General features: G+C 43.3%; 59 protein-coding genes, 3 tRNA genes, 1 other RNA gene and 1 pseudogene (1 of these 64 running past the window's edge). 47 read left to right on the forward strand and 17 right to left on the reverse strand.

The features are described from left to right. The 6 genes from MsAg5_RS06555 to MsAg5_RS06580 all read left to right on the forward strand — a co-directional run. Nucleotides 1–558, forward strand: partial view of a protease inhibitor I42 family protein gene (locus MsAg5_RS06555; RefSeq protein WP_338099833.1) — the 3' portion only. Its footprint begins 213 nt before the window's first position; only the last 558 of its 771 coding nucleotides appear in the window; its start codon lies off the left edge, out of view; the stop codon is at nucleotides 556–558. A gap of 273 nt (nucleotides 559–831) precedes the next feature. Continuing rightward, complete coding sequence (locus MsAg5_RS06560; protein ID WP_338099834.1) at nucleotides 832–1,035, forward strand: hypothetical protein; 204 nt, start codon at nucleotides 832–834, stop codon at nucleotides 1,033–1,035. An 18-nt stretch (nucleotides 1,036–1,053) separates the two neighbouring features. Next, complete coding sequence (locus MsAg5_RS06565; RefSeq protein ID WP_338099835.1) at nucleotides 1,054–1,404, forward strand: hypothetical protein; 351 nt, start codon at nucleotides 1,054–1,056, stop codon at nucleotides 1,402–1,404. Between the two features lie 58 nt (nucleotides 1,405–1,462). Next, complete coding sequence (locus tag MsAg5_RS06570) at nucleotides 1,463–1,597, forward strand: DUF6019 family protein (RefSeq protein WP_338099836.1); 135 nt, start codon at nucleotides 1,463–1,465, stop codon at nucleotides 1,595–1,597. 154 nt (nucleotides 1,598–1,751) lie between these two features. Then, on the forward strand, nucleotides 1,752–2,474 hold the full coding sequence (gene purC, locus MsAg5_RS06575; RefSeq protein WP_338099893.1) for a phosphoribosylaminoimidazolesuccinocarboxamide synthase: 723 nt from the start codon (nucleotides 1,752–1,754) through the stop codon (nucleotides 2,472–2,474). Between the two features lie 252 nt (nucleotides 2,475–2,726). Beyond that, a complete protein-coding gene (locus MsAg5_RS06580; protein WP_338099837.1) occupies nucleotides 2,727–4,346 on the forward strand; it encodes a phytoene desaturase family protein in 1,620 nt (539 codons plus the stop codon). Nucleotides 4,347–4,359: 13 nt separating this feature from the next. On the opposite strand, the gene MsAg5_RS06585 is transcribed toward MsAg5_RS06580, so the two are convergent. From MsAg5_RS06585 to MsAg5_RS06595, 3 genes are all read right to left on the reverse strand, one after another. Beyond that, the gene (locus MsAg5_RS06585; RefSeq protein WP_338099839.1) at nucleotides 4,360–4,956 is read right to left on the reverse strand and encodes a type III toxin-antitoxin system ToxN/AbiQ family toxin; all 597 of its coding nucleotides are present in this window, start codon (nucleotides 4,954–4,956) and stop codon (nucleotides 4,360–4,362) included. Nucleotides 4,957–5,143: 187 nt separating this feature from the next. Then, nucleotides 5,144–6,316, reverse strand: coding sequence for an AI-2E family transporter (locus MsAg5_RS06590; RefSeq protein WP_338099840.1), 1,173 nt, complete (start codon nucleotides 6,314–6,316; stop codon nucleotides 5,144–5,146). A 631-nt stretch (nucleotides 6,317–6,947) separates the two neighbouring features. Continuing rightward, nucleotides 6,948–8,039 (reverse strand): AI-2E family transporter, encoded by a 1,092-nt coding sequence (locus MsAg5_RS06595; RefSeq protein WP_338099841.1) that lies wholly within the window; start codon nucleotides 8,037–8,039, stop codon nucleotides 6,948–6,950. 440 nt (nucleotides 8,040–8,479) lie between these two features. Here MsAg5_RS06595 and argS point away from each other — a divergent pair, with 440 nt between their 5' ends. The 3 genes from argS (at nucleotide 8,480) to MsAg5_RS06610 (ending at nucleotide 10,714) form a co-directional block, all read left to right on the forward strand. After that, a complete protein-coding gene (gene argS, locus MsAg5_RS06600) occupies nucleotides 8,480–10,222 on the forward strand; it encodes an arginine--tRNA ligase (protein ID WP_338099842.1) in 1,743 nt (580 codons plus the stop codon). Between the two features lie 165 nt (nucleotides 10,223–10,387). Beyond that, a tRNA-Tyr gene (locus MsAg5_RS06605) sits at nucleotides 10,388–10,496 on the forward strand. A 145-nt stretch (nucleotides 10,497–10,641) separates the two neighbouring features. Continuing rightward, a tRNA-Asp gene (locus MsAg5_RS06610) sits at nucleotides 10,642–10,714 on the forward strand. Nucleotides 10,715–10,778: 64 nt separating this feature from the next. Here the strand turns inward: MsAg5_RS06610 and MsAg5_RS06615 are convergent. Further along, complete coding sequence (locus MsAg5_RS06615) at nucleotides 10,779–11,354, reverse strand: site-specific integrase (protein ID WP_338099843.1); 576 nt, start codon at nucleotides 11,352–11,354, stop codon at nucleotides 10,779–10,781. 105 nt (nucleotides 11,355–11,459) lie between these two features. Further along, nucleotides 11,460–11,756 (reverse strand): hypothetical protein, encoded by a 297-nt coding sequence (locus MsAg5_RS06620; protein WP_338099844.1) that lies wholly within the window; start codon nucleotides 11,754–11,756, stop codon nucleotides 11,460–11,462. 173 nt (nucleotides 11,757–11,929) lie between these two features. Here MsAg5_RS06620 and MsAg5_RS06625 point away from each other — a divergent pair, with 173 nt between their 5' ends. The 11 genes from MsAg5_RS06625 (at nucleotide 11,930) to MsAg5_RS06675 (ending at nucleotide 18,161) form a co-directional block, all read left to right on the forward strand. Continuing rightward, complete coding sequence (locus MsAg5_RS06625) at nucleotides 11,930–12,193, forward strand: hypothetical protein (protein WP_338099845.1); 264 nt, start codon at nucleotides 11,930–11,932, stop codon at nucleotides 12,191–12,193. Next, on the forward strand, nucleotides 12,190–12,381 hold the full coding sequence (locus MsAg5_RS06630; protein WP_338099846.1) for a hypothetical protein: 192 nt from the start codon (nucleotides 12,190–12,192) through the stop codon (nucleotides 12,379–12,381). The genes MsAg5_RS06625 and MsAg5_RS06630 overlap by 4 nt, the downstream gene beginning before the upstream one ends. After that, entirely contained in the window at nucleotides 12,381–12,731 is a 351-nt protein-coding gene (locus MsAg5_RS06635) for a hypothetical protein (RefSeq protein WP_338099847.1), read from the forward strand. Before MsAg5_RS06630 ends, MsAg5_RS06635 begins: the two co-directional genes overlap by 1 nt. Continuing rightward, entirely contained in the window at nucleotides 12,728–13,045 is a 318-nt protein-coding gene (locus MsAg5_RS06640; RefSeq protein WP_338099848.1) for a hypothetical protein, read from the forward strand. The genes MsAg5_RS06635 and MsAg5_RS06640 overlap by 4 nt, the downstream gene beginning before the upstream one ends. After that, entirely contained in the window at nucleotides 13,042–13,557 is a 516-nt protein-coding gene (locus MsAg5_RS06645; RefSeq protein ID WP_338099849.1) for a hypothetical protein, read from the forward strand. Before MsAg5_RS06640 ends, MsAg5_RS06645 begins: the two co-directional genes overlap by 4 nt. Continuing rightward, nucleotides 13,554–13,928, forward strand: a complete 375-nt coding sequence (locus tag MsAg5_RS06650) for a hypothetical protein (RefSeq protein WP_338099850.1) — start codon at nucleotides 13,554–13,556, stop codon at nucleotides 13,926–13,928. The genes MsAg5_RS06645 and MsAg5_RS06650 overlap by 4 nt, the downstream gene beginning before the upstream one ends. Nucleotides 13,929–14,208: 280 nt before the next feature. After that, the gene (locus tag MsAg5_RS06655) at nucleotides 14,209–14,478 is read left to right on the forward strand and encodes a hypothetical protein (RefSeq protein ID WP_338099851.1); all 270 of its coding nucleotides are present in this window, start codon (nucleotides 14,209–14,211) and stop codon (nucleotides 14,476–14,478) included. 44 nt (nucleotides 14,479–14,522) lie between these two features. Then, a complete protein-coding gene (locus MsAg5_RS06660; RefSeq protein WP_338099852.1) occupies nucleotides 14,523–14,741 on the forward strand; it encodes a hypothetical protein in 219 nt (72 codons plus the stop codon). Beyond that, nucleotides 14,742–15,116, forward strand: a complete 375-nt coding sequence (locus MsAg5_RS06665) for a hypothetical protein (RefSeq protein ID WP_338099853.1) — start codon at nucleotides 14,742–14,744, stop codon at nucleotides 15,114–15,116. Beyond that, entirely contained in the window at nucleotides 15,113–17,611 is a 2,499-nt protein-coding gene (locus MsAg5_RS06670; RefSeq protein ID WP_338099854.1) for a DUF927 domain-containing protein, read from the forward strand. Before MsAg5_RS06665 ends, MsAg5_RS06670 begins: the two co-directional genes overlap by 4 nt. Nucleotides 17,612–17,840: 229 nt before the next feature. After that, nucleotides 17,841–18,161 (forward strand): hypothetical protein, encoded by a 321-nt coding sequence (locus MsAg5_RS06675; RefSeq protein ID WP_338099855.1) that lies wholly within the window; start codon nucleotides 17,841–17,843, stop codon nucleotides 18,159–18,161. A gap of 724 nt (nucleotides 18,162–18,885) precedes the next feature. Here the strand turns inward: MsAg5_RS06675 and MsAg5_RS06680 are convergent. From MsAg5_RS06680 to MsAg5_RS06690, 3 genes are read right to left on the reverse strand one after another with little or no spacing between them, the layout of a single operon-like run. Continuing rightward, nucleotides 18,886–19,344, reverse strand: coding sequence for a prepilin peptidase (locus MsAg5_RS06680; protein ID WP_338099856.1), 459 nt, complete (start codon nucleotides 19,342–19,344; stop codon nucleotides 18,886–18,888). Between the two features lies 1 nt (nucleotide 19,345). Beyond that, entirely contained in the window at nucleotides 19,346–19,603 is a 258-nt protein-coding gene (locus MsAg5_RS06685) for a hypothetical protein (RefSeq protein ID WP_338099857.1), read from the reverse strand. Then, nucleotides 19,600–19,887 (reverse strand): hypothetical protein, encoded by a 288-nt coding sequence (locus tag MsAg5_RS06690; RefSeq protein WP_338099858.1) that lies wholly within the window; start codon nucleotides 19,885–19,887, stop codon nucleotides 19,600–19,602. The genes MsAg5_RS06685 and MsAg5_RS06690 overlap by 4 nt, the downstream gene beginning before the upstream one ends. A gap of 206 nt (nucleotides 19,888–20,093) precedes the next feature. On the opposite strand from MsAg5_RS06690, the gene MsAg5_RS06695 reads away from it, so the two are divergent. The 13 genes from MsAg5_RS06695 to MsAg5_RS06755 all read left to right on the forward strand — a co-directional run bounded on the left by MsAg5_RS06695 (nucleotide 20,094) and on the right by MsAg5_RS06755 (nucleotide 28,557). Further along, nucleotides 20,094–20,465 (forward strand): hypothetical protein, encoded by a 372-nt coding sequence (locus MsAg5_RS06695; protein ID WP_338099859.1) that lies wholly within the window; start codon nucleotides 20,094–20,096, stop codon nucleotides 20,463–20,465. Nucleotides 20,466–20,520: 55 nt separating this feature from the next. After that, nucleotides 20,521–20,886 (forward strand): hypothetical protein, encoded by a 366-nt coding sequence (locus tag MsAg5_RS06700; RefSeq protein WP_338099860.1) that lies wholly within the window; start codon nucleotides 20,521–20,523, stop codon nucleotides 20,884–20,886. Nucleotides 20,887–20,932: 46 nt separating this feature from the next. Then, complete coding sequence (locus tag MsAg5_RS06705) at nucleotides 20,933–21,340, forward strand: hypothetical protein (RefSeq protein ID WP_338099861.1); 408 nt, start codon at nucleotides 20,933–20,935, stop codon at nucleotides 21,338–21,340. A 9-nt stretch (nucleotides 21,341–21,349) separates the two neighbouring features. Beyond that, on the forward strand, nucleotides 21,350–22,267 hold the full coding sequence (locus tag MsAg5_RS06710; protein ID WP_338099862.1) for a hypothetical protein: 918 nt from the start codon (nucleotides 21,350–21,352) through the stop codon (nucleotides 22,265–22,267). Continuing rightward, entirely contained in the window at nucleotides 22,236–23,162 is a 927-nt protein-coding gene (locus tag MsAg5_RS06715; protein WP_338099863.1) for a hypothetical protein, read from the forward strand. Before MsAg5_RS06710 ends, MsAg5_RS06715 begins: the two co-directional genes overlap by 32 nt. 9 nt (nucleotides 23,163–23,171) lie before the next feature. After that, the gene (locus tag MsAg5_RS06720; RefSeq protein WP_338099864.1) at nucleotides 23,172–24,020 is read left to right on the forward strand and encodes a hypothetical protein; all 849 of its coding nucleotides are present in this window, start codon (nucleotides 23,172–23,174) and stop codon (nucleotides 24,018–24,020) included. Between the two features lie 327 nt (nucleotides 24,021–24,347). Then, complete coding sequence (locus MsAg5_RS06725; protein ID WP_338099865.1) at nucleotides 24,348–24,488, forward strand: hypothetical protein; 141 nt, start codon at nucleotides 24,348–24,350, stop codon at nucleotides 24,486–24,488. Continuing rightward, a complete protein-coding gene (locus tag MsAg5_RS06730; RefSeq protein WP_338099866.1) occupies nucleotides 24,485–24,769 on the forward strand; it encodes a hypothetical protein in 285 nt (94 codons plus the stop codon). Before MsAg5_RS06725 ends, MsAg5_RS06730 begins: the two co-directional genes overlap by 4 nt. Then, on the forward strand, nucleotides 24,766–25,059 hold the full coding sequence (locus MsAg5_RS06735) for a hypothetical protein (RefSeq protein WP_338099867.1): 294 nt from the start codon (nucleotides 24,766–24,768) through the stop codon (nucleotides 25,057–25,059). Before MsAg5_RS06730 ends, MsAg5_RS06735 begins: the two co-directional genes overlap by 4 nt. Nucleotide 25,060: 1 nt before the next feature. After that, the gene (locus MsAg5_RS06740) at nucleotides 25,061–27,598 is read left to right on the forward strand and encodes a carboxypeptidase-like regulatory domain-containing protein (RefSeq protein WP_338099868.1); all 2,538 of its coding nucleotides are present in this window, start codon (nucleotides 25,061–25,063) and stop codon (nucleotides 27,596–27,598) included. Then, entirely contained in the window at nucleotides 27,595–28,005 is a 411-nt protein-coding gene (locus MsAg5_RS06745; RefSeq protein ID WP_338099869.1) for a hypothetical protein, read from the forward strand. The genes MsAg5_RS06740 and MsAg5_RS06745 overlap by 4 nt, the downstream gene beginning before the upstream one ends. 5 nt (nucleotides 28,006–28,010) lie before the next feature. Then, nucleotides 28,011–28,403, forward strand: coding sequence for a hypothetical protein (locus MsAg5_RS06750; RefSeq protein WP_338099870.1), 393 nt, complete (start codon nucleotides 28,011–28,013; stop codon nucleotides 28,401–28,403). A gap of 13 nt (nucleotides 28,404–28,416) precedes the next feature. Next, the gene (locus MsAg5_RS06755; protein ID WP_338099871.1) at nucleotides 28,417–28,557 is read left to right on the forward strand and encodes a hypothetical protein; all 141 of its coding nucleotides are present in this window, start codon (nucleotides 28,417–28,419) and stop codon (nucleotides 28,555–28,557) included. A gap of 110 nt (nucleotides 28,558–28,667) precedes the next feature. Here the strand turns inward: MsAg5_RS06755 and MsAg5_RS06760 are convergent, their stop codons facing one another. Then, complete coding sequence (locus tag MsAg5_RS06760; RefSeq protein ID WP_338099872.1) at nucleotides 28,668–28,934, reverse strand: hypothetical protein; 267 nt, start codon at nucleotides 28,932–28,934, stop codon at nucleotides 28,668–28,670. Here MsAg5_RS06760 and MsAg5_RS06765 point away from each other — a divergent pair. Continuing rightward, complete coding sequence (locus MsAg5_RS06765) at nucleotides 28,908–31,595, forward strand: NUDIX domain-containing protein (RefSeq protein ID WP_338099873.1); 2,688 nt, start codon at nucleotides 28,908–28,910, stop codon at nucleotides 31,593–31,595. The two genes, MsAg5_RS06760 and MsAg5_RS06765, sit on opposite strands and share 27 nt — an antisense overlap. A gap of 42 nt (nucleotides 31,596–31,637) precedes the next feature. After that, the gene (locus MsAg5_RS06770; RefSeq protein WP_338099874.1) at nucleotides 31,638–32,099 is read left to right on the forward strand and encodes a hypothetical protein; all 462 of its coding nucleotides are present in this window, start codon (nucleotides 31,638–31,640) and stop codon (nucleotides 32,097–32,099) included. A gap of 250 nt (nucleotides 32,100–32,349) precedes the next feature. On the opposite strand, the gene MsAg5_RS06775 is transcribed toward MsAg5_RS06770, so the two are convergent. The 4 genes from MsAg5_RS06775 to cofH all read right to left on the reverse strand — a co-directional run bounded on the left by MsAg5_RS06775 (nucleotide 32,350) and on the right by cofH (nucleotide 36,396). Continuing rightward, nucleotides 32,350–32,658 (reverse strand): hypothetical protein, encoded by a 309-nt coding sequence (locus MsAg5_RS06775; protein ID WP_338099875.1) that lies wholly within the window; start codon nucleotides 32,656–32,658, stop codon nucleotides 32,350–32,352. Nucleotides 32,659–33,037: 379 nt separating this feature from the next. Beyond that, nucleotides 33,038–33,958: a 2-phospho-L-lactate transferase gene (gene cofD, locus MsAg5_RS06780; RefSeq protein ID WP_338099876.1), complete on the reverse strand. Its 921-nt coding sequence runs from the start codon at nucleotides 33,956–33,958 to the stop codon at nucleotides 33,038–33,040. A gap of 172 nt (nucleotides 33,959–34,130) precedes the next feature. Then, nucleotides 34,131–35,051 carry an AEC family transporter gene (locus MsAg5_RS06785; RefSeq protein WP_338099877.1) on the reverse strand — a complete coding sequence of 307 codons (921 nt, stop codon included), beginning with the start codon at nucleotides 35,049–35,051 and terminating at the stop codon, nucleotides 34,131–34,133. A 232-nt stretch (nucleotides 35,052–35,283) separates the two neighbouring features. Beyond that, nucleotides 35,284–36,396: a 5-amino-6-(D-ribitylamino)uracil--L-tyrosine 4-hydroxyphenyl transferase CofH gene (gene cofH, locus MsAg5_RS06790; RefSeq protein ID WP_338099878.1), complete on the reverse strand. Its 1,113-nt coding sequence runs from the start codon at nucleotides 36,394–36,396 to the stop codon at nucleotides 35,284–35,286. Nucleotides 36,397–36,680: 284 nt separating this feature from the next. Here cofH and MsAg5_RS06795 point away from each other — a divergent pair, with 284 nt between their 5' ends. Next, entirely contained in the window at nucleotides 36,681–37,898 is a 1,218-nt protein-coding gene (locus tag MsAg5_RS06795; RefSeq protein WP_338099879.1) for an HD domain-containing protein, read from the forward strand. A 905-nt stretch (nucleotides 37,899–38,803) separates the two neighbouring features. On the opposite strand, the gene MsAg5_RS06800 is transcribed toward MsAg5_RS06795, so the two are convergent. After that, nucleotides 38,804–39,232, reverse strand: coding sequence for a hypothetical protein (locus MsAg5_RS06800; RefSeq protein WP_338099880.1), 429 nt, complete (start codon nucleotides 39,230–39,232; stop codon nucleotides 38,804–38,806). 333 nt (nucleotides 39,233–39,565) lie between these two features. On the opposite strand from MsAg5_RS06800, the gene tgtA reads away from it, so the two are divergent. From tgtA to MsAg5_RS06830, 6 genes are all read left to right on the forward strand, one after another. Next, the gene (gene tgtA, locus MsAg5_RS06805) at nucleotides 39,566–41,101 is read left to right on the forward strand and encodes a tRNA guanosine(15) transglycosylase TgtA (protein ID WP_338099881.1); all 1,536 of its coding nucleotides are present in this window, start codon (nucleotides 39,566–39,568) and stop codon (nucleotides 41,099–41,101) included. 251 nt (nucleotides 41,102–41,352) lie between these two features. Continuing rightward, entirely contained in the window at nucleotides 41,353–42,357 is a 1,005-nt protein-coding gene (locus MsAg5_RS06810; protein WP_420847002.1) for a UbiA prenyltransferase family protein, read from the forward strand. Between the two features lie 209 nt (nucleotides 42,358–42,566). Continuing rightward, the gene (locus MsAg5_RS06815) at nucleotides 42,567–43,763 is read left to right on the forward strand and encodes an NAD(P)/FAD-dependent oxidoreductase (RefSeq protein ID WP_338099883.1); all 1,197 of its coding nucleotides are present in this window, start codon (nucleotides 42,567–42,569) and stop codon (nucleotides 43,761–43,763) included. A 121-nt stretch (nucleotides 43,764–43,884) separates the two neighbouring features. Continuing rightward, nucleotides 43,885–44,322 (forward strand): TfoX/Sxy family protein, encoded by a 438-nt coding sequence (locus tag MsAg5_RS06820; protein ID WP_338099884.1) that lies wholly within the window; start codon nucleotides 43,885–43,887, stop codon nucleotides 44,320–44,322. 14 nt (nucleotides 44,323–44,336) lie between these two features. Continuing rightward, entirely contained in the window at nucleotides 44,337–45,527 is a 1,191-nt protein-coding gene (locus MsAg5_RS06825) for a radical SAM/SPASM domain-containing protein (RefSeq protein ID WP_338099885.1), read from the forward strand. 336 nt (nucleotides 45,528–45,863) lie between these two features. Continuing rightward, nucleotides 45,864–46,769: an Abi family protein gene (locus tag MsAg5_RS06830; protein WP_338099886.1), complete on the forward strand. Its 906-nt coding sequence runs from the start codon at nucleotides 45,864–45,866 to the stop codon at nucleotides 46,767–46,769. A gap of 648 nt (nucleotides 46,770–47,417) precedes the next feature. Here the strand turns inward: MsAg5_RS06830 and MsAg5_RS06835 are convergent. From MsAg5_RS06835 to MsAg5_RS06845, 3 genes are all read right to left on the reverse strand, one after another. Then, nucleotides 47,418–47,502, reverse strand: a tRNA-Ser gene (locus MsAg5_RS06835). 152 nt (nucleotides 47,503–47,654) lie between these two features. Continuing rightward, nucleotides 47,655–47,968: signal recognition particle sRNA (gene ffs, locus MsAg5_RS06840), an RNA gene on the reverse strand. Between the two features lie 80 nt (nucleotides 47,969–48,048). Continuing rightward, nucleotides 48,049–49,584 (reverse strand): phosphoadenosine phosphosulfate reductase domain-containing protein, encoded by a 1,536-nt coding sequence (locus MsAg5_RS06845; RefSeq protein ID WP_338099887.1) that lies wholly within the window; start codon nucleotides 49,582–49,584, stop codon nucleotides 48,049–48,051. A 749-nt stretch (nucleotides 49,585–50,333) separates the two neighbouring features. On the opposite strand from MsAg5_RS06845, the gene MsAg5_RS06850 reads away from it, so the two are divergent. The 5 genes and pseudogenes from MsAg5_RS06850 to MsAg5_RS06870 all read left to right on the forward strand — a co-directional run bounded on the left by MsAg5_RS06850 (nucleotide 50,334) and on the right by MsAg5_RS06870 (nucleotide 55,205). Continuing rightward, a complete protein-coding gene (locus tag MsAg5_RS06850; RefSeq protein ID WP_338099888.1) occupies nucleotides 50,334–50,978 on the forward strand; it encodes a methyltransferase cognate corrinoid protein in 645 nt (214 codons plus the stop codon). An 11-nt stretch (nucleotides 50,979–50,989) separates the two neighbouring features. Then, nucleotides 50,990–52,366 (forward strand): annotated as a pseudogene (locus MsAg5_RS06855) (monomethylamine:corrinoid methyltransferase). An 891-nt stretch (nucleotides 52,367–53,257) separates the two neighbouring features. Then, the gene (locus MsAg5_RS06860; protein WP_338099889.1) at nucleotides 53,258–54,670 is read left to right on the forward strand and encodes an amino acid permease; all 1,413 of its coding nucleotides are present in this window, start codon (nucleotides 53,258–53,260) and stop codon (nucleotides 54,668–54,670) included. Further along, complete coding sequence (locus MsAg5_RS06865) at nucleotides 54,660–54,929, forward strand: monomethylamine transporter (RefSeq protein ID WP_338099890.1); 270 nt, start codon at nucleotides 54,660–54,662, stop codon at nucleotides 54,927–54,929. The genes MsAg5_RS06860 and MsAg5_RS06865 overlap by 11 nt, the downstream gene beginning before the upstream one ends. 9 nt (nucleotides 54,930–54,938) lie before the next feature. After that, on the forward strand, nucleotides 54,939–55,205 hold the full coding sequence (locus tag MsAg5_RS06870; protein WP_338099891.1) for an AcrB/AcrD/AcrF family protein: 267 nt from the start codon (nucleotides 54,939–54,941) through the stop codon (nucleotides 55,203–55,205). Nucleotides 55,206–55,552: the final 347 nt, after the last annotated feature.

A 55,552-nucleotide genomic window follows, 5' to 3' on the forward strand; every position in this document is an offset into this window, starting at 1 on the left:
ATCCAAATCAATTTGCCCGGCAACCTTGGATCCAACGGTTCCTGGACGTACACACCGGTGGACGGCTTAAATGTCGTGACCGCTGAAGACGCCATCAGCAAAAACATATCCTACATGATTTCCGCCAAGCAGGCCGGTACCTACAACTTTACCGCTGTTTACAAGAACGACAAAAACGAAACTGTCTACAGTGTGACGCAAAAGCTGGTCTATGATGAGGCTCCGGCTACAACGCCATCGGGCGGCCCGGTCATCGTCATCACCTATGACGGCGTTCCGACACCGAAAACAACCGAAGTCATCCAAATCCAAACCCGCGGAAACCCGACAACCGGTTACCAATGGACAGCTCTGATGTCTGAAAACGGTATGCTCAGATTACTGGACTCCGAATACATCCAAGATCCGGCTGAAGAAGGAATGGTCGGCGTCGGCGGAACTTACGTCTGGTATGTGACGTCCAACATCGCCGGAACATACATGTTCGACGCTCAAGAAACCCATGCCGGGGACGACGAGCCGGTCGCCGTATTCTTCATGGACGTGACGTTTGTCTGATCCATCGAAAACGAAACCATTTGACCCTTGACCGCCTTTGGGCGGTCTTTTCTTTTTTACTTTCTTTCTTGTCTTTCGGCGCGGTCTGCGCGCGCGTTACGGCGTTGTCTTTTCAGAATTCAGTAAAAACAAGCCTTCTTTTATTGATTTTATACTTTCCCATTTGACGGGATACATTTTAAATATAAGGAAAACATCTACTTTTTTAAATATTTAATAGTCAAAAATTATATTTCGGTCTGCAAATAAATTTATCAAAGATCGGTGTGAAATATGAATACCAATCAACAAAAAAGTCTTATTGCCGCATTTTTGGTTTTGGCAACTGTTATTTTTCTATTATATGCAGCGTTCAGCAGTCAGCTTCTCCTCGGCATATACTTTTTAATTTACCCGCTGATGTTTATCATTTTCTTTGTCGTCCTTTATTACGTTGTCAAAAAAGCGGTTAAAGATGGTATGGCTGAATCAAAATAAATCCAAAAAGGTGAAATCATGGACCTAACAACTGAAAGTGTTTTTGCTCTCTCGGGAACGTTTTCGTCGATTATCCGCTTTGTCATCATTTTGGTGCTTCTTTATTTCACTTTTCAAAAAGCATTCAAAGACGGCATTCTGGAAGCAACAACCTCTGAAAGAGTCGTGTTTTTGAGTCCGAAACAACAGCGTTCAATACTCATAATCGCGATTTTAATTTTGATTTTGCTGGCGGTAAGTTCTTTCGTCTTTGATTTTTTTGCAGCTTTGACATTGGTATTTTACCTGTTGCTGTATAGTGTTTTTTTCATAATATTATATTTTGGAATTCGCAAAACAGTCAAAGAAGAATGGGTTAAAACAAATTAAAACAAAATAAGATTAAATCTAAATAAAATATTAAAATAAAAAATAAAAGGTGATCAATATGATTGGTGGTATCGGTACAACGGAAATTATCCTCATATTTATGGTTTTATTTTTGACGGTTATTCCGCTTGTTGTTCTTTATTATATTATTAAATTAGCTGTTCGAAACGGCGTTCGGGAAGCAAAGAAGTAATCGTTATTTCTCTGCTTTTTCTTTTTTTTACATTTTCTTTTCAATTTCTCTTTTCCAATTCTTTTTACACAAACTTTTTAAATACTATCATTCATTAAATGACATTTTCATTTAATTCAATCATCCATCGTAATTGGTGATTTCGTTGACAGAAATTAAAAAACTCGAACCCATTTATTCCGGTAAGGCCAAAACCCTTTACAAGACCAATGATCCGACCAAACTCATTTCCGAGTTCAGAGACAGTTTAACAGCTTTTAACGGCGGCAAGAAAAGCGAAGCCCCTAAAAAAGGCTATTACAACGCTCAAATTACCCGGAAAATATTTGTTATGCTGGAAGAAAACGGCATCAAAACCCATTATGTTTCCATGCTGTCCGATGTGGATATGGTTGTCGACGTCGTCGACATCGTGAAATTGGAAGTCATCGTCCGAAACATCGCCGCCGGCTCCATCACCAAAAAATATCCGATGCCGCCCGGAAAAGTCTTCGAAAAACCGATTGTGGCTTTCGATTACAAGAGCGACGAATATCAAGACCCGATGATCAACGAAGACATCGCCTACGCGCTTGGCGTCGCCACTTTTGAGGAAATGGCCGACATCAAAAAAATCGCGCTCAAAATAAACGAGCTGCTCAAAGCGTATTTCGAACAGAACGGCTTTTTGCTTCCGGACTTCAAATTAGAATTCGGACGCCGCGGCCCGAACAAAGAAATCGTTCTCGCCGATGAAATTTCATGCGACACCTGCCGAATCTGGGACAAAGAAACCAAACAATCCCTCGACAAAGACGTCTTCCGATATGACAAAGGCGACCCGACTCAAACCTACGAGATCGTGGCCCGCAAATTGGTGCCGGAAATTTTCAAATAAAGAAGTGGAAGATTCATCTGATCTTTCTCCTTTTCTTTTTTCTTCTTCTCCTGTTTCTTCTCATTTTCTTCTTATTTTCATCTTCTCTTCTTCTTTTCTTTTTTGTTTTTCAGAATCTTCCTATCCTTTTTTATATATCATTGCCGTTTCTCATTTATTCGTCAATGCGTTACATTTTTATCAATAATTTTTATCAATAATTTTTATCAATAATTTTTATCAATTATTTTTTTATTTATTTGGTGTTTATTCATGAAGTCCGAATCCACCCCCGAATTCGAAAATTACGATGCGATCGTCGTTGGCGGCGGCATCAGCGGCTTGTTGTCCGCACTTGTTTTGTCCAAACACGGCAACCGTGTTTTGGTTCTTGAAAAAGACAATGTTGTCGGCGGAAACTGCCGAACCTACAATGTCGACGGTTTCATGGTTGACACGGGTCCGCATGCGATGACGGCGCTTCGGGGCGGTCCGCTTCCGAATCTCATGAATCAGTATTTCGATACCGTTCCGAATTTTCATTCCTACGGCGACTATTTTATTCGGACCAGAAATGAACTGGTCCGCTGCCCCACGAATGTGCGCGGATTTATGGGCTGCTCATATTTGCCGCTCTCCGACCGGCTCCGGCTGTCGTCGACGATTGCGTCCGTTTTCATAAAAGCCGGCATGGACGCCGATTATTCTCAACGAACGGTCTACGAATGTTTGCCCAAAAAGCTGGGCCCGGAAACGATGGCGTTTGCGGATACCTTTTCTATGTTTATGTCGGGACGCGGAATGAAAGAAACCACCGTTCAGAGAATGCTGGCCGGAAGCGGCGTCGTCAAAGAAAAGAATCTGACCAAAGAGGATTTTGAAGCCATTGTGCGCGGTGAATCCGATCTTGGAAAGAAAAATCACAATCCGGATCAAAGTTCAACAAATCCGGACCAATCAGACCAATCGGATCAAAACTCAATTCAATATTCAGCTCCAAATTCAAATTCGGACAGCCACGCTGAAACGTCCAAGCCGGTTCCGGAATCGGCGTCTATGTTCACCATTGCTAAAAAAATGATGACGCACGGCGGCGGTTTTACAACGCAGGGATATCCTGACGGCGGCGTCCAATCCGTGACGAATTGCGTGCTGTCGTCCATGCCGGAAAACGTTGACATCAAAACCGGCTGCAAGGTCACGGAGATTTTAACGGAAGAAAACCGGGACGGCAAATTAAAGGCGACGGGCGTCGCAGCTGATGGCGAAATTTATCATTCCGATTTAATTATTTACACGGCTTTTGCCAGCCGGCTGCCGCAAATTATGGAATTGCCGCCGGAATATATTCAAAAACTGGACCGCATCGACCACACGGTCAGCTTGACGGTTTGGCTCGGATTTGATGAGAAAATGCCGGAATACAGTTACGTCGGTTCCGAAGTTCAGTTTGAAAATATGCCGTATTGGGGCGGTTCCACCAGCAATTATGATGCCAATCTGGCGCCGCCGGGCGGCCAAAATCTCGGATTCGCGTTCATTCCACGGCCGCAGAAAAACATTCGTGCGCGTGTGAAAGACGCGTACGGTCAAATTTTTGAAATGACGCCCGATATTGAAAAGCACATTGTGATGCGTCATGAACAAATTACTGTTCCCGAAAAGGCGGCCATTACGATTTCCGGCGAATTTGCGGACATTCGGACGCCGGTGGAGAATTTCTACATTGCCGGAACGGATACCGATAAAAGAAGCATGGGTGTGACGCGCGCGTCTTATTCCGTGGTGGAATTGCTCGGCAAATTGGAAGAAGATGGGAAACTGATGCGGAAAAATAGTTTTACCGGATACAATTTCGATCGGAAATATTTGCCGGATTTGCCGAAAAAATGATTTTTCAATTTTATCATTTTTCGGCATCAGATATTATAATTTCATTTTTAGGGTTTTGGGGATTCAATGTTTTCGGGAAAAACGGACATGGAATTTCCAAATTATTTTCAATGCAATATTCCAAGCACCTTTTTTCTAAAAATTTGAAATCGCAGCTGTTTTCATTGAGCTTCGGATTTTTATTTTGAGTGATGAGCTGATATGTTTTTTCGGCTTTATCAAATATATGAATTTTATTTTCAATGATAAACTTGTGTTCTTTTGCTAAGAAAACCCTGTGTTTTGGGTCTGCTTCATTGTTAATGTCTCGATATGTTGCCATTTCTTTTGGAATTGGGATCATAAAGTTAAAACGCAAGGAACCGACAGGATCATTTTGGTTTTTGAAATAAATAAGTATGCTTTCGGAATGTTGTTTTTTGTGTGAAGTAATGGGCACATAATAATCCATTCCGTTAACTTGCAACACGATTCCGCATAAAAATTTTTGTTTTCTGCCGGGATATTCCATATTGGGAACTTTTGTAAATCCTCTTTTTTCCTTTTCGGATTCCTGGAGATAAGCAACATAATCCTTGGAAACATCATAAAAGTTTAATGTGTTGCTCATTCTCATCCCTCAAAAAATCGAAAAAAAAAGGAATCCGATTTGAATCGGATTCCTTTTGCGAATTCAATATTCGCCCACGATAGCTTGCCTTAAAGCAGCAAGAGGCTTCTTGAACAGTTTCCCGTTCCAAGTAAATAACGATACTCAGGTATCGTATTTATAATTTTTTACCAGTATCGTGCTATCATTATTCCGGTGCCGTTTTGGGCGGCGTTGTTTTAGCCGCATCGTCCGGGAACATTTGAACGAGCTGTTTGTATGATTCCATCAAGATGATCTTGAAAATGATGTAGAACGGAATGCTCAAAATCATACCGAGCGCGCCGAACAGTTGGGCGAAAACCAACACTAAAATCACGGTCGTAAACGGACTGACGCTGACTTTGTCGGAAATCATGTACGGGACCAAGTAGTAGTTGTCAATGGCTTGCGCAATGAGTGAGACGACCAAGACGAGGATAGCGGTTTGCCAGCTGATGGCGAGTCCGATCAACAAGGGCGGAATGGTTGAAATCCAAGGACCGATGTAGGGGACGTTGTTCAACAGGCCGAACAGGATGCCGAGGAACAGCCAGCCGGGAATGCCCAGAAGGAAAAAGCCGACGCTTGTAATGACGGCGAGCGCAATGCTTTCAATCACTTTGGCGACGAAGAATTTGTTGATTTGGGTCAGAATGGCGGACGACGCATTGCCGAACGATTCGCTGAACTTCTTCGGAACCATGCCGAGAATCATGGTTTTAATTCTGCCGCGGTCTTTGAAGTAGAGTCTAAACATAATCGGGTAAAGCAAAATCATACCCAGAATATAGTAAAGCGCTTTGGAAAGCATTTGCATGAGCATCCCAAAAACAGCATCTGTCAAGCTCTTGACCGTCTCTTCAATCGAGTTGATGATCGATTCCGGCAAAACGTCGAAAATCGCTAAAATAATTTGAGTTCCTTCTTCGATCATGTTTTGGATGTTGGTCATGTCGTCGAAAAGGCTTGAAAAACTGGCCATTTGGGTGTAAACGAAGACGACGGTTCCGACAATTAAAGCAATAATAACGGCGACGGCGCCGACCCGGCGCTGCGTGCGCGTCAGTTTGGTCGTGTGCTTGTTGTAAAATTTAATGCATTTGTCAACGACGGCAAGGATACACAGGCCGAGCAGCAAAATGACGAAAATATCTTGGAAATAGAAAAGGGCAAACAAACCTATACAAAGTATGACAAAAATAACTGTTATTGAAATCCATACATTTTTATTCATTGAAATCGGCATGGTATCTATCCTACAAAGAGCGGTCAACGTTGATTCTTTGTTTAAAATAATTCCTATTTTTTTGAGAAATGTTAGAGAGCATATAATGCTCATTAATATATAAAAATGTTTATCGAAATCCAATAATAAATTTATTTAATTAAAATAAAGAGCAGATTATTTGTTTTTTTGAATTTCTTTTTTTGTTTTTACTTTATTTTGTTTTTGAATTCTGTTTGGTTTTTCCGGTGGGCAGCCTGCGCGCGCGTTACGGCGACACATTTTCTTTTTCGTTTCAAAAACTTGGGCGGTTTTGTTTGTGTTTTTTTGCGTTTGTGTTTGTGTTTCTGTCTTCAGATCTGTCTTTTTTCATTCAAGAAAACCGCCATCCCGCTTAAACAGACGCAAAGCGTCTGTTTAAGCGGATACCACAGCTGTTGGGATTGGGGTCGGGGACAGCAGGTACAGATTGGAACAAATGAACAACTGTATTTTTGGAAACAGAAGATGCAAATTGGTTCCAAGAAAATATGTGTATTTTTGGAAACAGTAAGATGCAAATCGGTACCAAAAAAACTGTATTTTTGGAACCGGAAGGTGCAAATCGGTACCAAGAAAAAACTGTATTTCTGGAAACGGAAGATGCAAGTTAGAACTGAAAAATAGAATCAGTAGATGAAATTGGAACACATCTATTGTTGTTCAATATGATCAATTCACTAAAAAATAATGTCGGGCAGCCGAATCAGGATTGTTTTTCAATCCGCGGCTGTGGTTTGGCCGGTTTGCTCGGAAACATTTGGATCAATTGGTTGTAGGCTTCCGTCAGAATAATTTTTGCAAAAATGTAAATCGGTATACATAAAATCATACCGAGCGCGCCGAACAGTTGGGCAAAGACCAAAACGACAATGACGGTTGTCAGCGGATTGACGTTGACTTTGTCCGAAATCATAAACGGAATCAAGTAAAAATTGTCGACGGCTTGCGCGACGACGGATACAATGCCGGCCCAAAAAGCCACGTTGATGCCGACGGTTAACCCGATCAGGACGGGCGGAATGGCGGCCAGCGTCGGTCCGATGTAGGGAACATTGTTCAGCAATCCGGACAGAATGCCGAAAAAGAGCCAGCCGGGAATGCCGACCAAATAAAAGCCGACGCTTGTGATCACGGCGATGCAAATGCTTTCAATGATTTTAGCCACGAAGAAATTGTTGGCTTGCGTCAAAATGGCAGTGGTCGAGTTGGTATATGCTTTTTTGAATTTCTTCGGCACATAACTCTCGATCCTTTTTTGAATATTTTCCTTTTCTTTAAAATACAATTTAAACATAATCGGATACAGAAGAACGGCGCTGAAAAGGTAAAAAAGCGCTTCCGAAAACATTGTGGAAATGGTTTCCGTCAACGATGAAAAGACGCTGTTCGTCAAATTCACAAAATAATTTTCCAACATGACTGACAGGGAATCCGGAAGAACGTCAAGGGTGGCAAAAACAAAATTGGTTCCTTCGTCAATCATGCCTTGAATTTGAGACATATCGGAAAAAAGGTTGGTGAAAACAGCCATTTGAGACGAAACAAACAAAATTGCCGCCACTGCCAGAATTATCAGTATGAAAACAATGCCGGTTAACCGCTGTAAATGCGTCAGTTTGGTGGTGTATTTGTTGTAAAACCTGCCGCATTTGTCCACAATCGCAATCAGGCAAAGGCCGACCAAAAAGATCAGAAACAAGTCCTGGAAGTAAAAAAGCGTCACCAAAACCGCACACATGACGGCTAAAATAGCGGTGAGTGAAATCCAGACGTTCTTGTTGGTCGAAATCGGCATAGTTATCCATCAAATAATTCAATCGGAATCGGACTCTTAATCGGGTTTATATGATTTTGTGATTCTGAAACAGAAAGATTCAAAAAAGCATTTCAATTTTGAATTCAACAAATCAGACTCTCAGAGTCAACAGATTAAAAGAATGATGCAATTAGTTTTCATTTCTATATAAACAATGCTTAAAGTTTAATTGGATTCGCACTTATCGGTTATCGAACGGCGCCGTTTTCCGGATGAGGACACATTCATAAATCCAAGCTGTCAAATCCGCCAAAGCGGTCGGAATTTGAACTAAGAGCCGCCGTTTTGAAATAGAAATCTTTAAGTTCAAATATTCATTTTAGTCACACATTCATATATCTTCGTCATTTATCATGTAATTATCATCATAATCAAATCATAATTTAAATGCATTTTTGAATTTTCAGGTGTGATCATTTTTGTTTATTGAATTTAAAAATCAAGTTCAAGCTCTTCTGAAAGACGCCGCGTCGTCTTTGGGATACGCTGTCTGTGCGGAAGATATTTCTTTTGAAGTCTCGGAGCATGCTGATTTATCCACAAGGCTGGCGTTTCAAATGATGCCCCAGGCGTCTGCCAAATCTGAAAAAACGACTCCGGCGAAAGTTGCGGCTGAGATTGTATCCGCCATCAGCCCCGAAGATCTTCAGAAAGCGGATTTGGTCGAAAAAATAACGGCGACCGGTCCGTATCTCAACATTTTCGCGTCCGATAAATATTCGGAAAAAACAGTTGCAAACGTTCTGTCTCAAAAAGAAAACTACGGCAACGGTACAAATACCGGCAAAATACTTTTGGAACACACGTCCGCCAACCCGAACGGTCCGCTTCACGTCGGCCACATCCGTAATTCAACACTCGGCGACACGCTTTCCCGCGTTCTTAAAAAGTCCGGCTACAACGTGGAAGTTCAATATTATGTCAACGACATCGGCCGCCAGATTGCGGTTGTTTCCTGGGCGTGCGCGCATTACGACCTGGATACGGCCAAAAAATCCGACAGCGCGATTGCCGACGTTTACATCAAAGCCAACGTCGACTTGTCCAACGACGAATCCATCAACAACCACATTGAAGATTTGATGAAAAAAGTGGAATCAGGCGATAAAGCTACCATCGACAGTTTCACCAAAGCGGTCGACTTGGCGGTTTCCGGCATTCAGGAAACGCTCACGCTCATGAATGTAAAGCATGACAAGTTTATCCGCGAATCCATGTTTATCGAAAACGGCGCCGTCTGGGACGTTATTGACCGTCTGAAAAAGACCGGCAAAACCAAAGACGAAAACGGGGCTCTTGTCGTTGATATGTCTGATTACGGCTACGAAAAAACGCTGGTCATTCAGCGGTCGAACAAAACATCGCTTTACACCACCCGCGATTTGGCTTACCACGAATGGAAAGGCCCGCAATGCGACCGCATGGTGGACGTTTTCGGCGCCGACCACAAACTCATTTCCGGACAGCTTCGAGCCGCTTTGGATTTATTGGGCGACAAGATTCCGGAAGTTGTTATTTTTGAATTCGTGTCGCTGCCGGAAGGTTCTATGAGCACCCGCCGTGGCGTTTTCATTACCGCCGACGAGCTGCTGGCCGAAGTGATCGACAAAGCCTATGATGAAATCGAAAAGAGGCGCCCGGAAGAATCGGAAGAATTCAAGCGCAGCGTCGCCCGGATGGTCGGCGTCGGCGCGGTTCGGTACGATATTATCAAAGTGTCGCCGGAAAAGTCAACCGTTTTCGATTGGAAGACGGCGCTGGACTTTGAAAAACAAGGTTCTCCGTTCATTCAATACGCGCACGCCCGCGCCAGCAATATTTTATCCAAAGCCAAAGAGGATGGCGTCATCGGTTCAGAAGCCGATCTTCAGAGTGCTGACTTCTCCCGGTTGGCTGAGCCGCAGGAAACCGCTTTAATCAAACGGATCGCCCGTTTTGAACAAACCGTTATGGAATGCGCCAAAGACTTAAAACCGCATCAGTTTGCGATTTATGCCCGCGAGCTCGCAGACGACTTCAATCAGTTCTACCGCTATGTTCCGGTTTTGAATGTCGGTGACGCCGACTTGAAAACAGCGCGTCTGTCTTTGGTTTACGCGTCCAAGATTGCCATCGCAAACGCGCTGAGCGTTTTGGGAATCGACGCGCCGGAATCGATGTGATCCGGCCGTTAGAGTTCAGCGCTTCGCAAAACCGGTCATTCAGCGAAATATATAAGTATGAAGAATCCGTTGGAAAGGGTACGTTTTCTCATTGAGAATCCGTCCCTTATGGGTTTCATTGAAGCTCATAAATCAATCAAGAGTTAAGGGTTGATTCGTCAACTTCCCGCCTTAACTCAGTGGTAGAGTGCGCGGCTGTAGTTTGGTCTTTTGCGAGATTCGCAAAAATCGCGCAGGCACCGCGATGCCCCCGGTTCGAGTCTGGGAGGCGGGACTCACAATCAGAAGAAAGTTCACTGAATTCAAAATCGGTTGAACTTTCTTTCTGAGGAGAGAGGTGCGGGAAAGGTATATATACAAAAAGTCTCTTTTTAGGGGACGCAAGCATGACGTTGCTTGAAAATTTGTAAAATCTTCATGTCCAGATAGTGTAGGGGACTATCATGGGGCCCTGTCGAGGCCCCGACCCGGGTCCGAATCCCGGTCTGGACGTTCCAAAGGCTGGTCAGCAGCCCCGAAGGTCGCTTCTTTCAATAGGAAGCGACCTTTTTTTATTTCAAATTTTGAATAAATCGTCCGGAATATCATATATTGGGCAACATTTGAAATATTCTTCTTTTAGTTTTTTAACTGGAATATGATAATATCCATCGCTTGAGCGACCTTCTCGAAGATCACCACGAAGATCATCAATGTAGTCATCTTTCATACCATGCTCTTTCATCGTTGTTGTGAAGTAATGCCGAAGATTATGAGTTGTAAATTTTTCATCTGTATCACCAGCATCAATATGAATACCTACCCGACGGCCAATGCGTTTTACTCCATTATTAACGACATCTCCATCTATTCGATTCAGTTTTATTCGTCCAACCACAAGTGGACTCTGCGGTGTCAATTTTTCTCCACGTGCCTTTCTCATCTCAAAATATTGAGGAAGATATTTCTTTAGCTGCGGATGCAAAATTGTGACGCAGCGTGTCCGTTTCGCGTGTTCCGGAACAACAATTATATCTTGTTTCATTTTTACATTTTCCAAACTTGGAGAGACTATTTCTCCGCGTCTATGTCCGGCCGTTCCGCCAAGCATCGCACTCAGAATCTCATGTGCTTTTGTGGCTGCACACAGCATCTCTCCGAATTTATCGTCGTCACATGATTGTCTTTCTGGTGGTCTGTCTTTTTTAAACGCCCGAATGTATCTTTTTCTCCACTCGGGTACCGGATTTGAGGCTATCTATCCGTCGTCCAACAACAGATTATACCAATTGGTTACGGCGGTAATTTTGTATTTTGTTCGGCTATAACTGAGATCTTGATCAAGAAGATGTTCTCTAAAGCGCATCATGTGCTTTTTATGGTCTGTGTACGACGCATCATAATGAATTTCCGGGTTTTCATTTATTGTCAAAAACTCTCGGACAACAGCCGCGTATTCACGACAGGTTTCATCTGACCAATCAAGATTTTTTCCATCGTTGAAAAAATATGCAACCTTTTCCTCAATTGTTGTATTTACAGATTTTTTAATCATTTTACGCTCCTGGCTTTACAGCCGAACATAAAAAAGTATCTAATGTTACGTATAGACTATGGTAAAAAAACAACATTTTATTTCAAAATATTTATATAACATAAAAACAGAAGTGTTGGTGTTCAAATTTACCAGATTTGGACAACATTATAAAATATCATCAGGCGATAAATATGAAGTCAACATCGAATAGCGGAAGCTTTTTTTCCGCGATAGGAAAAACTCACGATAGAAATATCGAATCGAACGACGAACAAATTCTCCAAAAACATTATAGGCCGGATTCTCAACGGGCGTTGACGGCTTATACCAAAACGTTCCCGGAAGGAAACGACTGCACTCTTTGTGAAAAAACGATGAAACAAGGCGATGACTACGTCATTGAACCCGGCCGAGTTTTGTGCCGGGCCTGTTTCTCCCGGGAGGTTCTGAAATGACCTCTGCTGTTTCTAATTCTCCATCCGTCATGAATCGGATCTGTCCATGCTGCGGCCAGATGCGCATGTACGAAAAAAACGCCGAAAACGCGAGAAGCCGTTATGTCAGCGCTTACATTTGCGTTCAATGCGGCGTCCTTGAAGCTTTGATTGGGGACCTCAGGCCATGGGTCGGAGGTGCTAACTGATGACGCTAGACTACAACACAGAAACGAAAGAAACACACGATATCGAATGTGATATCTGTGGAGAAACGGATTTTGTTGAAGAAGAGGATATGCGTTTTACCGACGTCGCTGAAGAATATTTTGCAACGAAAGGATGGGCGAGTAACGACGGGGAAAATTATTGTCCGAACTGCCGAAAAGAAAATCATATTCATGAGAACGCTAAATGCAAACATTGCGATTATGAATGGCCTGCTTCAGACACAGAAAGAACAGATTTTGAGACATTTGGTACGCTAAGATGTCCGAATTGTTTTGAGAAAGCAAGATTTGTCGATGAACCGGAAGAATCTGGAGGCGATGAAGAATGAAATGCGATTGCTTCTCTGAAAAAAGAGTGGAATTATTGGCCACAATTTTGGAAGAAAAAGACCGGCTCAAAATTCGGGTTAAAGAAAATGAAGAAATTGATGGCGTCGAATTTTCAAATCAAATATTGACATTGCGAGAAACAAAAAAAGACGGTGAAGCTACTGTCTGTGCCGGCACCGATTTAATTATTCCGGCAGACGTCCGCGTCAGAAATACCGAAACAGGAAAATATCGAAAAATAAAATTTAATCGCGTTGTTGCAGCCTATTGCCCGTTTTGTGGCCAAGAAATCCAGGAAGGTGATAAGGAATGAGCACAACACCAAAAACTCTGTCTGAAACAGAAATAATGAAAAACACATTCTGCAACGATGTCACTATCTTCAGAAGAGAAACCGATCAAGAATGTGAAATGTGCCGGCAGCCGAACAGAATATTTGCCGTTCACCCGGACTGTGAATTTTACACATGCATCGACTGCTTCTTGAATTATTTAACAAAATTTGTTGTCGGCGACGAAACAAAAACAGAAACATACGTTACCGGAGACGAAGACGCCACCGATTACATCGAAGAAATAAAACTGTGGCTGAAAACAGTTTACGTTGTCTATGATCCGCACAAAACAGATCCTTACAATTACGATCCGTTAGACCCGTCGACGCCACGTGACATTATCAAAGGAATGATTTTGGACGTTTTTAAAAATGAAACGGACGCCGAAGAATACTGCGATGAATACGGTTTTGAGTATTTCGAAATTGTAATCAAAGACGAGCGCGACGATGTCAAAAAACCAGATTTTTGGGAGAGGATGTTCTCATGAGTTCAGAAAACGTCGTTCCCATGATCTTAATTGTCGTTACTTTTGCTCTCGGATTTGCGGCCGGATCTGCTGCGATTTTTTTCATGACCACAGAATCAAACATGCAGAATCAAACAGACCAACTGATGTCAGGAGGGGATATGATTTTTGTTGAACACAAAATTGCATTTGAAGATATTACCCCAAGTGGAAGGCCCTCTTACGGATCCGTTTGGTATACACTCATTGCTCATAACAAAACAGGAACGGTTTACATTGTATCACAAAACGGAAACGGTCCCATAACCCCGATTTTAAACCCAGACGGAACACCGTACACAATTGAAACACCGTATTTAAAAATACAACATGAAGGGGAGGTGACAGCATGATTCATAACATCGAACTCAAGACGATCATAACAGTTTCGATCAACTTTGGTGTTTAGGTCGACGGTCAGGATGAAGACGAATTCAGATATTGTTCTCCGTCGATCGGCGTAGGAATTTATGGTTCTATTGCCGAGTTTGAAAAAGACAAAGAAAATCTTTCTGAAAAATATCCCGGATGTGTTTTCAGTATTTACACTCAAACGGTATCAAAAGACATGTACGATTCACTCGGACTCTACACGGAAAGGTTTACTGAACTCGTTCCTAAGGAGGCCGAACAATGAGTGAAGAAAAAAAAGACGGAATATCAATGAGTGTTGCCATCATTTTATTTTTCTTCGTTTTTGGAATAGCATTTGCTGGTGGTGCAGTTTGGGGTTATACATTGGACCAGAGCGAACAATTCTTTGAAAAAGCTCCAGAATGTTCTGGCTGTGATCCGATTCAACCAGAACCAAACGTAACATGCTGCACTCTTTCTCAGGACTGTGAAAAACAAAATCCTGTTTCTGAAATCGTTGTCATCGTAAAAGATGCGAGGTGTCCGTAATGTCATCGGCTTATGTTTGCGAGAACTGCAGTAAAGTAAAACCGATGTCATGTTCGGTTTACTGCAGAGGCATGTTTTATTGTCCGGAATGTTTCAAAAGTCTCGGAATATGCACGGACAGCGATGATTTGGCAGAGCTTGACTTTTTGATCGCTGAAGAAAACATTCTCCGGGTGGCTGCCGTCAACACAACAAAATCACTAAGAGAAAAAAAGCAGCCTGTAAAATGCACGAATTTGTCGGATCAGATGGGGGCGAACTGAATGAAAAAATACGGATTAATGTTTATCATATGGGCGCCTGCGTTGTTGATTATAATCGCAACGGCATGGATACAACTACTCTTCAATGTTCATCTGTCTCCTTACCACATCAGTTTCATATTATCTGCATTAATTTCATCGGGGGTAATGTCTTACATTTACGCGACACTTGTGGGACGCAATTTTTCTGCCCGGACACAAAAACCCATCGTCATTGCATTCAGTGGACACAGTAGAGCAGCGCTGCGTACATACATAAGAAAAATCACATACGACGAAGATGAAGCGAAAATGGTTCTTGAGAATGAAAACGGCCCCAAAGGAATGATTTCAATTTATGAAGTAGATGGTCATCTCATCGGGGTGTGGCAATGAACGACGAGAGAGAAGAAGGTAAACCTCTTTACAAGAAGATCGGAGAAGATGGGTACGTTCACCGGGATTTCACATCAAAAGAATGGGAACTCAAGGAACTTCAGAAAGGTTTCTGGCCATGGAGTTGCGACCTTCAGGGAGATATCGAAATCGTCATTCACTATTCTAAAAAATCAAAAACAAAATTTAGTTTTGGGCTTGAACCATCATATCAGAAAGAGCTTCAGATGATGAATGACGATCGTAAGAAAACAAAGAAAAAACCTGAAGATTACGCAACGGCCGCGAAAGCAAAATTAATTGAAAAATTAGAAGGAATAAAAGGAAAAACCTTTCCGATAAAAAATTTGATGAATCCAACAGATGATGAGTTGAGCGTTGCAAGCGACTGTCTGTCTGAATACTTCGGAAAAACGATGTTTACAACACTCAAATTTTACATCGGCAGCTGTGTCTCTGAATTCCGGGAAATCTTTCCGGAAGAATATGAACGTTTGTGGCCGGAGCATATGTATCAGTCGCACCACAACGCCATGATCGACCCGAGCCGGTGGATCGTCGACAGGCCGTACAAAATCGATTACGATAATGGGAAACTCTATCGATTGCAGTATGATAAAAACAATGATGAAACGTATGAAAATTTGATTTCAGATTTGGTCGTCGTGACGGCTGAGTTTCAGGATCTTGCTGAAGACGACGAAATTTACTTCCGGTACCACATCAAAAATGGACGCCGTGCGCCGCGTAACTTCCTGATGTCTGCAAGCAAAATCACCGACAAAGAATTCCTGGACGATATCAAAAAACGCGTCATCGTCATCAGCGGCGAGGAAAAGCACTTTACGCGATTCCTCACGCTTTTCGCCATGCAAAACCGTGACATGAAGAAAATCGATCATTATTACTTCTCAAGTCGGACAGGCTGGGCCGTCCACGACGGAAAGAAGTATTTCATGCTCGGCGATCGTTACTTCGACCTTGAGTTCAACAACGTCAGCCAGCCGGTCCCGATCGACGAGATGAGCGGAATGGCCGGCTATGAAGAATTTTTCGCCGGCATTTCAGATTCCGGAGATTACGCCAAATGGATCGCCGAATGGGTACCGGCACTTACGGCCAAAGACATCGAAGGCCGGCCGATATTTATGGAAAATACAAATCTATGGGTCACGATTTACGGTCTATCTGCGTCTTTTTTGATGGACATGTTCCCCGGAATCGAAAATACACTCATCATCAATTCAGGTACAACCAGCCGCGGTAAATCCACCATTGCGAAAATTGCGGCCAGCTTGTTCGGAAATCCGAAGAAGTTCATCACTCTCGGTTCCGGTACCGCGAATGGAATCTGGTCTGCATGGCTGAAATGGGATTATCTGCCGTCGATCATGGACGAATTCACGAATACCCGGGAAGACATCAAAGCCAATATTCCCTATTGGTTTTCTGATGGAAAAGAAAAGAGCAGATTGAATAAAGAAGCAAAGGCTCGAAAAATAAACGAATTTCACAAAATCGGATACATCAGTCTTGAAAACGACTTTGTGAACAGAGTCATGAGATCCGGTATTGATGCGCGTGTGATTCCGATTTTTGACGGTTTGAACCTGCCGGCCGCCGAGTCAGACGACGTCAACACAAGTCGTGCAACCTTAATCGACAATCTGGCCAGAATAAAATGCCACGAGCATTATGGTTTCTTCAAATATGAATTATTAAAAACGATTGGTATGGTCGGAACTGACAGGATAACGGACCTTTATGACAAAGTTTCAAAAGAATATGCGACGTCAGGAGATGCTCTTGCCTCGAGGCTCGGCTCAAGCTTTGCGCTGTTCCACGTATCCGGGATCCTCGTTGAAATGACGAATGTCCGGCTGAAGATCCGGGAACCGATGGATTCCGAAGCGATGAACGATTTAGTCAAAAACAGATGCTTGGAAATTCTCGACGGCGCCGTCAAACAGCTCGGCGACCAGGATTGGCAGGCCGTCCTCGTCGGTACCTTGTCCCGGGCCGATCACTCCGAGTCACGGACAAGATGGCTTACGGACGATATTCTTGAAAATCCATACAATCCGCGATCGGATTACGGTTCACAGGAGCCGTACAGTCCGATCAAATATTCGGATCAGATTGAGGCCTGGTTCTCAAAAGATGGCATGATTGAATATGTTGACATTTCAACCAACGTCGTCGAATACGTTTGTCAAACAATGGTCGGAAAACCGAGCATGAAAAACGTCCTCAAGGAATGGGCCGACAAAAAAATCCTGTTTAAGGGATCTAAAGACGGCCAGTACATGGTTCAACAACGGCATCATCCGCGCCAGGGAGAGAAAAAAGTTCGGACATACGTTTACCGGATAAATTTGGCCGAAGCCAACAAACTGTGCGGTTACGATCTGACGGTCCGCCGGCGCGAGCTCATCGAAGAAGTTCAATCAGAAATCTCAGATTACGACGAAAACAACGGCGGTGAGATGGAATGACTTATGAACAATTGTATATCCTTTCTGCTCAGATCCTAATTTTATCATTTTTGTTATCTATTAATGCAAATAGAATCGGTGGAATATTTTCTGATATTAAATATTCATTGGATAGAAACCCAACGCCACTGATTAGGTTAGCAGTAGCATGTTTCATTTTAACAATCGTTCTTATGGTGTTTGGTCTCGTCGATCATGCTATAAATAACATATTTACTGGGGTGACGCCATGATTCCAAAAGATCACCGAGAACTCGTCTTTGAAAATGGAAAATCCTTCTTATTTAAAAAATTCAACTTTAAGAGAGACAACGATTTGAAAGGTATAGATGCAAGAGGGTTTGTATGGGGAGATGCGCCGCAAAATACAATAGACATTCTAGTCGAGGGAAATAAAGAAACACTTGATGAAATCTATAATTTGGTTATAGTTGACCTTGTACCATATAAGATCGAAGGCAGAGAATGGTTTCCACTCTCTGCTGAAATCATAACAGAAAGAAGTGTAATTGAAATTCACTCAATTCAAAGTGCCATAATCTTAGAATAATAATTTTTTCCGGAACGATCCGTTCCGGACAATTTCTTTTTTTCTTGAATAAATTGAATAGCTTTAGCTATCGTTTTTGTGTTGTCTTATTTGTCTTGTTACTTTGTGTGAATTGTCTTTTGTTTTTTAAAACTCCATTCTGCGATTTCAAAGAATGGAAAAAATCTACAAGACATACAAGACAAACAAGACAAACAGTATTATGTTATTGTTTTTTTACTGAATACGATTCAATATGCCGTTTTTGCTTTTTTTGTCTTGTAAATTTACAAGACAACTACAAGACAAATATGACAATTACAAGACAAAACTCAAAATTTGTCTGAAACATCGATTTTTTGTCTTATTTGTCTTACGATTTTTTCGTTTTGTCTTGTAAGTTTACAAGACAAAATAAACAGACACGAGATACTAAAAAAGAAGCGGTGAAAATTCGTTACGTGTTGTCATTTTGTCTTATTTGTCTTGTATGTCTTGTTCAAAAATACATCAAATCAAATTTTAAAAAATGGCGAAAAACATGAAAATCTTCAATCGTGTTACTCAAAAAACAAACGAAATGATATCACGTAAAACAGATAAATATTATTTTTAAATTAATTATTGAGAAAAGTTCGTTCAAAAAAGCGTCAAAAATGTCTCAAAATCTATTAAAAATAGACAAAAAATGATCAAAAATAGGAAAAATGCTGTTTTTTGTCAAAAATCAGCATTTTTTGGTGAATTATCCGGAAATTAAGCTGAAAAAGGCCACAATTATCCAGGAAACGGTAAAACATGTCAAAAGTGGAATTCCTCTTTCGATCTGCAGCTTGAGTGATTTGTTGAATTTATCAAAACGTCCGAGAAATCCGTATGTGACGGCAAAAAGCATTCCGATAATAAACATGTAAAGGAATTGTTGCGGCCACCATACGGCCATCGAAATGAAAACTTTGCAGTCTGCGCCGCCAAACAACTTTTTTTTGTACATTGTCATGATGAACACCGGGATGATCAAAGTCAAAACCAGATTGTTCAAATTTAATCCGGAAACGTACCAATCATAGGCAAAAAACAGACAACCGATTACAAAAAATATGAGAATCGGCCTGTTCGGAACTTTCCGGTTCTTCAAGTCTCTTGATGCGAAGAATGATAAAAAAAAGGTTGTTATGACCATCTTCAATAAAATGTAAATCATTTTACCTTCTCCGCATGGCAAAAAATATAATTGAAAATGCGGCCACGAATGCGGCCAGCATAAGGATGTACGGAATAAAAGACATCAAAGAAATGGATGTCGATATTGTTTTTGTCGTGATGTCATATTCCGTCTGAAGATCCGGAGAAATGGACGCGTTCGCATCGTCGTCAATGGCGCTGAACATCACCAGCGAAAATACTGAAATTATGCCAACGGCAGCGAACAAGACCATAATGAAAATGACTTTTGTATTCATCTGTTTCTCAACTCGTCGATTTTTTGATCAAATGTGTCGGCGTCTAAGACGGATCCGGCCAGGACGTTGAACGTGTAGCCGGCGAAAAAGAGGATTGAAATTATCCCATTGACCGTAAACAGTATCGCGATTGAACCGTTTGTCCACGTTCCGGAATCAAATCCAATTCCGTAATAACAATTCAAGGCCAAAACGAATGATATGATGGCTGCCAGCAGCATGCAGACAACCGCTTCATAACGCTCTTTTCCATATTTAAATCCGAAAATCTGAAAAACGATCATAAAAAACGTAATCAGAATAAATATCTGGTACGGTATCATGCCTTTAATTTCGCTTTTTTTCTATTTATATGTATGTTTTAAAATATACTTTATCATTTGTATTTTCTAATGTATATGTTACAAAATATTTATATGTTTAAAAAACGTTTGTTAAATCATGGGCGGTGTTTCCGTCGGGTTTTCCCATTGTGGAGGTGTAATTAAAAGTGATTACTGTCGCTGAAAAAGTTTTCATGGGTTTGGTGTGCTTTGCTATCAATCAAGCAAAGTCGCTGTACAACGATGACAGCGGTATGTCGATTGCTGCAGGTGCAGCCATTGGCGCTGTTTTCGGTGTCATTGTCGTCGGAGCCATGTTGACGATCGGACTGAGCATCAATGCCGGTATTTCCGATTCCGTCACGATTGACGAAAACAGTTCCTATTACAACGCCTCTCAGAGCGTTATAACGGGTACAACTGCTGCATACGGCATGTCCGGATCCTTACAACTCGTGCTGATGGCCGGAGCTGTTCTCTTTGTTTTAATGTCGTCCCTCGGTGGAGCGGGTTACGCATCCATTTCCCAGCGGAGATGATTTTTCGAAACGAAATCGGAAACGATTTCGTTTTTACTTTTTTTCGGGTGATCTTATGAAAAAATTAGATAATCAAAAGAAATTGAAAAATTTGTATGCTTTTTCGTTACTTATGTCACTTTGTGTCTTTGGTCTTTTTGCATTTTTTGCTTGGATGATTTTCAAGTCTGTTTCTTTTTTAGGTGATGAATTATCCGGGACTCCTGAGTTTTTGATGTATCTTGTTCTGGTTTTTGGATTTGTGCTTATTATTTTACAAAAATCAGATTCTGATTTAAACACAAACTACCGATTTAAAAAAATTGAAATTATGATTGAGGGTCTAAAAAATGATGCAAACACGGCCACAGCAACAACAACAGCCGAATCCGATGCAAACAGCACAAGCGATTCAGCAGCAGAGATTGCTGGCAGAAAATAAACAGCGCGGTTATCAGTCTGAGTCTTTTGCGTATAGAGTTCAGATCATGGAGTGTCCGGCCGCGGACAGATTTTTGGAACTCCTTGAAAAATCAAGAACGGTTTTCACATCATTGACGGTTGACATTTTGAAAGCTCATATTGATTCATGCGCGTCGCAAGATGCGGTTATGACGAATTTTCCGACAATGAAAGACATTGAAGTTTTCCGCCTTGAGCAGAGAATCATGTCCCGGAAACTCAAGCTTTCCGTTCCGAAAGTTGACGCCCAAAACCCGCTCTTTCATTTGTTATTGTCAGAACTCGAGTTTGTCACAATTCCGCGGTACTTGAGATCATACAAAGGATTCGAACGGGATAAACAGAATGAGGAGAGAATTTACAACGAAATTTCGACGCGGTTGAGCGCTCCGGAGAATAAAAGCGGATCTTATATTGATAAATTAAAAAAATGAGATGAGAAAATGGCTTTGTTTACATCTTCAGTTGTTTTGCCGGTCTGGCAAATGGCGATCATATTGGTGATTCCGTTCGTTTTGTTTGCCGTCACGGCACTTGTTTTGTTTTTATTTTTGATTATTCCGGAAGCTCGTGTTCTTTTTTCGGCATCGTATGGCGGCGGAACGCGCTTTGTTTTGTTCCGGCATTCGTCCTATTCGACGGCAGCGCTTTGCTGTGCCAAAATCGACGGTATTAAATTGTCAGTACCGGAACGGTTCGGAGTTATTTTCAGGCCGAGAAACAAAGACGATGTTGAACAGGTCGGGAAATTTAAGTTTGTTCATGTTCATGAAAATTCTCCATACCCGCAATCAACAACAACGGCGTATATTGTTGACAAAACTGTTGCAGCTCTTCGAGCAGCCGGCCTCCCGGATACCGTCAAAAACTACGATGCGCTGTTTAGGTGCAAATTGAGTCGTGCACTCATGTGTGGTTATATCGAATATGAAGAAATTGGCGACGCTTTTGTGAAAAATGATAAGGGAGAGGTCATTCAAAGTCCTGTCCACGATGCTCAAGGAAATTATCTTTATGATGAGCCCGTTACCGAAAAGAAAAAAATTAAAAAAACGGCTCAAGCGCAAATTCCGGAAGAGGATTTTGAGATCCTTGAAAAAGTAAAAGCCGATCTTGAAAAAATGTGTGTCGGATGGGATACTGACGGTGGCGCTATATTTGCGTTTAACCACCTCTCAAAAATTGTTGATACCGGGATTGCGGCGACGCCGGGAGATCTCTTCGAGCTTGAGAGTGAAGCTGAACGTAAAGGCGCCATGAAGTCCGGAAAACAATCAACGATGTTCCTGACAATTGCGGCCGGTGTTTTGGTCTTGGTAATTGCGGCCATTGTTTTCTTGCTGGCGATCGGTGCGATTTGAATGGGGTGCGGCGATGAGTGATGATGTTTTGCCGGAAGGCGTTTATTCCAATAAATTTTCATTTGTTCTGCTCATCAAAGCGTCAGTCGCATCACTATGTGATGCGACTGCCTCTTTCAGGACTGAGTTTTCTGTGCAGCTGACGGATCCGAACGGAAATGTCATTCAAGATGACTTCAAAACAGAAACATTCCGGAATTTTGTTTTGGCAATCGATGTTTTGTATCAGTATACGCAGGAATTCCTTGATGCCGGATTATCCAAAAAAATTAAAGATTATTTAGATAATACGACCGTTGGGTCAGTATCGGACAAGGAAATTGTTGAAAGTGGAATTTTAATATCAGAAGAATTCCAGAAGGAAATGTATGATCTTGGCCTGAAGGATACGGCTCAAACAATCGAAATGTTTGATTTTGAATTGTATCGTACCATTACTGGCGAGAACAAAGTCAAAAATGGTCTTCCATCGATCCCGAAGTCCGGAGAGGAATTCGATCCGCTCAATCCAAATGTTGAAATCATTGGTTTTTCCGGCCGGTCAGAGTTTGCCTTCATGTACACAAATTTTTCAAACCGTTCTTTCTTTCTGTTGTCGGAAGGAAAGTTCGATGAAGAAAGAAACTTTTTTTACGGAATTCTTGTCGGTTTTGCGCCGGTCTTTGATCTGATTTTTTTGGATAACTGCATCGCCATCAATAACCGTCTTTTGAATACGACCGGGCCTGATGATAAACCAAAGAAATTGTCAAAGAAAGATTATCATAATGCATATTTGCTTCATAAGGCAGAATTTTCGCGTTTAATGATGCGCGCCGGGATTCATCAGCAACCGGACATCATGGACAACAAACAACCTGATTATATTCCGGCACAGAAGCCAGCAGGATTGTGAGGTGCTCTCATGGAAAAGTGGATTCCGTTACATTATGAGGATTATGCGTTTTACAATCGGCAGATTGATATTTTGGATTTAATTCGGAAAAAGGTCGTTGAAGGAAACGAATCGTGGGATTTTAAGATCAGATCAAAGAGAGGAAAAGGAAAGTCAACGATTGCGCTGGCGTTGGGTCTTCGATTGGATCATAATTTTGCAGTTTCCAGGAATGTGGCATTTACGACAGATGATTGGTTTAGAATGTCTGAATCACTTGGGCGCGGGGCTGTTATCCTGGGAGATGAAATGGGGACGCGTATGTTTGGATCTTCTCATGAGTGGAATACAACTGATAACAAGTCGATGTCTGATGAGGTTCAGATTAACCGGACGGATGGTATCATTTTCATTGGTACATCGCTAGATGATATGCGCATAACGAATCGTGTTCGTGAAGTGTTTTCTGTTGATGTTTATCCTGAGAGGAAGATCACCGTTCCTCGTTATGAATTAAATCAAGAAACAGGAGAAACAAAAATAATTCGTTGGGATTTGGCGATTGTTTGTATTTTGCGAATTGCTCAAGAGGATATTTTCGGACAAAATGGCGGGAAGGATTTCTGGACATACCCGAGATATGCGCCTCGCGGGATCATTAAACGTGTTATTCTGTATCATCCACCTACGGAGATGTTTGAGGAATACTCTCGCAAACGAAATGAACTACGGCGTATGATACGTGAAGATCGGAAACGCCGTGAAGCCGATCGCTTGTACAAGGAAGGAAGAATTTCGCGCCAGTCAGCCACTACTACAAAGGATGGGGAAAAGGAGCCGGCGATAAACAAAGTACTTCGCCGCAAACTTGGAAGATAAACGGCCTATACGGGGTGTTCAATATTGTTCGCAAGCGTTATGACTGCCGAAAATCATATTTCGTCAATAAAACAAAATTATGAAACTTATAATGTTGCCAAGCTGCAGATCCTTTCGGCCGTCTTTCAGCTGAACGACCTGGACATTGAGGCCACGTCGATCACTGTGCAGCAGGTAACATTGCTCTCAATGTCCGGGATATGTCATTTCGTTAACCGTTATGTAAAGAGTAAACTGTTGGTGAAAAAAGTAATCAAAAAGAAATCCGGGTTATCTCCAAAATCGATTTACTATTACGAGATTACCGATGCCGGCAAAGATTAGCTTTTGGAATTGTTAGACCGGTTTGAAGCCGGCCAGCATTTACATCTTGAGCAAAGGCCGGTTTCGGTGGATTGGACCGGGTTTAAGATCTTGCCGGGTTTGTCGGACGATGTTGTTGAATTGCTGAAGGCGGAAAAAGAATGAATCTGATCAGGGTTTTATGGGGTTTTTGTTCCATGCTGGTATCCGGCGTCATTACCATCATTGCATATGTTGTTTTTTCGCCGCTTTTTTCCGTCATGCTGCCGTCAATGAAGCCGGCGGAATACAATCAGTATTATACGCCGGAGCTCGACTCAATGTTTGACTTTATTTGGGGCAGCGTTTGGGTCTGGGTCATTTTTTGGATCCTTTTGTCGGCCATACTTGTATGGTTCACCCAGATGTTTATCAAAGAGCAGCTCAGAGAGGAGGTTTACAGATGAATTTCCTGACTGACGACCGGGCATCTCTCGGATCCGCGTACACGTTCATCGTGTTCCTGGTCGCGCTCATCGCCGGCCCGTTCATCTGGGTCATCTTGTCTCCGCTGTTCCAAGATTTGAACGGCATGCTGATTATGCTGTTCGTTGACACGGTTAGTTACCCACAGCCTGTACAGGATGCGTGTTACAATGTTTTGGTAATCCTGGAGATGGCCGGCCTGATTTTCATCCTTTTTACTGCCGGCAATTACCTGAAGGAATACTTGCAGCCGTGGACGATGGAGTGGTAAAATGAGAAATTTTGTCCGGATTTTTTTGTTGGCCACATTTTTGATTTTACTTTCCTCATTTGCCGGGGGCGCACCCACCGACGACGGGAATAATTATTATCAAGAAATTACTGTCATTTCTGAGGTTACGCAAGCGGATGCAACTTTCCATATATATATGCCATTTCCGTTCGATTACGATAAGGCTTTGAACAGCTACCGTTTTTATGATTCTTCCGGTAATTTAATCCCCTCTTATGTTTTCGGAACGACGCCGGAGGGTATCAGTGTCACAATGAAAAAAGATCTTGTTGCTGGAAACAACACTATTTTTATGACTGGTGGAAACACATCATTGCCATCTGTCAATAACCAATCGGTTTTTAATTTTTTCATTCCGATTTCGAATTTGAGTAATGGTGTTTATAATTTTTCGACCCCAGATTACAATTTTGTCGAATATAATTCGGATGACAATTGGGGCACGTATAACACTACAGTTACATTGAGATTTTATAATGACTCGAACACGGCAATGGATCGACGTTTACTTACAAATAATTCGACGGGCGTTTGGTGGTGGAATAATACGTCGGCGAGTAGTGTAACGTTGTGGTCTGGTCCTGGTGTAAATGAACATCGTTCTGTTTATGTTTCAACGCATAAAACAGACGTGTATGTACAATCGAATTGGACAGTTAGTTCAAATCACTATTATGCATATAATCATTCTGAAAACATAAGTGCTGACGATTTTGTTGGAAACGCAATACAATTTTCTCTTTCGAGGGATCAATCAAAGTTGGAAAATTATACTGTAGCAACGGCGATGATCGTTGATACAGAAGAGATTTATGGAAACATTTCTTTTTTTGACAATGCGACTGGTATTTATATTCGATTTGTTGATGGAGTTACCGGTAATATTGTATCATTAGTAGGGCCAACTCCAGGAAATGTTGTTATATCGACATCAACGAATGCTGTTGGTGTAAATTCGACGGCACTTTATAGTTACATGAGATCTAATGTGACTTTTAATCAAAGTGGAATGTCTACAGCAATCTCTTTGGTCGACAACAACAGTAGAAATTCTGTGATCTATATTCAAAATTTTACATACGATTCGTCATTTGTTTTGACGACGCCTTCCGGAGTTAATGTAAACTATAATCAGACAACGTATTCAGAAACGATCCCAGCCGAAAGCCGTATCCGTGTCATGGATATGGCATTTGTTCGAGAAATCAGTCCGAATAACACATCAATCTGGGGCGTTGTTGTCGATCAGTTTGGCCGGCCGATTCCGGGCGTTGACGTCAGCATGGTCAATGGCGTTACAACCTATACTTTACAGTCTCAAGATGGTGGTGAATTTGGAAAAAGTGCTGTTACAGGGCAATGGTACATTACTTTTCAAAAAGACGGCTATGAGACGCTGACAGGATATTTGACCGGGCCGACGAAACAAGTCGTTGAGTTAAATAAACTGTATAATATTACTATCCATGTCGTTGATGAAAATGGAAGTCCTGTCAGGTCGTTTACTACATTTTTCGGATCCAACCAATCTATAAAATCAACTGACGACGGAACTGTCGTTTATAAAAACGTGCCTGGTGGGGAACAAGAAGTTATAATTCAGGCTTCTGGATATGCACAGGTAACGAAATCAATTTTTATTTCGGATAACAGTACCGATTTTACGTTAACTGTAACAAAGGAATCAGCACAAGAATACACAACACCTCATTATGTGCGTTTATTTTACAGAACACTGTTAGGTTCTCCTATTTCAAATTTGACTGTTGATGTTTACGAAGGAGACGGCGGTGACTCCGTTTTTTCTGGAATTACCGGCGTTGATGGATCCGTGTCTTTTCGGTTGGAAGAGACGATAAAATACCGTTTTGTCGCTCGAACTGATCTTCAGATCGTTCACGAATTTTCGACATATCCGAAATCGGATGAGTATGTTATTTTCCTCGGAAACGTCAATCAGTCGGATCCGTCCGTTGTCCTGGACAATTTGCTTTATTCCATTACTTCAGCTGACGTCAATACGACGCACGCACGCATTTTTGTGAATATGACGACGAACGGCAGCAATGACACGGTTGATTTTGTCATAAACGTGTATAAGGGTGACGTTTTGTACACGAACGCTTCCGGAAATTTCACCGGCACTCAAAACGAATCATTCCTTGTCACAAAAGACGGCACCTATATCGTTTCTGTCACGTTTACAGACCAAGATGGAAAAAGCAAGACCGTAAGCAAGACGATCCGGTTTGACTCTGCAGAAATCAAAGCAAAATTTAAGCTGCCGAGATTCACGGAGCAGTGGCACTACGATGCGTTGTGTGTTTTTATTGTTCTCGTGACGGCGTTTTTATTTTCAGAACGAACGAAACATCTGGGAATGTTTATTATTCCGGTTGAGTTTTTCGGGTTGCTGATGGTCGGATGGATGCGTTTTTCATCGTTTGCTATCGGATTGTGTATTGCCGTCGTATTTGCTGGTATTGTAATTGTAACTGAAAGAGTTGAGAGAGAATGAAAGCTGTAAAGCTCGCTTTAATTGTGGCCTTGTTTACGGCCGGGACCGGCGCCGTTGACGCGCTCGCCGCGGCGACCGGGGAGAATTGGTTTGTTCCGGCGGAGCTCGATCTGCCGCAAAACGACTGGCAGTCGCTTGCCGGTGAAATTGACAGACAGAATTCGGGACTATTTGATAGTGTCTTTTCGATACTGTACTACGCCTATCTAATTGCCACGATCGTATGGGGCGCGCTCAAGGGGATCCTATTCATCGGTGCTGTTTTGGCGCAGATTTTTTACTACGAGGTCAACGGCGTCAACATCGCTGCATTCTTCTGTTACGCAATTAACGCAGTTGTCTGGATCATCTACATCATCGGATTTTATCAGCTGCGTCATGGAGATTCCATCAAACACTATTGGTGATATCAATGTTTCAAAAAATCATTCTGTTCATTGCGATGTTTTGCCTTTTGTTCAACGTGGCCGGCGCCGTGGAGATCGAAGATTTTGAGCAGTTCGATTTTACGGAGCTTTACAACGAATTCTTCGTTTCCGGATTCACCAATTGGGATTTGCTGGAAATGGCTCTTGATTTCTACGTTAATTCCGTCGGCGGTACCGTCTTATGGATGATTCTGTTCATCACGGTTTACACGGCGCTTCATCTGACGACCGGCGGCGTGTCCATACCGGCCGCCGCGTTCTCGGCCGTCGGCATGATCTTGGTTCAGGTGCTGCCGTACGAGCTGTCAACATGGACGTACATGCTGATATCCATTGCACTTTTTGTTCTTCCGGGTTATAAATATTTTAAAAATTGAAGAGGTTAAAAATATGAAATCAAACGCAACTGTCATCGTTAAAATCAGAGACACAAAATCCGGAATTGTTTACGATGCGTCCGGATCCAACGTCCAAAAAACGTTGAGTCAGGCCAAAGACTTTTACCGTCAGAAATACGGAGGCGGTGACTGATGGCGGTCGGTTCAGCAACTGTCCGCGATTCCGCCGGCAATTCTCTCGGGAACAACGGAGCGCTTTCAAACCCGGGGACGCCGAATCAAAACAGCGGATCGGCTTCGTCATCAACGAACCAGGTGAACAACAGCAGCTCGTCCGGAACAAACACGCCGGTCATCCGTGACGCGGATCCGAATACTCTTGACTCTCGCGTTCGGAATGCCGGCGAGGAAGCGGTCCGGGACGTTCTGTCCGCCGGCGGATCCAAAAGGGACGCTTTGGCCGCCAGAGACGCGGCCATTCGTGGCGTTTACGAATCTCAAGCCGTGACCATTTCTCAAGGCGGTTCCGCCGGAAGCGCAGCAATGGAAGAGCTGCAGTCCGGAAGGCATCTGATTCAGGCCACAAATCTCGGAGTCATAGGCGCCGACGGGACGCTTGCATCGCGTGGAAATGTCGACATCCGCAGCGGAGATTTTTCGAATCTTTACTACATGGGACCGGGTGAAATTGATACGAGAGCTCAATTCAAGTCAGATGCACTCGGTGCGATCAGTACACGGGTGTCCCCGGGAGCCGCGAGCGCCATTGAAACAAGTTGGGGTTATTACAACCAAATAAAAGAGGCCGTCCCAAAAGGTGCGAAGGATGGCTATCAGTGGGTTTTTGACAACACGGCATCTGGAATTCCATATACAGAGCTTGTTCGAAACTCTTTGGCGAATCCAAGAAATAGAGAACAGGCCGTCACTGGTTTTTTGAATGAATATTACGGAATAAACGGCGAGAAGGAACTCAGAGTTGAGGAAAACATTCAGAGCTCAAGCGTTGACATCGGTGGCTATGATGTTTCATTGTCACCGTTGACGTATTCAGACAAAGTTGTTGCCGGCATCGACTGGGTGGGGAGAGAATCTCAGGGATGGGTATTGAGACGAGGAGACGAATTGAGCGAACGAAAGGGAAGAGATTTTAATATGTTTTTGGAACCAGCAACAAGTTTTGTACGCGGAGCGACGTTTGACAACTGGTCCGATGCTCCGGGTCTTTTAAGTATTGCTGGCAGAGCTGGAATTTATGGTCTGTATGATGCAAATGACGTTATCAGAAGTGATGATTCGGCTGATAATAAAATTTCAAGGCTTCAGAATTTACCGGGAGAAACGACAGGATACTATCTCGGTAAAATTGGTGGCGGAATGTTACGATATGCAGTTGATGATCCTTGGGCAGCAGCCGGTGGTTTTCTCGGGCCGGTGGCAGCTAAAACGACTCTCGAGATTGCCGAACCTGCAATAACAGGACAAATCCGGACGGTTGGGCGTGATTTTGTACCGTTGTCAGATCTAACGCCGGAAAAGGTCCATGGCATGGGCGGCGACATTTTCCGTCCGGAAACGAAACCGTTTCCAGTCGGATATCCGTCACAGCGTGGAATTACAATTGAACAAGGAATATCTGTGTTTGAAGGGGCAAAACAGATGTATCCAAACAAATCAGTCGTTGGGAGTGAAAGTGCCGTTGGTGTACACGTGAATCCGACAGACTGGGGTCCAGGACTCAAAGAATTAAGAGCTGGTAAATCAAAAGGAGCTGGTTTTTTCGTTGGGCCGAATGTTTCACCACGCTTTGCCAGGTTGTCTACACCTGAACTTGTATCGTTATTTCCAGGACTGGATCTGATTGATGCGGCCACGTCAAGAAAAAGCCGTCCAACCGTCATGTTCGTTGAAAGTCCGAGAGGTATCCAACGACTTCCTGAGAGCGTTCGTTACGACATGGATGCATCAAACAGGTTCATACGTATGGAGTCCGATCCGGCCAGTTTCTGGATCACTCAAAAAATGGAAAGTAACATTTCGGCCGGAAAAGAAGTTGAACTCGAAGCCGTTTTACCGGGTGGAACTTTGTTAGAAAAGGTTGAAGGGAACTATTATACGGTTTTCCAAAAACCATTTACAATACTCGGACGTGGTGAAATATTCGGTCAGAAACTCCAACACCCTGTTCGTGTTCCGATTGATTATTACCGAAACACAGGTCAGATGTCAGAGTTTACGCGTCGGCGCGGAACAGCCGTTGTTGAAACTTCGGAAGGTGTTCTTCTTGTTCGTGAAAGAAACGGACTTTACAATCTTCCGGGAGGTGGCGTCGAAGGAATGGAAAATGTTCCAACGGCTGCTCTTCGAGAGCTGCGAGAAGAAACCGGAATCAAGGGTAAAAATCCTGAGTTTTTGTTTGATTATTCTGATCCGACCCGTAAACGGGCATGGGAAGGTGGACTTTATAACAACGAATTCATGGTTTATCGCATAAACGAATTTGAAGGAGTTCCAAGAGCATCAAACGAAGTTTCCGGAATTGATTATTACAAACCGGGTTCAGATCTTCCGTTATCAGATGCGACAAAAGTCATACTTGACAGGTATTACGGTGTTGATGAACTGTCTAACTACGATTTGACATACTCTGAAAAAGCAGTATATGAATCCGTTAACGATATCGCTCCAGACTTTACACAAGAGATTGTGACTGAACAGTTTATGGATTATATTCCGGATGAACTAAAACGATCTAAGAATTTATCAGAATCGGGATACATCGATGAATACGTGTATTTGAACGACTATTCAATAAATGATTACCTGAAGTATGGTTACGGATACGAAACATCTTATGCTAAAACCGGATACGAGTCGATAATACCAAACTATGAAAGCAGCTACCAAAAAATTGACAATTATGACAATTATGAGAGAGTCTTTGAAACAGTTTATGATTCATATGGCGGATATGGAAATTATGGTTATTCACCGTATCCAGCATATGGTGGTTACCCCAGGGCCGGAAAGAATGATAAATACGTTAATCCGTTAAATCCGGATTATGGAACTGAAAGAATTGAATTTGTTGAAATTGAAGAAGAATTTAAATTCGATTTTCCGGAATTTTCTGACTTCCCGGAAGAATATACCGGCAAACGGAAAAGCCGAAAGCGTGAACGCAGAAACGTAAATCCGGTTTTGGATATAATGAAATTTATGGGGTTTTAATCCCATAAATTAAATTTATATAGTTATTTGCTTTTTTATATATTGATTAAAATGTATGTCGAAAAAAAGACAAGTGCTTCTGATTGGTTTTTTGCGTATTTTATTATAGTTTTAGCAGAAATTCCAATATTTTGGCTTGCTGATGCCAGGTTTTTAAATCCGTATGTTGCATGGATAGTAGGCGTTGTCGCTTTAATCGTATTGACGTATTTAGTAGTCTTGGCTGTTATGTACTTATATTACAAAAAAAGTTTTAATTTTTACACATCAAAACGTTTTAAAGGAGAACGTAAAGTAGTAGCCGGAATTGGAATCGTTTTGATTTTGTTATGGTTAATTATAGTCATGGATGGACTTATTAGAGGTATCCCAATAACAGTCGACGATTTAATTGTTTTGGATATCGTTCCTATGTTAGTTTTCGTGATTTATTACATTCTTTACATGTACGCATACATTTTCAGAATCCGAAAACCATATTATGATGATGTTTTAGATAAATAAGAAATATTTATATACTTTTCATACAAATAGAGCATTACAGGCTACGGGACTGCTGGTAACGGTCGTCCTGTTTCAGATGTCCTGTTTTATCGCTTGATGTCTTCTGTAAACAGACCTTGCCGTGGCCAGTCTTGTTATCTCCAGAAAACTAGGGTCAAAATCCCGGTCTGGACGCTTGAAAAAAAAGAAAAGGCAACCGTTTTTCGAAACGGTTGCCTTTTTTTATTTATTTTTATGGTTTTTGGATCATTTATTTTTTATCATTTTCAGAATCTTGGTCGTACTTCTCATTTGTTTCCTTGATTTGGACGTTTTCGCTCTTGTTTTGAGAATATTCATGAACTTTTGTCTTTTTTGCCTGGGTCGGATACTCTCGAATTTCAAATTCGTAAAAAGAATCTTCCGTCGGCAGATATTCCGGATTAATTGTATTGATGTCGAATGCGAAAACGTTGTGTTGTTCAATGTCGTTGTCAATATCAATAGAATAGGCAATCCCATGGCAGCAATTGAGCATGAGCGTGCGCAATGAAATTATTTTATTCAAATAATTGTTCATTTGATGTTGGTTTGTTTGGAAAACAATCCATTTATTGTATTTTTCATTGACGTTTGCCCAATAAAAAATATAATCCTCGCCTGTTGGCGATATCAAATGTGACAAGAGTGGCCCATCATGATAGATTAAATCTCGAATTTTTCCAAAAACTTGGAAATCCGGTATTTTTATATTGGTAAGTGGTTCCATCATATTTCACCTGATGATTATTCATCAAAACAGGTTGAACCCATTCTTATTTATACATTTTTACATTTTTTCTAAATTTATAATATTTATTTAGATTGATTTGATTAATATTGATTTCTCTATCCAAAACAGATCTCATAAAATAAGAAATTAATTAAAAAACAGAAATAAGTTGGTTGAACCGTTTTTTTCAAATCTCATCAAACAATTCCAAAACTTTTCCCGCCAACTTCTCCCGCTTTTCAAAATCAACCATCAACGTATCAAAGGCAACCGGCACAATTCCCATCTCTTTGATTTCCGCCGGGTCAATAACGGTATCCCGAACGTCATACACAAAAACGTCAACAACATCCCGATAAAATTCGGCAACAGCTTTTGACGTCACGTCCATTCCCCTCGATTTCATCAACTTTCCGGCCGGACCGCTCACCGGTTCCGATCCGATAATCGGGCTGACCGCAATTACTTTTTTCGTTTTTAAAATCTCTCTCATTTTCGGCAGCGCCAAAATCGGACCGATACTGGTCATCGGATTGCTCGGGCCAATGATCACGCAATCCTCTTTTTCGAGCGCTTCCATTACTTTTTTCGAGATTTTCGCATTCTCGATTCCATCGTAACGGAATGACAAAACTTCCGGCTGACCTTTCTTTCCGACCCAAAATTCCTGAAAGTGGAGTTCGCCGTCCGGTGTTTGAATTTTGCTGGTCACAATGTCGTCTGACATCGGCAGGATGTTGGCGGCAATGCCGAGCATATTTTTAACGTCAATCGTTGCGTCCGTTAAACTTTTGGTTTTGAGCAGATTTGTCCGGATGAGATTGGTTGCCCGGTCGCGGTCGCCGAGCATGAGAAGTTCCGTTTTACCCATTTTTTTCATTTGATTGTAAGTTGCGTAGGTTTCGTCAATCATTCCCCACCAGCGTGTTTTGTCCAAATCGCCGGAAAATAAATAGAGAACGGTGTCAATGTCAGGTGAAACGAATGTTTCGGAAATCCAAATATCCTCGCCGGTGTTGACAATCACCGTGATTTCTTCGTCGGGCCGGTGAGCCCGCAGTCCGTCAATCAATTTTGGCGTTCCGGTTCCGCCGGAGAGAACAATCATTTTTGAAACCTCTTTTTAAAAAATTGCTATTCACTCGGATTCAACAGATTTAATCTTTATTGGCGGATTCGATTGAATCGAATAAAAATATCCGGTTTTATCAAATGCGCCGTTAAAATGTGTCGCCATAACGCGCGCGGCGCTGCCGTCAAAAATAAAAAAAGAAAATAAATCAGATCAATCCGGCTTCCAGCAGCAAATGCAACGCCGGGATCGATACCAGCGATACGACTGTTGCCAGGAACGTGGCGCCTGAAATCAATTTGGAATTCATGCCGTAAATTTCCGAGAACACCAAAGGCGTCATGGCGGGCGGCATGGCGGATTCGATAATGGCGACGTTTCGGTCCAATGGCGCAAATGAAATGATGTGCGTGAGACCGATGCCGAGAATCGGAGCGAAGAACAGCTGAATCACAGTGACCAAAATCGCCGGGACGGCGGCGACTTTGAGGTATTTCGGGGACAGCGACAGGCCGAGTGAAATCATAATGAGGGGAACCATCAACCCGGACAGGTAGCCGAGCGTGGTTGTGAGGAATGTCGGCAGAATGGTGATTTGGAATCCGAGAATCACCAGCACGATGGAGACAAACCAGGCAATCATCGGCGGGAACTTGACAACTTGTTTCACCATACTGACTTTTTGGCCGCTGACTTTAATGCCGAGGTACGTGCCGATGAAAATGATGATAAAAAGAGTGGCGGTGTCACAGAAAATGGCGCGGACAAATCCGTCGACGCCGTAAAAACCGGAACAGACGGCAAATCCCATGAAAGCCGTGTTGCCGCAGCAGGAAACCAAGATGAATGCGGCCAAAGATTTCATGTCCATTTTCATCGCTTTGCCGATCAAATAAGAAACGCCGGCGCAAGCCAATGAAATGATGAGGATGAAAATTGTCAATTTGAAATACGACGCCAAATCGCTTCTTTGGACGTTGGTCAAAATGGACAGGAAAATGGTGGCCGGCATGGCGACGCTGATGACGATGTTGTTCAGCGCCACTTTGTCTTTTTCAGACAAAATGCCGATGTGTTTGAGAAGGAAACCGAGCAGAATGAGGATGACGATAATGTAAATAATGTCCATGAAATCACGATTGTTCTAAATGTTTTATTTGTTTTGAAACGATGCTTATTTTGAGTTTGAAGTTCTATTTAATATTATTTTAATTGAACAATCGTGATTTTTTATTTTCAGATATTTCAATTATTGACTGATTCCGTTTTTTGTTTTTTTATTCTTGTGATGAATTCATTTCATTTTTTTTATTCTCTTATTTTTCCGTTTTTTAATTTATTGTTTTTTTATTCTCTTATTTTCAATAAGTTTGAATCGGGTTTTTCGTTCCGGTTTCTTCCATAATTTTGTATTGCGTGTTTCTGAGTTTCGGCACGCGTCCGATTTGCCGGATGCAGTTTTCGATTTTTTGCTGCGTCATGGATGATCCGTATTTGGAGCCGGCCGCTCTGGATATATTTTCTTCCATCAAGGTGCCGCCAAAGTCGTTGGCGCCGGAACAGAGTCCCACTTGACTGAATTTGGTTCCGAGTTTGACCCATGATACTTGGATGTTGGGCAATTTTTCCTTGAACAGCAGGCGCGGGATGGCGTACATCTTCAAGTCCGTTAAGCCGGAGGCGCCGCTTTCGACCAATCCTTTTTTGATCAAGGGTGTGTTTTCATGCAAAAACGTGAGCGGGATAAATTCTGTGAATCCGCCGGTTTCTTCCTGAATCCGTTTGAGGCGGAAGAGGTGTTCCACACGGTCTTTGTTTTCCTCAATGTGGCCGTACATGATGGTGCATGTCGTCGGAATACCGGTTTTGTGAGCGGTTTTAATCACTTTTTCCCAGTTGTCGGCGGAAATTTTGTCCGGGCAAAGCGTTTTTCGAACGTCGTCCACCAAAATTTCGGCGGCGGTTCCGGGAATCGAATCAAGACCGGCTTCTTTGAGCATTATGAGCGCCGTCTTCAGGTCAAGGCCTGCATTTTCGGCGGCGGCGAAAACTTCCATGGGTGAAAAAGCGTGAATTGAAATGCCGCCGATCGGGTTTGTTTGTGCGCGGATGCTTTTCAAGATCTCAACTTGGAAATGCGTGTCAATTTCCGGCAACAGCCCGCCCTGAACACAAACTTCCATCGCGCCTGCCATTTTGGCGTCGCAGGCTTTTCGGCCGACTTGCTCCGGCGTCAAAAAGAATGCGGACGGGCTGTTCTTAGCCACTTTAAATGCGCAAAATTGACAAGAGCCGCTGCAGACGTTTGTGAAATTGATGTTGGCGTTTAAAATATACGTCACATCGTTGCCGCAAAGATCATTTCGAACGCTATCGGCTGCTTTTAATGTATCGAATAAAATCGCGTCGTTCTCAAACAGTTCTAAGCAGTCTTGTTTCGACATCTCTTTGTTTTTGAATTGAAACGGATCCATGAGAATCACCGCTTATTTCAACTTTTTACATGTATAAATAGTTAATTTACCGTTCACTTGCCGCCCAAATAACCGGGTGAACAATACAGAATCAGATTGTGAAATTGAATTCATTAAAAATTGGTTCACATTTCTGAATATTTAAATAGAAATAAGACTAACAACAATCAAAAATAAAACAATATCAATTATCAATATCAATTATCAATATCAATTATCAATATCAATTATCAATCCTATTTATCTCAAATATCGTTTTATTTTCAAAAGAAAGCGGTTGTTTTATGGAAAAAAGCGTCATCTTAGATCCGATTCACGGTTATATTGAATTCAATGAGTTTGAGCAGCGTTTGTTCGACACGCCTCAAATGCAGCGCTTGCGCCGGATTAAGCAGCTCGGCTTTTCCAGTTTGGTTTATCCGGGCGCCAACCATACCCGCTTTGAACACAGCATGGGTGCGATGCACCTCGCCTCTCTCTTTCTGAAAGTCCAAGAGCCGGAAAACAACAAAATGGATGAAATCATCGTTGCCGCTCTTCTTCACGACATCGGCCACGGTCCGTTTTCGCATGCCACCGAAAAGCTCATCGAAACTTATACGAACCGCAAGCATGACAACGTGTCGGATTTGATTTCCAAAAATGAAATCGGCGACGTTCTCAAAGATTACGGTTTCACGCCGTCGAAAATCGCCAAACACATTGCCGGCGACACGCCGCTCAGTCAAATTCTCAGCAGTGAAATCGATGTCGATAAAATGGATTATCTGGCGCGCGACATGCATTACACCGGCGTTTCTTCGGGAAGTGTCGACTACATGCGCCTTTTGAATCACATGAGTTTTTACGAAGACCGTTTGGTTTTGTCGGCGAGCGCCATCAAAGCCGCCGAATCCCTTCTCGTTTCCCGCTACTGGATGAACTCATCCGTTTATTACCACCACGTTTCCCGAATTTCGGAAACGATGTGTTCCCGCGCCTGCAGCCACCTTTTGGAAGACAAAGTCGTCCGTCCCGCCGATTTCGCCCGCATGGACGACATGGGACTCACGGTGACCATGCGCAACGCCGACGGTTTCCCCGGTGAAATCGCCGAACGCCTCGACAACCGCAATTTGTTCAAACGCGCCTTGTACGACGGTCTTGACATCGTCGGAACAAACGTGTTTGAGCACCGCAAAAACATTCCCCGGATTGAGCGGGAAATTGCCGAAAACGCCGGTGTCGATCCGGAATATGTGATGGTCGACATTCCGCAAAAGCCGGAAATGGCTGAAATGAAAGCGCTTGTCATGGACCGCACAATGAAAAAATTGACGGACGTATCGCCGTTCGTTCACGTTTTGGCGGTCGCGCAGGAAAGCGTTTGGCGGATGGGCGTTTTTTCACCTAAAGAGCATCTTGAAGTGGTTTCAAAAGCGGCTTATGACTTTTTTGATGTATCCAGAAAGCCGAAAACAAAACAATTCCGATTTTCGGATATTGATCCTGGATTATTGTAAATTAAATGTAATTCGTAACTCATTTTTTCTAACTTGTACAAACCACCCCGCAAAATCAGACGCTTTGCGTCTGTATTTTGCGGAATCCGATCCGCAGATACATTCTATTTTATGGTACAGATTGCACCTTCTGTTTTCTAACAATACACTTGTTTCTTGGTACCGATTTTTACCTTCAGTTCCAACAATACAGTTTTTTCCTAATCCGATTTTCACCAACGGTTTCTGACAATACAGTTGTTCCCTAATCCGATTTTCACCTGCTGTTTCTAACAATACAGTCTTTTCCTAATCCGATTTTCACCTACTGTTTCCAAATGCACCTTCCCATTACGTGATATCCGCTTAAACAGACGCTTCGCGTCTGTTTAAGCGGGACGGTTCGTTTGAGATATTTAATATACAAATTAGAACCACACAAATAAAAACACAAAAGACAGAGAGAAAGAAACAGCCGTCAACACATAATTTATTTCATTTACGGTTTTATTGGAACTGTGCGTTGCTGCAAAAAATCCGGAAAGCGCGCAGAAAAGTGCGATTCTGAGAAATGGAAAATAGGGGGATAAATCGGAAATGGATTCAATTGGATATGATACTCCCGAATCGTAAAATAGAATGAATAATCCGGACGCAAAACTCATCAGCGGAAAAAGGGCGCCCAGTAACGCAGACAAAAGACGCGATTTTGTGACAAAGCCATAGAATATGCTGCCAAAAAGAAGGTAAGTTAAGAAAACAAAATCCCAAAGCAATAGGAGTATTCCGGAATGGATCTTTGAGAATAAATCTAATTGTGAAATTTTTAACAAAACCGAAAAAACCAACAAGAGAATTAAAAAAAGAAAAATGTTGACTTTCGTTGTGGTTTTTCTATTTGATGAATTCATAAAAAACACTTTTTTTCAGTTAATTCGGAAAAATTTCACAATAAATATCAACAACAGAAAGATGATTGAAAATTCAAAGAAATAGTGAAATCCCCGGATATCCGGGTCAGTTTCTTCTTCTTTTGAAAAAAACCATCCGGAAAGCCCGCTTAAAATGATAATAACCCAAAGTGTCCACTCGGTTGTTAAACAATAATAAAACGGAATAATTGGCAGCAAAATTCCGAGTAAAACAGACAAGATTTGATTTTTGGAGAAAAATCCAAAAAGTGCTGCACCAACCAAGATTAAGAATAAAATCAATAATATGAGCAAAAAAGCCCAGCCACTTGAAAGTAAATTATAATTATTGTCCGGGTTGCAAATTTGCGAAATAACAATGTAAAAAATTAAAAAACCAACAAATAAAATAATGTTGGTTTTAGTTGTTGGTTTGTATTTCATCTATATAAAAAAGATAATGGAATATATAAAATTAGTTAGCATAGAATCTATAAACTATATATTGTGTCTTTTGCCTTTGTTTTTATATATTTGCAAATTCAATCAACTCTTTTTACATAATTCAAAAAATTATCTCATATTTTTGAATAATCGCTATAAAAACCATCCCCATAACGCGCGCGCCCGCCGCCCGTCAATCTCAAAAATTTCAACGGTTTCTTTGAAATAAGAATACGACGTTTCTCCACTTTTATTGCTTTTAATTCAACTAAATTTGTGAGAAGAATTTAATACTACAATTTGTTTCATTCCATTACATTTGAGGACTTCTTTATGCCATCCAATTTTGAAATTATTGAGAAAGACGGCGCCGGTCGAATCGGACGTTTGAAAACGCCCCACGGAACTGTGGAAACGCCGACCGTGATGCCCGTCATCAATCCCAATCTCCGGGTCATCGAGCCCGCCGAAATGAGAGACTTCGGCGCCGAGATCCTGATCACCAACTCTTATATTATCTACAACAAACCGGAACTCCGGGAAAAAGCGATTGCCGACGGCCTTCACGCGCTGCTCGGATTCGACGGCCCGATCATGACCGATTCCGGATCCTTCCAATTGTCCGTTTACGGCGAAATCAACGTCGAAAACGCCGAAATTATTGCTTTTGAGCAGCAAATCGGAACCGATATCGGCGTTCCGCTCGACATCCCGACCGGTCCAGACGTTTCCTACGAAAAAGCGCTTTCTGAAATGACGACCACGCACGAACGCCTCAAAGAGGCCCGCGAAATCGTCGAACAAACTCGAATCGCTGCCGCTTCCAAACCGGAATCCGAGAAAAAGCGCGGCGACAACATGATGCTTGCCGGCCCGATTCAAGGCTCCACGCACATCGATCTTCGGGAAAAAAGCGCCGCTTACCTTTCCGATCTCGACTTTGACGTTTATCCGATCGGCGCCGTCGTTCCGCTCATGGAAGCCTACCGCTACCGGGAACTTGTCGACGTCATCGTCGTCGCCAAAAAGAATCTCAATCCGGTTGCGCCCGTCCACCTTTTCGGTGCCGGCCACCCCATGATGTTTGCGCTTGCCGTCGCCCTCGGCTGCGATCTTTTCGACTCGGCGGCCTACGCGCTTTACGCCAAAGGCGGCCGCTACATCACAGTCAACGGCACATACCAAGCCGACCGCTTGAAATATCTGCCCTGCTCTTGTCCGGTCTGCAGCACGCACACCGCCGACAGCCTCAGAAAAGCGCCCAACGTTGAAGAATTGCTGGCGCGCCACAACTTATACGTCACCTTTGAAGAAATCCGGCAAATCAAACAAGCCATCGCCGACGGCAAACTGATGGAATTGGTCGAACTCCGGTGCCACTCCCACCCGCAAATGCTGGGGGCGCTGGACGCCATTTTTGCGCATGCCGACTGGCTGGAACAGCATGATCCGGCCGCCAAATCCACATTCTTCGAATGCAGCGCCGCATCCGCCAACCGTCCGGAAGTTTTACGATACGAAATGCGGCTCGACCGGTTTAGTTTCACCGGAACCGCGCTCATCCGCTCCTATCCGTCTCAAAAGGACAAAGAATACGATAACGTTCTCGCCTTTAAGCCGCCCTTTGGCGCTTATCCGGTCGAGCTTGATGAAAATTATCCGTTCAACGCGGAAGTTCGGGACACGCCCGGTCCGGAATCGCTCAAAAAGGCGATCGACCACACCATTCAGCTGATCCGTCAAAACCCAAATGCCAAATTCACATTCGTAAAAGGACGGCGGCTCAATCAATTCGATGAATCCTATTTTGAAGAATTGAAGACGGTCTGCACCGTTTTGGACCGGTTTGAGGAAAATAAGGAACAATAAAGACCAATAAGGACCAACTTTGAGGATGAACCCTTTTCATGCCGAATTCATCAAATATATACGACAATAAATATTAAAATGATGAATTCATTCAGGGTTCAAACTTCAAAACAAATTCAAAAATTAACGTTTACCATCCATTTCAATTTTCAAAATCATCAAAAATTAAATCAAAAATTAAATCAAAATTTTCAAAATTTTCAAAATTATTAAATATTTTATAGCCGGTTGACTTTTTGATGTCGGTCCGGGTGATCAATTTGTCTCTCAAAACTAAAATAATGCCTTACATTACGATGCTCCGTCCGGAAATCGCGTTTATGGACATCACGCTTCCGGCTTCCGCCGCAATGCTTGCCTATTATTTTGCCACCGGCGGCCTCCCGAACCTTTGGCTTTTTTTGCTGGCGACCATCGGCGGTTTCTTTGCCATCACCAGTTCTTACGTTTTTAACGATTGCGTCGACGTCGACATCGATCTTATCAACCTGCCGAGCCGTCCCTTGCCGTCCGGTCAAGTTTCCCGAAAAAGCGCGTTTATATATGCCACAGCACTGGCATTGATTGCGGTTTTCATTTCCTTTTACATGAATCCGGAATCCTTCGTCGTCCTTTTGATCGCGCTTTTCATCATCACGCTCTACTCCGTTTTCTTTAAAAGAAAAACGCCGTTCAGTTTCGTTCCGGTCGGTCTCGCTTACGGTCTCGTCCCAATCGGTATCTGGCTTGCCTTTGCGCCGGCCGGCATTCTGACGCCCGCAATTGGTCCGTACTTTACGGGCATGGTCAGTGCGCTCACCGACGTCCAGTTAACCTATTTGCTTCCGCTTCCGGCGCTCTTCTTCGGCCTCATGATTTGTATGACCGACTGGGGATTCACACTCGCCGGCGTTTCCCGCGACGTTGAGGGCGACCGTCAAAAAGGCGCGCCGACGCTTCCGGTCACATACGGCATTCCGCTGACGGCCAAATTCGTTTTGGTCATTTGGATCATCGGCATCGTCCTGTCCATCGCCATCGGACTTTCCGCCAACCTCGGACCGCTTTACTTCATTGTTGCGATCCTTTCCGGTCTTTGGATGCTGCGCCACTGTTTGAAATTTATCAAAAACCCCACGCCTGAAGTTGGCGGCCGTTTGTTCGTCGACGGGTCCAACTACCGCGGCGTCATGTTCTCCGCCATGATTTTGGATATCCTATTGTTGGTTTTTGTTGACGTCTACCCGACGCTTTTGCAGCTTCTCGGATTCGTTTGAATCCGATCTTTCTCATTTTTCGGTGGCGGCGCCGCGCGCGTTACGGCAATGTCTTCTCTTTTAAGTTTCAAAATGATGGATCAACTCTATTTTTTTGTTTTTGTTATTTTTTGTTATTTTGTCCGTTGGCAAATAATTATATAATTTCCAAGGAATGGTTACGTAAAATTAATTCATTCCACTATGATTTAACGATTTGAGGTTTCATTATGTCTGAAAAAATTGATATTGCAGTCATCGGCGCGTCTCCCGCCGGTTTAATGGCGGCCCGGTATGCGGCGATGGGCGGCGCCAACGTCAAATTATTTGAACGCAAAGAACGCATCGGCGACGATCCGCACCCGGCCAACTCCTTTTTCAAGGGAATGCTCAGCTACACCGGCGAAAAAGTCGATTCGTCTTACGTGGTTCATGAAATCGACGGCATGAAATTGGTTTCTCCGGGCGGTCACACGATCACGGTGGAGACGCCCGGCTATGCGATTGACAAAACGATTTTCGACCGGTTCTATGAACAAAAAACAATTAAGGCCGGCGTCGACATTCAAACGGGAACGGAAGTTCTCGACGTCAAAAGAAAAGAAGACGGCGTCACCTTAAAAATAAAACCGGTAGACCGCGATGAAAAAGAAAAAATCAAAGTCAAACTCGTGATTATCGCCGACGGCATTTTGTCCAAAAACGCCAAAGCAGCCGGATTAAACACCATGAAACACCCGGAAGACATCGCCTGGGGCACCGAACTCGAAATCCACGCGCCCGGCTCCGGCATCGGCGACGCGAAATTTGCCGAATATTACGTCGGCAGTCTCGCGCCCGGCTGGAAAACCAGTTATCTTCCGCGCGGCGGCGACAACGCGGCGATCGGCGCCTACGTTCGTTATTTCGGAAAAGACGTTTCCCAATTCTTAAATCCATGGGTTGAAAAATTCAAGGAACTCAAAGGCTTGTCGGACGATCAATTTGAAATCGTGACGTCCAAAAGCGCCGGCGACCCGATCGTGACGATTCCGGACAAAATCTACGGCGCCAATGTGATGGTTGTCGGCGGCGCTGCCGGACAATCCGGCATCGGATACGCCATGCGTGCCGGACAAATCGCCGGCGACGTGGGCGCGAAAGCCGTTGCAAAAGACGACTTTTCGGAAAAAACATTGTCCGGCTATCATTCCCAATGGAAAAAAGACTTGTCCGTCGAACACACATTCGGACGCGTCGGGCTTGAAACGCTGAGAAAAATGGACGACACGGAAATCGATGAGCTCTTTGAAGTGTTTGAAAACGAAGATATTTCGTCCATGATCAAAGGCAGTGCGATGGACCAAGGCCTTTCCGTTTTGGAACTGATGCTGAAGAAAAAGCCGTCCGCCATCTTGAAAGCCGGCGCTTATTTCAGAAACAGATGATTCTATCTGTTTCTTTTTATTTTCATTTATTTCATTTATTTTTCATTGACAGCGATTGATTTTATTTTGATTTGCATTTTGGTTTACGTATTCATTTTATTTTTCGTATTGAGGTTAAAATATGGCGTCTTCTCAGGAATTTGTCGATTTCGTCTGCGAGCAACTTAGAGGAACGGGTGTTGTTTCTTCCCGAAAGATGTTTGGGGAATATGCCGTTTACCTGAACGGAAAAGTGGTGGCGTTGGTTTGCGACAATCAATTTTTCCTCAAACCAACAGAAGCCGGACGCCAAATGCTCACAGACGCCGGATGTTTGGTGGAGTCGCCGCCGTATTCCGGGGCTAAGCCGTCGTTTCTCATCGATGATTTGGAAGACAGCGACTTCCTTTGCGAACTCGTTTTGAAAACGTATGAAGAATTGCCGGCGCCGAAACCGAAGAAACCAAAATCTGAGAAGCTGGAGAAATCGAAAAATTCGGAGAAATCTGAAAAATCTGAAAAATCCGAGAAAAGCTCTCAAGAAGCGAAAAAATCGACAACTCAAAAGAAAAAACCGTAACATTTGGTGGCAAAATGAAATATCCGATTTATAAAAATCCGTTCTTTGAAGTGGATATCGAGCCGTTTGAAGGCAAAACGAAAGTGACGTCCAAAGGCATTTTGGCTCCCGTTCTCGGAAAACGTGTTTCTAAGGAAATGTCCTTTTTCGATCAAAAAAAATACATCACGGAACTGATGCCGGATTCCGATCCGGATTCTTATTTGGACCGCTACGGTCGTTCGCTCATCTTTTCGACCTGGATGGCGCCGATTCCGTCGCCGGTTTTTTCCCGCTTGGTCAAAAGCCGGATGATGTCGGGATTCGGGAAATACAAACCTGAACAGGTAACCATTTCCATCACGGAAGAATGTCCGAACCGGTGCCTCCACTGCGCGCTGCCGAATAAAAACAATCATTCCAAGCTGAGCGTTCCGGAAGTCAAAGACGCGATTGACCAATGCATTCGCGCCGGTGCCACAAGCATTATTTTTGACGGCGGCGAACCGCTCGGGTATGCCGGTCTGGAAGAATTGATTTCGTACGTCGATCCGAAACAGGCAATCGCTTGCATGTTCACATCCGGCGTCGGACTCACGCCTGAAAAAGCCCAATCCTTAAAGGACGCCGGTCTTTATTCGATCACAATCAGCATTGACAGCCCAATTCAATCGGAACACGACCGGATGCGCGGAGTTTTGGGCATTTTTGACAAAGCGACGGCCGGCATTAAAAATGCGCTGGCGGCCGGACTCTTGGTGAATATGTACATCGTTTTGGCGCCGCACAACGTCAATGATTTGGAAAAAATCTATCAGCTGGCCACCGATTTGCACATTCACGAACTGTCTTTTTATGAAATTGTGCCCACCGGACGCTGGCTCAACAACACAAATGAAATTTTAACGCCGGCACAACACGAAATGTTTGACGAATTTGTTCGACGGTGCGAAGCCGATCCCGCCGGTCCGAAACTTTTCCCGGGTCCGATTATTGTGGACACGTTCGGCTGCATGGCCGGCCGGCAGTGGATGCACATCACGCCGGAAGGCAATATTTTACCATGTTCCTGCGTTCCGATTCCGTACGGCAACATCAAAGACGGCAAGAATGCGGTGTCTGAGGCTTGGAAAAAGATTCGAAAGGATCCGGCGTACAGCAAAGCGGAAGGTTGTCTGATGCGGGACGCTGAATTCCGAGAAGAATACGAAGACCGGTTTGAATAATTGAAAAACCGGACTTTTTTCCTTTTCCTTTTTTCTTTCTTCTTTTCTTCTTTTCTTCTCTTTTTTTGGGGGCGGCGTGCGCGCGCGTTATGGCGATACTTTTTCTTTGGATTTTTGAAATCATTAACTAAAGCTTGTAAACCATGCCGCCGATTCCATTTTTATAAGGTTAAAAACGATAAATTTTCGATATTTATTTATATATTGGGTTCCTTTTTGTTATTAATAATGCCTACCATGCCTAGTTATTGAATTATTCTTCTTTGAACCATTCATTAATGCACACTCGGGTAGGCTATTATTCTTATTTATTTTGAATCTTTTTTGGTGTTCAACATGAATAACAATCTGCCTCTATCGGTTGACAATCAAACAATTCTTTTAATGAATAGAGGCCTTATTATTCGTGATCAAACCTATGTTGAGAATTTTCTTTTGAACAACACTTTTTACAGATTAAAAAACTACACACGCCCATTTCAAGATAATAGTCTTGAGGGACATCCGTTTGTCAACAACACTTGCTTTGAAGATGTATTGGATGTTTATAATTTTGATATTGATTTGCGGTCTTTGATCTTTAAGGCAACAGAAAAAATTGAAATTGCATTTCGAACTCAATTGATTCAACATTATTCGTTAGCGTATGGCGCTCATTGGTATTTAGATGAAAAGCATTTTCGAAGTCAATCAAGTTACACAATATTTCTGGCCGATTTTTTCAATACGTTGCAGCGCAGCACCGAAGATTTTATTGAACCATACAAAATGAAGTCCGGCTCAACCTGTTGGATGGTGCCCGCATGTTGGATCAGTTTTGAAATTATCAGTCTCGGGAAGCTTTCAAAATTGTTCACAAATTTATATCAATCAGACTCCTGCAAAAAGAAAATTGCAGACCATTTTAAAATTAAATCTCCGCTTGTTTTAGAAAATTGGATCTACTGCATCAGCGTCGTCCGAAATATTTGTGCTCATCATGGTCGGCTATGGAACCGAACAATTCCAATGGACATCGAATTCCTTAAAAAAACTTGTTCGGGATCGTTCATTCAAAATTTGAACATTCCATCAAACAAAATTTATGCTTACATCTGTGCAATTCAGTATTTGTTAAACGCAATTGACCCGGAAAATGATTTCAAGATCGGATTATTCGATTTATTTGAAAAGAACCCGTCAATTAATTTAAGCGAAATGGGATTTCCGATTGATTGGCGTTCTGAAGCTTTTTGGATGTAATAAATTATTGGCGGGCGCCGACGCGCGTTACGGCGACACATTCTCTTTGTTTTTTTAAAAATCGAGGACGGTTTTTGAAAACTTCAAGCAAGCCATCCCGTAAAATCAAACGCGATAGCGTTTGTATTTTACGGATACCGCTGAACAGATTCGGGTACAGTAACTGCAGATGCGACTCAGTATTGCAAACAGCAACTCTAATCTAAAAACAGTCACCCGTAGGTGCAATCTGTACTAAATCAGAATGTATCTTATTGATCGGATTCCGCAAAATACAGACGCCAAAGGCGTCTGATTTTGCGGGTCGGTTTGCTTGATTTTGAAAGAAATGTTTGCGGGTCGGTTTGCTTGATTTTGAAAGAAAAGTTTGCGGGTCGGTTTGCTTGATTTTGAAAGAAATGTTTGCGGGTCGGTTTGCTTGATTTTGAAAGAAAAGTTTGCGGGTCGGTTTGCTTGATTTTGAAAGAAAAGTTTGCGGGTCGGTTTGCTTGATTTTGAAAGAAAAGTTTGCGGGTCGGTTTGCTTGAATTGTTTAAAAGCCAACCGACCTTCTTTTTGAAAATCTTCAAAAATGGGTGCCGTAACGCGCGCGCATGCCGGCGCAGAACAACAAAACAAAATACAGAATAGCTGCAAAAAAGTGAAAAACGACGAGAGGGGGATTTGAACCCCCGAGTTGCAGAGCAACATAGGATTAGCAATCCTACGCCCTACCGAGCTAGGCTATCTCGTCACATAAAATGACAAAAGTAAAATACGGCTCAGTCTTTCCCCTATAAAGAAAGATGAAATATTTAATGTTTGCCGTAAAAAAGGACTTATTCAGTTTTTCTTGTTTTATTCGTCGAATCCGATCATGAATGATAGGTTCATTTTGAATAAAAAAGGCGGGCATGCATTAAGTTGCTGCCCCTTCCGCAAACAGTTTCGAAAATCTCTCCTCCGCCCCGCAACCCTCTCAGCGACTGTTGTCCGCGGTAAGTCTGCTCCCTTCCGGGCCTGGACCGGTGTCCACGATTAAGAAAGGCAAACCGAAACTCCTTTCAATTCGCCTGTCACCACATTCCCGATAGGACGAGGTTTCAACGTTAAGATTTTGGGCATATTTGCGGTTGGGAACATCTTCCCTTTGCTTCGCCACTCGCTTATCGGCGATTTCGAGTTACAGGCAACGCCGAGCTGCCCTGACTAGCCCACCAGGCTATCAATAAGTATGGGATAATTTATAAGACTATCCCCTCTTTCCCCGATACTGAATTTTTCCCGATATCGATATTTCTTATTCGATCACGCCTTTTTCCCGGGCGAGTTTTTCCATCGCAGGCGTGTATTTTTCAAACCGCCAGAGGCCGTAACGAACCCAGTTTTCGGCGTTGGGAATCTGCTCTGCCAATGCATAATTCAGCAGCTTTTCGTCCCACATTTTCATCGCGTCCGGGTGTGTTATTCTCAGATTTTCAAAGTCCGCCAGCGACGCCGCCGGACAAAGCCAGCAGCCGATCCGGTCGAGTCCTTTTTCGTAAAGCGGGTTGTATTGCAGTTTGTTTCTGAAAATGTAAAGCCAAACGTGAAGCGCTGTCCACTCTTGAATCGGCGCGGCGCCGACTTGTCCCCGAACGGACGGGCTTTTCCAAATCCGCTGGCTTCGGGCGCGGGCCAATGATTCGTATTGGCGCTGTCCGATAAACGTCAAACAACCGCCGCCTTCCAAATAATTGGATTCGATCAGCGTCGTAATCGGCGTCAATTTACAGGATTGCGTACACCAGCGGTTATCCACGTGCGGCGGACCGTTGATTTCAAATCCGTCCCAGAAAATACCGCCGGCACTAATCTCTTTGAGCGGTTTTTGATAAATTTGAACCACATCCGCCACGTTTTGAATCGTTTCGTCAAATTCAAGGCCGGTGTCGGAAAACAAAATTTCATAATCAAAAGCGTCTTTCGATGCCAGCTGCGTCAAATGAAGCGTCACCAAACTGTCTTTCCCGCCGGAAAATGAACAGGTAATCTTTTTGTTGACGTTTCCCGCCGCGTTTCTAATGAATTGGATCGCGTCCGCTTCGACTTGGTCTAAAATCTCACGGTTGGCAGCGATGGCTCTTTCCCACAACTCAGCAGTTGTTTTTCCGTCCATTTCGGACGCCGGCATATCCGCCGGCGGTTCCGATTCGACCGGAAAACCGCTCCACCGGTTTTTAACGGCTTTGCCGCGCTGCGCTTGTTTCATTTCATCGCTGCTCATTTTCGCACGGCCGGCCGCCACGACTTCAAAATTCGGGGTGATGACGACCACTTCGTCTTCCGTTTGAATGCCCGGGGCCGTTTTTAAGATGCCCGGCACCAAAACGCTGGTCCCGTCCGCGATAAACGGAATCGCGCCTTCATTAATCATAATCCAGCTTTTCAAAACACCGTTTTCAATATCTTCCGCCATCGTTTTAATTTTCGGATTAAAAATCCGGCGGGCGCCTTCCAGGCGCAAAAGAAGTGTCCAGTCTCGTTTCTCAACTTCAAAACGAATCGTTCCGATCACGACGCCGTCGCAAACGATTTCTTCCATCCGGTCTTCGTAAGGCGCTTTGTTGTAAACGACAAACTCGCCGTCCGCAATTAATTTTTTTCCGAATTGACGGATAGACACATCGTTGATCCGGGCGATATCGTACGGGAAAGCCGGCCGGACGTCGCCGGGCGGGGTGATGTTCACAAACTTCGTCTCCGCGCCGCAAGCGCATTTTTCGCCGAGAACCGGCACATGACATGCGTCGCACCAATGAAGAACAAGTTTTCCCAAAAAAACAGGTTTTGCCATGAATGCAAAAAGAAAGTTCATCTATTTAAAAAGAATCGGGGAACAAGACCGAGAATAACCGGAAAAAGGAAACGGAGTCAAAAAAGATGTGGAAATAATATGATAGGATGTGAAAAAGATTGAGATTGAAATCTAAAGCTATGGTTAAACAGCAACAGGTGAACTTCAGTATTTATATTTTATGATTTACCTCATTGTTTTGGCATTCAAAGTCCATGTTCAAATGGAGCCGTGTATTTACTTTAAAGAACAAGTATTATATTTGAAATATTATTTCTGATTGATTCTTATACTTTATTTTTTAAATTTTGGCGTTCATTTAATATCTATATTTTTTTATAAAAATAATGATATCTCATGTCATACTATTTATCGATGCTGTTTTTAAATTATCTTTGTGTTTTTTTTGGATCATTTTTTCCCGTTAGACCCGCTATACTACTCTGCTTTATATCTTTTATAACACTTTGTTATTTTGTAAACGCCTTACGAATTATATAAAGAATTTGAAAATTTCAGTGCGATTTAAGTTATATAGCAAAAAATCAGATTACAGGTGGATTACAGTTGATTTTGACTTTGGGGGTAATTCTTACCAACAAGAGAAATTGGCCAAAGCGGGGGTTTTGGTCCTTTTCTTTAAGTCTGCTGTAATTTGATTGATTTATTTTTGCGTACAAAAAATAGAGAAATATTGAAACCACTTTTGACGGATTCAATTGTTCTCATTCGTACGGAGGTTTGAAAACATGTCAGATATATTCGCAGAATTAGCACAAGCCGTTGAGAAACAAAACATCGCCGGCGCCGTTGAGAAAACCAAAGAAGCTCTTTCTAAAAATGTCGCACCGCTCGACATCATCCAAAAAGGTCTCGCGGCCGGTATGAAAGTTGTCGGTGAACGCTTTGAATCCGGAGAACTCTTCTTGCCGCAAATCATGATGTCCGCCAAGGCCATGAATGAAGCAATGGTCCTCCTCACACCGGAACTCGCCAAGAGCAACAACACTGCAAGCGCAGGCGTTGCAATCTCCTTCGTTCAGGAAGGCGACATCCACGACATCGGCAACAGATTGGTTTCCACCATGCTCGGTGCAAACGGCTTTGAAGTGAAATTCCTCGGCGTCGATGTTCCGAACGAAAAAGTCGTCGATGAAGTTAAAACCGCAAAAGGCGACAAAGTCTTGCTCGTCGGCTCCGCTTTGATGACCACCTCAATGCTCGGTCAAAAAGACTTAATGGTTATGATCAACGAAGAAGGCATGCGCGCAAAAGCAAAATGCATGTTCGGCGGCGCACCGGTTTCCAAAGCCTGGATCGATGAGATCGGCGCTGACGGAACAGCCGAAAACGCAGCTGAAGCCGTGAACGTTGCAAAGAAAATTATGGCCTAATGGTGATTGAAATGGCATACACAAAATCAGTTGACTGTTACGAATTCTACGACCGCTCCAAAGTTGGAGAAAAATGCTCTCAAGACGAATGGGACTTAATGAGAATCCCGATGAAAGCCGCAGAGCTCAAACAAAAATACAAACTCGACTTCAAAGGCGAATTTGTTCCGACCAACGCCGACATGGTTGAAAAACTCTTCTGGGCAGGTTTCGACATGCTCCTTGAGTCCGGTATCTTCGTGACCGACAACCAAAGAGTTGTGAAATACACCGCAGACGAAATGTGGGACGCAATTTCCAACCCGCAATACGAATTCCAACTCGGTTCCGGCCGTGACGCCGTCCAAGTTAGAAAGAGAAACGTCGGCGACAAGAGAGGCCCGATCATCCAGGGCGGTCCGACAGGATCCCCGGTTTCCGAAGACGTCTTCATGAAAGTTCACATGAGCTACGCTCTTGAGAAAGAAGTCGACACCATCGTGAACGGTGTTATGACCTCCGTCCGCGGAAAACCGCCGGTGCCGAAAACCCCGTACGAAATCTTGTCCGCAAAATACGAGACCAGAATTATCAAAGAAGCAACAGCACTTTCCGGCAGACCGGGCATGGGTGTCTAGGGCCCCGAAACCTCCCTCTCTGCACAAGGTAACATCAGTGCAGACTGTGCAGGCGGCATGCAGCCCTGGGACAGCCACGAAGTCTCTCAACTCAACGAATTGAAGATCGACCTCGACGCTATCTCCGTTATTGCTCACTACCACGCCAACAGCGACATCATCATGGATGAACAAATGCCGATCTATGGCGGATATGCCGGCGGCCTTGAAGAGACAGCAATCATCGACGTTGCATCTCACATCAACGCCTTCGTGATGTCCGGTGCCAGCTGGCACCTTGACGGTCCGGTCCACATCAGATGGGGATCCACCAACACCAGAGAAACCCTCGCCGTTGCCGGATGGACCTGTGCTGCCATCAGCAACCACACTGACTTCCTCTCCGGAAACCAGTACTACCCGTGCGCAGGCCCGTGCACAGAAATGTGCTTCCTCGAACTTGCCGCACAAGCCATCACTGACTCTGCATCCGGCCGTGAAATCCTCTCCGGAGTTGCCGCCGCAAAAGGAGTCGTTGAGAACAAAACAACCGGTATGGAAGCCCGCATGATGGGAGAAGTCGCCCGTGCAGCAGCAGGCGTCGACATTGCTGAAATCAACAAGATCCTCGGCAAACTCGTCCCGATGTACGAGAAGAACTATGCCACCGCACCGGCCGGCAAGACCTTCCAAGAATGCTACGACGTCAAGACGATCACACCGACCGACGAACACGTTAAAGTCTACGAAGGCGCCAAGAAGAAGCTCGAACAACTCGGACTTGTCTTCTAAACCGGCTTGCCGTAAAAATAATGAAATCAGGAATGGGTTTGGAGGCAACTCCAAATCCCTCATCCGTTTCATATTTTATATTTATCTTCATTATCTGATCAAACGTCGGCAACGACAAGAACAATCGGTTGTGGTTTATCGTGCGTTCTTCGAGCCGGGTCGTCTTGGTCTTGCTTAAAGTACCTTATCAATAAAGAAAAAACGGGTCATTAAACAACGTTTCAGTTTGTTTAATCAAAAGTGTGTTTATATTTATGGAATGTGTGGGAATTATTTTCTCAAAAAAGAACGTTAAAATTGTTCATCGTCATCAATCGCAATTTGTTAGATATTTGGGGATATCTACGATTCAAAATCAGCTCTGTGAAAGAATATTGTCAACACTGTTGTAAAGAATATTGTCAACACTTGTGAACAATTATTTGTAAAGGATGATTTGAAGTCAAAGATTTGGATGTGGTTCAATTGAAAAACACCGGATTCGGATTTAACCGCGAGCAATCGGCTCGAACGGATATGATCAACCGGGGAAGATCATTTGATTATTTGGGGTGCAGTAGTCGTTACTGTGCTTAAAATATTCCGAAATTTGACATTGCTATTATATTACATATGATAAAAATTGATGCTTCCGGGTCCTCTGTTTTCCGGAAAAACAATTCTTCACGTTATTTTTTGGTTCTTTTTTCCCGGCGTTTCCTTGACACGCTTTTTTTAAACGCTGCGGACGGATACTAATGCCCCTTTTGACAGAAAAGAGGTGTAAATATGAGCACAATTGAAATTTTAAATATCGGCATCTTTCTTGTGGCCATTGTCATAATTGCCTACTTGTTGTTTGATGCCTACCGGGTTTCGATCAAATCAAAACCCAAAAAGGAGTGATGGGAGATGGAACTTGAAAAGAAGCTTCGACCATATCACGTATGGGCACTTGGTGTCGGTATCGTGTTGGTCGGCGAATACATGGGCTGGAACTTCACCGTGGCGAAAGGCGGCATTTTGGGCGCTCTTTTGGCCATGATCGTGGCCGGTGTGATGTACATCATTATCTCCATCTGTGCCAGTGAACTCGGCGCATCCACCAAATTGGCCGGCGGTCCCTATGATTGGGTTCGTCTGTTCGTTGGACCGGGCGCAGCCGCAATTGTTGGTCTCGGCGTTTATATGGAATATATCGCGCTATCCGCTGCTGACGCTATTGTCGTCGGTCAGCTTGCCGCCGCTTACATTCCGGGTATTAACGTTCAAGCCGTTGCCTTGTTGATCTTGGCTATCTTGACATTTATTAACTATCGTGGTGCCGTAACGGCTCTGACCTTGAACTTCTTCCTGACGTTCGTGGCAGCCATTGCGATCTTGTTGTTCTTCTTGTCTTCCGCAACCGGTATCGGCGGCGTGACTCTGCACCCGGAAAATCTCTTCAGCGGCGCTATTCCGTACGGAATGGTCGGCCTTTTCGCAGCGCTTCAGTTTGGTCCTTGGTTCTATCTGGGTATCGAAGGCGCCGCTATGTGTGCTGAAGAATGTAAGAAACCGACCCGTGCCGTTCCGCTCGGACAGCAGGCCGGTATGATCACCTTGCTTTTGATGGCCGGTATGACCTTGTTCATTTGTTCCGGTTTGATCGACAGCGACAAACTCGGTGCCTCCGTGTACCCGCTCTTCGAAGCAGCTCAAAACAGCGGCGTCGGAATCTTCATCTTCCTCTTGGCCGTCGGTACTTTGTTCACATGTATTGCCAGCGCCAACGGTTGTGTCAACGACTCTTCCCGGTCTTGGTTCGCTCTCGCCAGAGACGAATTCGTTTCGGACTGGTTCGCTGCCGTTCACCCGAAGTATAAGAGCCCGTACCGTGCCGTTATCTTCACATTGCCGGTCGCCGTCGGTTTCGCGTTCAGCGGTTACCTGGACCAGGTTATTACCTTCTCCATCATCTCCGGTCTCGTCTGTTATGTGATGATTCCGTTCGCTTTGATCCGGTTCCGCAAAATGTACCCGACCAGCACCTCTCAAGTTCGTCCGTACATCGGACCGCTCCAGCCCTACATTGCGATGTTTGCCATCGTGATTGCGGTTGTGATCATGTCGACTTTCTACTGGGCCTATCAGTTGAACCTGATTTTCGCCCTGGTCTTCTATGTGGTGGCCTACTTCTACTTCTCGTGGCGCTACAAGAAAATGAAGAGCACAAGAAAGGCACAGTTCAGCTGGGACGCCAAATTGGGCTGGCCCGACCCGGAAGTCCAACTGGGACAAAAAGCACAAGTGAACACTGAAGGAGGCAACAACAATGGCAATTGATGAAGCACACTACAAGAAGTGGCTGACGCTTGACTCCGCTGTGATTATTGTGATGTGGCTCGCGCTCGTTATTTCCGAGACGTACGTCGCCTATTACATTCTGCACTCCGTCATCAGTCAGGGACTTGAACTGCCGATCGCTTTGATCGGGGTTTATGTACTCTTCCTGCTCTTGATGTTTACCATTAACGGCCTCGGATGCTACAAGGTGTGGGTTTCTATTAAGGAACACATGTACGAAATGGAATACTACGGATGAGGTGAAAATATGTCCACAAAATCAACAACAACCCAAGAAAAACCAGTTGTCAAGCAAGGTTTGGCCATGCAGGTGTTCGACATTATCTTCATCTTCGCCTTGGCTTTTGCTTGCGTCGTTATTCCTGTGTTCATCAAAGGAGGAACGATTGTCGGCGGAGAGGGCATTGCCGGTCAAATTGTTTGGAACACGACGGGCTACTTTTCCACACTGATTGTAATTCTCATATTCTTCGTTGTGATTCTCTATCACTCCGTCAAGAACTATGATTATTAAAATCACTCAAAAAACGAAAAACACTAAAAAACCAATAAACTCGAATAAACAACGAAACAAAACAAAAAAAGCAAAACAAAAGGTCTAACAAAAACACCATCTTTGACGGATCCGGCTCGTGCTTGTCCAACCGGACCCGTTATCGACTGTTCTTTTTTGCATCCCCCCTTGCCTTTTTGCAATGTTTTTTTTGTTTTCTCGTTTAAAAACCGCATTTTCATTTCTTATCTTCAATCAAGAAGTGCATAATTTCATGACTTCGTAAGAAGTCATGAAATTTAAGCACTTTCTTGGCCTATTATTCAGCCTATTTTCTAAATTTTTTAATTCTTCCCAACTTACCTTTG

The organism is Methanolapillus africanus (assembly GCF_032714475.1).
GTDB classification, from domain to species: domain Archaea; phylum Halobacteriota; class Methanosarcinia; order Methanosarcinales; family Methanosarcinaceae; genus Methanolapillus; species Methanolapillus africanus.

What these genes read in the sequence shown, in the direction of transcription:
- MsAg5_RS06635 (WP_338099847.1), top strand. Translation starts at nt 12,381, where the DNA reads ATGACGCTAGACTACAACACAGAAACGAAAGAAACACACGATATCGAA.
- MsAg5_RS06870 (WP_338099891.1), top strand. Translation starts at nt 54,939, where the DNA reads ATGTCCACAAAATCAACAACAACCCAAGAAAAACCAGTTGTCAAGCAA.
- MsAg5_RS06615 (WP_338099843.1), bottom strand. Translation starts at nt 11,354, where the DNA reads ATGCTGTGTGCAGCCACAAAAGCACATGAGATTCTGAGTGCGATGCTT.
- MsAg5_RS06565 (WP_338099835.1), top strand. Translation starts at nt 1,054, where the DNA reads ATGGACCTAACAACTGAAAGTGTTTTTGCTCTCTCGGGAACGTTTTCG.
- MsAg5_RS06760 (WP_338099872.1), bottom strand. Translation starts at nt 28,934, where the DNA reads ATGCCTTCCGGACTGCAGCTCTTCCATTGCTGCGCTTCCGGCGGAACC.
- tgtA (WP_338099881.1), top strand. Translation starts at nt 39,566, where the DNA reads ATGCCATCCAATTTTGAAATTATTGAGAAAGACGGCGCCGGTCGAATC.
- MsAg5_RS06595 (WP_338099841.1), bottom strand. Translation starts at nt 8,039, where the DNA reads ATGCCGATTTCGACCAACAAGAACGTCTGGATTTCACTCACCGCTATT.
- MsAg5_RS06685 (WP_338099857.1), bottom strand. Translation starts at nt 19,603, where the DNA reads ATGAATACAAAAGTCATTTTCATTATGGTCTTGTTCGCTGCCGTTGGC.
- MsAg5_RS06570 (WP_338099836.1), top strand. Translation starts at nt 1,463, where the DNA reads ATGATTGGTGGTATCGGTACAACGGAAATTATCCTCATATTTATGGTT.
- MsAg5_RS06745 (WP_338099869.1), top strand. Translation starts at nt 27,595, where the DNA reads ATGAAAGCTGTAAAGCTCGCTTTAATTGTGGCCTTGTTTACGGCCGGG.
- MsAg5_RS06580 (WP_338099837.1), top strand. Translation starts at nt 2,727, where the DNA reads ATGAAGTCCGAATCCACCCCCGAATTCGAAAATTACGATGCGATCGTC.
- MsAg5_RS06785 (WP_338099877.1), bottom strand. Translation starts at nt 35,051, where the DNA reads ATGGACATTATTTACATTATCGTCATCCTCATTCTGCTCGGTTTCCTT.
- MsAg5_RS06560 (WP_338099834.1), top strand. Translation starts at nt 832, where the DNA reads ATGAATACCAATCAACAAAAAAGTCTTATTGCCGCATTTTTGGTTTTG.
- MsAg5_RS06625 (WP_338099845.1), top strand. Translation starts at nt 11,930, where the DNA reads ATGAAGTCAACATCGAATAGCGGAAGCTTTTTTTCCGCGATAGGAAAA.
- MsAg5_RS06825 (WP_338099885.1), top strand. Translation starts at nt 44,337, where the DNA reads ATGAAATATCCGATTTATAAAAATCCGTTCTTTGAAGTGGATATCGAG.
- MsAg5_RS06630 (WP_338099846.1), top strand. Translation starts at nt 12,190, where the DNA reads ATGACCTCTGCTGTTTCTAATTCTCCATCCGTCATGAATCGGATCTGT.
- MsAg5_RS06655 (WP_338099851.1), top strand. Translation starts at nt 14,209, where the DNA reads ATGAGTGAAGAAAAAAAAGACGGAATATCAATGAGTGTTGCCATCATT.
- MsAg5_RS06865 (WP_338099890.1), top strand. Translation starts at nt 54,660, where the DNA reads ATGGCAATTGATGAAGCACACTACAAGAAGTGGCTGACGCTTGACTCC.
- MsAg5_RS06590 (WP_338099840.1), bottom strand. Translation starts at nt 6,316, where the DNA reads ATGAGCATTATATGCTCTCTAACATTTCTCAAAAAAATAGGAATTATT.
- MsAg5_RS06735 (WP_338099867.1), top strand. Translation starts at nt 24,766, where the DNA reads ATGAATTTCCTGACTGACGACCGGGCATCTCTCGGATCCGCGTACACG.
- MsAg5_RS06860 (WP_338099889.1), top strand. Translation starts at nt 53,258, where the DNA reads ATGGAACTTGAAAAGAAGCTTCGACCATATCACGTATGGGCACTTGGT.
- MsAg5_RS06700 (WP_338099860.1), top strand. Translation starts at nt 20,521, where the DNA reads ATGAAAAAATTAGATAATCAAAAGAAATTGAAAAATTTGTATGCTTTT.
- MsAg5_RS06585 (WP_338099839.1), bottom strand. Translation starts at nt 4,956, where the DNA reads ATGAGCAACACATTAAACTTTTATGATGTTTCCAAGGATTATGTTGCT.
- MsAg5_RS06815 (WP_338099883.1), top strand. Translation starts at nt 42,567, where the DNA reads ATGTCTGAAAAAATTGATATTGCAGTCATCGGCGCGTCTCCCGCCGGT.
- MsAg5_RS06640 (WP_338099848.1), top strand. Translation starts at nt 12,728, where the DNA reads ATGAAATGCGATTGCTTCTCTGAAAAAAGAGTGGAATTATTGGCCACA.
- MsAg5_RS06730 (WP_338099866.1), top strand. Translation starts at nt 24,485, where the DNA reads ATGAATCTGATCAGGGTTTTATGGGGTTTTTGTTCCATGCTGGTATCC.
- MsAg5_RS06850 (WP_338099888.1), top strand. Translation starts at nt 50,334, where the DNA reads ATGTCAGATATATTCGCAGAATTAGCACAAGCCGTTGAGAAACAAAAC.
- MsAg5_RS06645 (WP_338099849.1), top strand. Translation starts at nt 13,042, where the DNA reads ATGAGCACAACACCAAAAACTCTGTCTGAAACAGAAATAATGAAAAAC.
- MsAg5_RS06665 (WP_338099853.1), top strand. Translation starts at nt 14,742, where the DNA reads ATGAAAAAATACGGATTAATGTTTATCATATGGGCGCCTGCGTTGTTG.
- MsAg5_RS06830 (WP_338099886.1), top strand. Translation starts at nt 45,864, where the DNA reads ATGAATAACAATCTGCCTCTATCGGTTGACAATCAAACAATTCTTTTA.
- MsAg5_RS06670 (WP_338099854.1), top strand. Translation starts at nt 15,113, where the DNA reads ATGAACGACGAGAGAGAAGAAGGTAAACCTCTTTACAAGAAGATCGGA.
- MsAg5_RS06750 (WP_338099870.1), top strand. Translation starts at nt 28,011, where the DNA reads ATGTTTCAAAAAATCATTCTGTTCATTGCGATGTTTTGCCTTTTGTTC.
- MsAg5_RS06820 (WP_338099884.1), top strand. Translation starts at nt 43,885, where the DNA reads ATGGCGTCTTCTCAGGAATTTGTCGATTTCGTCTGCGAGCAACTTAGA.
- MsAg5_RS06620 (WP_338099844.1), bottom strand. Translation starts at nt 11,756, where the DNA reads ATGATTAAAAAATCTGTAAATACAACAATTGAGGAAAAGGTTGCATAT.
- MsAg5_RS06680 (WP_338099856.1), bottom strand. Translation starts at nt 19,344, where the DNA reads ATGATTTACATTTTATTGAAGATGGTCATAACAACCTTTTTTTTATCA.
- MsAg5_RS06720 (WP_338099864.1), top strand. Translation starts at nt 23,172, where the DNA reads ATGGAAAAGTGGATTCCGTTACATTATGAGGATTATGCGTTTTACAAT.
- MsAg5_RS06765 (WP_338099873.1), top strand. Translation starts at nt 28,908, where the DNA reads ATGGAAGAGCTGCAGTCCGGAAGGCATCTGATTCAGGCCACAAATCTC.
- MsAg5_RS06800 (WP_338099880.1), bottom strand. Translation starts at nt 39,232, where the DNA reads ATGAAATACAAACCAACAACTAAAACCAACATTATTTTATTTGTTGGT.
- MsAg5_RS06675 (WP_338099855.1), top strand. Translation starts at nt 17,841, where the DNA reads ATGATTCCAAAAGATCACCGAGAACTCGTCTTTGAAAATGGAAAATCC.
- MsAg5_RS06705 (WP_338099861.1), top strand. Translation starts at nt 20,933, where the DNA reads ATGGAGTGTCCGGCCGCGGACAGATTTTTGGAACTCCTTGAAAAATCA.
- MsAg5_RS06775 (WP_338099875.1), bottom strand. Translation starts at nt 32,658, where the DNA reads ATGAACAATTATTTGAATAAAATAATTTCATTGCGCACGCTCATGCTC.
- MsAg5_RS06755 (WP_338099871.1), top strand. Translation starts at nt 28,417, where the DNA reads ATGAAATCAAACGCAACTGTCATCGTTAAAATCAGAGACACAAAATCC.
- MsAg5_RS06795 (WP_338099879.1), top strand. Translation starts at nt 36,681, where the DNA reads ATGGAAAAAAGCGTCATCTTAGATCCGATTCACGGTTATATTGAATTC.
- MsAg5_RS06845 (WP_338099887.1), bottom strand. Translation starts at nt 49,584, where the DNA reads ATGGCAAAACCTGTTTTTTTGGGAAAACTTGTTCTTCATTGGTGCGAC.
- MsAg5_RS06650 (WP_338099850.1), top strand. Translation starts at nt 13,554, where the DNA reads ATGAGTTCAGAAAACGTCGTTCCCATGATCTTAATTGTCGTTACTTTT.
- MsAg5_RS06710 (WP_338099862.1), top strand. Translation starts at nt 21,350, where the DNA reads ATGGCTTTGTTTACATCTTCAGTTGTTTTGCCGGTCTGGCAAATGGCG.
- MsAg5_RS06690 (WP_338099858.1), bottom strand. Translation starts at nt 19,887, where the DNA reads ATGATCGTTTTTCAGATTTTCGGATTTAAATATGGAAAAGAGCGTTAT.
- cofH (WP_338099878.1), bottom strand. Translation starts at nt 36,396, where the DNA reads ATGGATCCGTTTCAATTCAAAAACAAAGAGATGTCGAAACAAGACTGC.
- MsAg5_RS06740 (WP_338099868.1), top strand. Translation starts at nt 25,061, where the DNA reads ATGAGAAATTTTGTCCGGATTTTTTTGTTGGCCACATTTTTGATTTTA.
- cofD (WP_338099876.1), bottom strand. Translation starts at nt 33,958, where the DNA reads ATGATTGTTCTCTCCGGCGGAACCGGAACGCCAAAATTGATTGACGGA.
- MsAg5_RS06660 (WP_338099852.1), top strand. Translation starts at nt 14,523, where the DNA reads ATGTCATGTTCGGTTTACTGCAGAGGCATGTTTTATTGTCCGGAATGT.